Annotated in this window: 51 protein-coding genes and 1 pseudogene (2 of these 52 cut by a window edge); 38 read left to right on the top strand and 14 right to left on the bottom strand. The window is 38.6% G+C overall.

Annotation, left to right across the window (positions count from 1 at the left end):
* Both CWO92_RS04690 and CWO92_RS04685 read left to right on the top strand, forming a co-directional pair.
* On the top strand, positions 1 to 178 hold the end of the coding sequence (locus CWO92_RS04690) for a carbohydrate ABC transporter permease (RefSeq protein WP_101353034.1). 710 nt of this gene lie to the left of the window's left edge; 178 of the gene's 888 nt are visible here — the last part of the coding sequence; its start codon lies off the left edge, out of view; its stop codon occupies positions 176 to 178.
* A gap of 16 nt (positions 179 to 194) precedes the next feature.
* Positions 195 to 1,031 (top strand): PfkB family carbohydrate kinase, encoded by an 837-nt coding sequence (locus CWO92_RS04685; RefSeq protein WP_101353033.1) that lies wholly within the window; start codon positions 195 to 197, stop codon positions 1,029 to 1,031.
* Positions 1,032 to 1,111: 80 nt separating this feature from the next.
* Here the strand turns inward: CWO92_RS04685 and CWO92_RS04680 are convergent, their stop codons facing one another.
* Positions 1,112 to 1,834, bottom strand: coding sequence for a GntR family transcriptional regulator (locus CWO92_RS04680; RefSeq protein ID WP_101353032.1), 723 nt, complete (start codon positions 1,832 to 1,834; stop codon positions 1,112 to 1,114).
* A gap of 171 nt (positions 1,835 to 2,005) precedes the next feature.
* Complete coding sequence (locus tag CWO92_RS04675; RefSeq protein WP_101353031.1) at positions 2,006 to 2,428, bottom strand: hypothetical protein; 423 nt, start codon at positions 2,426 to 2,428, stop codon at positions 2,006 to 2,008.
* 523 nt (positions 2,429 to 2,951) lie between these two features.
* Between CWO92_RS04675 and CWO92_RS04670 the strand changes: the two genes are divergently transcribed.
* The 7 genes from CWO92_RS04670 (at position 2,952) to CWO92_RS04640 (ending at position 10,200) form a co-directional block, all read left to right on the top strand.
* Positions 2,952 to 3,395, top strand: a complete 444-nt coding sequence (locus tag CWO92_RS04670) for a MarR family winged helix-turn-helix transcriptional regulator (RefSeq protein ID WP_101353030.1) — start codon at positions 2,952 to 2,954, stop codon at positions 3,393 to 3,395.
* Positions 3,396 to 3,555: 160 nt separating this feature from the next.
* Positions 3,556 to 5,103 (top strand): ABC transporter substrate-binding protein, encoded by a 1,548-nt coding sequence (locus tag CWO92_RS04665; protein WP_101353029.1) that lies wholly within the window; start codon positions 3,556 to 3,558, stop codon positions 5,101 to 5,103.
* Positions 5,104 to 5,179: 76 nt separating this feature from the next.
* Complete coding sequence (locus CWO92_RS04660; RefSeq protein ID WP_101353028.1) at positions 5,180 to 6,097, top strand: ABC transporter permease; 918 nt, start codon at positions 5,180 to 5,182, stop codon at positions 6,095 to 6,097.
* An 11-nt stretch (positions 6,098 to 6,108) separates the two neighbouring features.
* Positions 6,109 to 7,020, top strand: coding sequence for an ABC transporter permease (locus CWO92_RS04655; RefSeq protein ID WP_233269971.1), 912 nt, complete (start codon positions 6,109 to 6,111; stop codon positions 7,018 to 7,020).
* Positions 7,020 to 8,039: an ABC transporter ATP-binding protein gene (locus CWO92_RS04650; protein ID WP_101353027.1), complete on the top strand. Its 1,020-nt coding sequence runs from the start codon at positions 7,020 to 7,022 to the stop codon at positions 8,037 to 8,039. Before CWO92_RS04655 ends, CWO92_RS04650 begins: the two co-directional genes overlap by 1 nt.
* Positions 8,029 to 9,000: an ABC transporter ATP-binding protein gene (locus CWO92_RS04645; RefSeq protein ID WP_101353026.1), complete on the top strand. Its 972-nt coding sequence runs from the start codon at positions 8,029 to 8,031 to the stop codon at positions 8,998 to 9,000. The genes CWO92_RS04650 and CWO92_RS04645 overlap by 11 nt, the downstream gene beginning before the upstream one ends.
* 18 nt (positions 9,001 to 9,018) lie before the next feature.
* On the top strand, positions 9,019 to 10,200 hold the full coding sequence (locus CWO92_RS04640) for a M24 family metallopeptidase (RefSeq protein ID WP_101353025.1): 1,182 nt from the start codon (positions 9,019 to 9,021) through the stop codon (positions 10,198 to 10,200).
* Between the two features lie 158 nt (positions 10,201 to 10,358).
* Here CWO92_RS04640 and CWO92_RS04635 read toward each other — a convergent pair whose 3' ends face one another.
* From CWO92_RS04635 to CWO92_RS04595, 8 genes are all read right to left on the bottom strand, one after another.
* Positions 10,359 to 11,060 carry an HAD family hydrolase gene (locus CWO92_RS04635; protein ID WP_165786604.1) on the bottom strand — a complete coding sequence of 234 codons (702 nt, stop codon included), beginning with the start codon at positions 11,058 to 11,060 and terminating at the stop codon, positions 10,359 to 10,361.
* A gap of 179 nt (positions 11,061 to 11,239) precedes the next feature.
* Positions 11,240 to 12,187: a transketolase family protein gene (locus CWO92_RS04630; protein WP_101353023.1), complete on the bottom strand. Its 948-nt coding sequence runs from the start codon at positions 12,185 to 12,187 to the stop codon at positions 11,240 to 11,242.
* Entirely contained in the window at positions 12,184 to 13,035 is an 852-nt protein-coding gene (locus tag CWO92_RS04625; protein WP_101353022.1) for a transketolase, read from the bottom strand. The genes CWO92_RS04630 and CWO92_RS04625 overlap by 4 nt, the downstream gene beginning before the upstream one ends.
* Positions 13,036 to 13,327: 292 nt before the next feature.
* The gene (gene ulaA / locus CWO92_RS04620; RefSeq protein WP_101353021.1) at positions 13,328 to 14,698 is read right to left on the bottom strand and encodes a PTS ascorbate transporter subunit IIC; all 1,371 of its coding nucleotides are present in this window, start codon (positions 14,696 to 14,698) and stop codon (positions 13,328 to 13,330) included.
* Between the two features lie 17 nt (positions 14,699 to 14,715).
* Positions 14,716 to 14,997, bottom strand: a complete 282-nt coding sequence (locus CWO92_RS04615; RefSeq protein ID WP_101353020.1) for a PTS sugar transporter subunit IIB — start codon at positions 14,995 to 14,997, stop codon at positions 14,716 to 14,718.
* Positions 14,997 to 17,036, bottom strand: coding sequence for a BglG family transcription antiterminator (locus CWO92_RS04610; RefSeq protein WP_101353019.1), 2,040 nt, complete (start codon positions 17,034 to 17,036; stop codon positions 14,997 to 14,999). Before CWO92_RS04610 ends, CWO92_RS04615 begins: the two co-directional genes overlap by 1 nt.
* Before the next feature lie 761 nt (positions 17,037 to 17,797).
* A complete protein-coding gene (locus tag CWO92_RS04600) occupies positions 17,798 to 18,472 on the bottom strand; it encodes an N-acetylmannosamine-6-phosphate 2-epimerase (RefSeq protein WP_101353017.1) in 675 nt (224 codons plus the stop codon).
* Positions 18,473 to 18,529: 57 nt separating this feature from the next.
* The gene (locus tag CWO92_RS04595) at positions 18,530 to 18,772 is read right to left on the bottom strand and encodes a hypothetical protein (RefSeq protein ID WP_101353016.1); all 243 of its coding nucleotides are present in this window, start codon (positions 18,770 to 18,772) and stop codon (positions 18,530 to 18,532) included.
* Positions 18,773 to 18,975: 203 nt separating this feature from the next.
* Between CWO92_RS04595 and CWO92_RS25230 the strand changes: the two genes are divergently transcribed.
* The 3 genes from CWO92_RS25230 (at position 18,976) to CWO92_RS04585 (ending at position 20,537) form a co-directional block, all read left to right on the top strand.
* Positions 18,976 to 19,119, top strand: coding sequence for a hypothetical protein (locus CWO92_RS25230; protein ID WP_165786603.1), 144 nt, complete (start codon positions 18,976 to 18,978; stop codon positions 19,117 to 19,119).
* A 241-nt stretch (positions 19,120 to 19,360) separates the two neighbouring features.
* Positions 19,361 to 19,774 (top strand): MarR family winged helix-turn-helix transcriptional regulator, encoded by a 414-nt coding sequence (locus tag CWO92_RS04590; RefSeq protein WP_101353015.1) that lies wholly within the window; start codon positions 19,361 to 19,363, stop codon positions 19,772 to 19,774.
* A gap of 307 nt (positions 19,775 to 20,081) precedes the next feature.
* Positions 20,082 to 20,537 carry an AraC family transcriptional regulator gene (locus tag CWO92_RS04585; protein ID WP_101353014.1) on the top strand — a complete coding sequence of 152 codons (456 nt, stop codon included), beginning with the start codon at positions 20,082 to 20,084 and terminating at the stop codon, positions 20,535 to 20,537.
* Between the two features lie 103 nt (positions 20,538 to 20,640).
* On the opposite strand, the gene CWO92_RS04580 is transcribed toward CWO92_RS04585, so the two are convergent.
* The gene (locus CWO92_RS04580) at positions 20,641 to 21,483 is read right to left on the bottom strand and encodes an aldo/keto reductase (protein ID WP_101353013.1); all 843 of its coding nucleotides are present in this window, start codon (positions 21,481 to 21,483) and stop codon (positions 20,641 to 20,643) included.
* A 185-nt stretch (positions 21,484 to 21,668) separates the two neighbouring features.
* Between CWO92_RS04580 and CWO92_RS04575 the strand changes: the two genes are divergently transcribed.
* From CWO92_RS04575 to xylB, 3 genes are all read left to right on the top strand, one after another.
* Positions 21,669 to 22,115 (top strand): ribosomal maturation YjgA family protein, encoded by a 447-nt coding sequence (locus CWO92_RS04575; protein WP_101353012.1) that lies wholly within the window; start codon positions 21,669 to 21,671, stop codon positions 22,113 to 22,115.
* 286 nt (positions 22,116 to 22,401) lie between these two features.
* Positions 22,402 to 23,751, top strand: a complete 1,350-nt coding sequence (locus CWO92_RS04565; RefSeq protein ID WP_101353122.1) for a L,D-transpeptidase family protein — start codon at positions 22,402 to 22,404, stop codon at positions 23,749 to 23,751.
* Between the two features lie 582 nt (positions 23,752 to 24,333).
* Complete coding sequence (gene xylB, locus CWO92_RS04560) at positions 24,334 to 25,833, top strand: xylulokinase (protein ID WP_101353010.1); 1,500 nt, start codon at positions 24,334 to 24,336, stop codon at positions 25,831 to 25,833.
* Between the two features lie 741 nt (positions 25,834 to 26,574).
* Here the strand turns inward: xylB and CWO92_RS04550 are convergent.
* A complete protein-coding gene (locus tag CWO92_RS04550) occupies positions 26,575 to 27,756 on the bottom strand; it encodes a hypothetical protein (protein ID WP_101353009.1) in 1,182 nt (393 codons plus the stop codon).
* A 528-nt stretch (positions 27,757 to 28,284) separates the two neighbouring features.
* On the opposite strand from CWO92_RS04550, the gene CWO92_RS04545 reads away from it, so the two are divergent.
* The 7 genes and pseudogenes from CWO92_RS04545 (at position 28,285) to CWO92_RS04515 (ending at position 34,989) form a co-directional block, all read left to right on the top strand.
* The gene (locus tag CWO92_RS04545; protein WP_101353008.1) at positions 28,285 to 29,046 is read left to right on the top strand and encodes an REP-associated tyrosine transposase; all 762 of its coding nucleotides are present in this window, start codon (positions 28,285 to 28,287) and stop codon (positions 29,044 to 29,046) included.
* 196 nt (positions 29,047 to 29,242) lie between these two features.
* Entirely contained in the window at positions 29,243 to 30,208 is a 966-nt protein-coding gene (locus CWO92_RS04540; protein ID WP_101353007.1) for a bile acid:sodium symporter family protein, read from the top strand.
* 232 nt (positions 30,209 to 30,440) lie between these two features.
* Positions 30,441 to 30,869: a nucleoside recognition domain-containing protein gene (locus CWO92_RS04535; RefSeq protein ID WP_367593481.1), complete on the top strand. Its 429-nt coding sequence runs from the start codon at positions 30,441 to 30,443 to the stop codon at positions 30,867 to 30,869.
* Positions 30,870 to 31,130: 261 nt separating this feature from the next.
* A pseudogene (locus tag CWO92_RS04530) lies at positions 31,131 to 31,659 on the top strand (spore maturation protein).
* Between the two features lie 172 nt (positions 31,660 to 31,831).
* Positions 31,832 to 32,770: a S66 peptidase family protein gene (locus tag CWO92_RS04525; RefSeq protein WP_235851558.1), complete on the top strand. Its 939-nt coding sequence runs from the start codon at positions 31,832 to 31,834 to the stop codon at positions 32,768 to 32,770.
* Positions 32,767 to 33,951 carry a M20 metallopeptidase family protein gene (locus CWO92_RS04520; RefSeq protein WP_101353006.1) on the top strand — a complete coding sequence of 395 codons (1,185 nt, stop codon included), beginning with the start codon at positions 32,767 to 32,769 and terminating at the stop codon, positions 33,949 to 33,951. Before CWO92_RS04525 ends, CWO92_RS04520 begins: the two co-directional genes overlap by 4 nt.
* 42 nt (positions 33,952 to 33,993) lie before the next feature.
* Positions 33,994 to 34,989: a zinc-binding dehydrogenase gene (locus CWO92_RS04515; protein WP_101353005.1), complete on the top strand. Its 996-nt coding sequence runs from the start codon at positions 33,994 to 33,996 to the stop codon at positions 34,987 to 34,989.
* A 133-nt stretch (positions 34,990 to 35,122) separates the two neighbouring features.
* Here CWO92_RS04515 and CWO92_RS04510 read toward each other — a convergent pair whose 3' ends face one another.
* Positions 35,123 to 35,998: a LysR family transcriptional regulator gene (locus tag CWO92_RS04510; RefSeq protein ID WP_101353004.1), complete on the bottom strand. Its 876-nt coding sequence runs from the start codon at positions 35,996 to 35,998 to the stop codon at positions 35,123 to 35,125.
* A 134-nt stretch (positions 35,999 to 36,132) separates the two neighbouring features.
* On the opposite strand from CWO92_RS04510, the gene CWO92_RS04505 reads away from it, so the two are divergent.
* From CWO92_RS04505 to CWO92_RS04455, 11 genes are all read left to right on the top strand, one after another.
* Positions 36,133 to 36,834, top strand: a complete 702-nt coding sequence (locus CWO92_RS04505) for a CoA transferase subunit A (RefSeq protein WP_101353003.1) — start codon at positions 36,133 to 36,135, stop codon at positions 36,832 to 36,834.
* Positions 36,835 to 36,860: 26 nt separating this feature from the next.
* Positions 36,861 to 37,514: a CoA transferase subunit B gene (locus CWO92_RS04500; RefSeq protein WP_101353002.1), complete on the top strand. Its 654-nt coding sequence runs from the start codon at positions 36,861 to 36,863 to the stop codon at positions 37,512 to 37,514.
* 218 nt (positions 37,515 to 37,732) lie between these two features.
* Complete coding sequence (locus tag CWO92_RS04495; protein ID WP_101353001.1) at positions 37,733 to 38,923, top strand: acetyl-CoA C-acetyltransferase; 1,191 nt, start codon at positions 37,733 to 37,735, stop codon at positions 38,921 to 38,923.
* Between the two features lie 75 nt (positions 38,924 to 38,998).
* The gene (locus tag CWO92_RS04490) at positions 38,999 to 40,321 is read left to right on the top strand and encodes a TIGR00366 family protein (protein ID WP_101353000.1); all 1,323 of its coding nucleotides are present in this window, start codon (positions 38,999 to 39,001) and stop codon (positions 40,319 to 40,321) included.
* A 383-nt stretch (positions 40,322 to 40,704) separates the two neighbouring features.
* Entirely contained in the window at positions 40,705 to 41,151 is a 447-nt protein-coding gene (locus CWO92_RS04485) for an Lrp/AsnC family transcriptional regulator (protein ID WP_101352999.1), read from the top strand.
* A gap of 167 nt (positions 41,152 to 41,318) precedes the next feature.
* Positions 41,319 to 42,245 carry an ABC transporter permease gene (locus CWO92_RS04480; RefSeq protein WP_101352998.1) on the top strand — a complete coding sequence of 309 codons (927 nt, stop codon included), beginning with the start codon at positions 41,319 to 41,321 and terminating at the stop codon, positions 42,243 to 42,245.
* A gap of 1 nt (position 42,246) precedes the next feature.
* Positions 42,247 to 43,191, top strand: coding sequence for an ABC transporter permease (locus CWO92_RS04475; protein WP_101352997.1), 945 nt, complete (start codon positions 42,247 to 42,249; stop codon positions 43,189 to 43,191).
* Between the two features lie 11 nt (positions 43,192 to 43,202).
* A complete protein-coding gene (locus CWO92_RS04470) occupies positions 43,203 to 44,225 on the top strand; it encodes an ABC transporter ATP-binding protein (protein ID WP_101352996.1) in 1,023 nt (340 codons plus the stop codon).
* Complete coding sequence (locus CWO92_RS04465) at positions 44,218 to 45,171, top strand: ABC transporter ATP-binding protein (protein WP_101352995.1); 954 nt, start codon at positions 44,218 to 44,220, stop codon at positions 45,169 to 45,171. The genes CWO92_RS04470 and CWO92_RS04465 overlap by 8 nt, the downstream gene beginning before the upstream one ends.
* A 27-nt stretch (positions 45,172 to 45,198) precedes the next feature.
* Positions 45,199 to 46,815, top strand: a complete 1,617-nt coding sequence (locus CWO92_RS04460) for a peptide ABC transporter substrate-binding protein (protein WP_101352994.1) — start codon at positions 45,199 to 45,201, stop codon at positions 46,813 to 46,815.
* A gap of 109 nt (positions 46,816 to 46,924) precedes the next feature.
* On the top strand, positions 46,925 to 47,299 hold the full coding sequence (locus CWO92_RS04455) for a DUF3899 domain-containing protein (RefSeq protein WP_101352993.1): 375 nt from the start codon (positions 46,925 to 46,927) through the stop codon (positions 47,297 to 47,299).
* Positions 47,300 to 47,737: 438 nt separating this feature from the next.
* Here the strand turns inward: CWO92_RS04455 and CWO92_RS26500 are convergent, their stop codons facing one another.
* Positions 47,738 to 47,854, bottom strand: a complete 117-nt coding sequence (locus CWO92_RS26500) for a hypothetical protein (protein WP_158176484.1) — start codon at positions 47,852 to 47,854, stop codon at positions 47,738 to 47,740.
* 348 nt (positions 47,855 to 48,202) lie between these two features.
* Between CWO92_RS26500 and CWO92_RS04445 the strand changes: the two genes are divergently transcribed.
* From CWO92_RS04445 to CWO92_RS04425, 5 genes are all read left to right on the top strand, one after another.
* Entirely contained in the window at positions 48,203 to 50,902 is a 2,700-nt protein-coding gene (locus CWO92_RS04445) for an alpha-mannosidase (RefSeq protein ID WP_101352991.1), read from the top strand.
* Positions 50,902 to 52,224: a glycoside hydrolase family 125 protein gene (locus CWO92_RS04440; RefSeq protein WP_101352990.1), complete on the top strand. Its 1,323-nt coding sequence runs from the start codon at positions 50,902 to 50,904 to the stop codon at positions 52,222 to 52,224. Before CWO92_RS04445 ends, CWO92_RS04440 begins: the two co-directional genes overlap by 1 nt.
* Positions 52,225 to 52,280: 56 nt before the next feature.
* Positions 52,281 to 54,932 (top strand): endo-beta-N-acetylglucosaminidase, encoded by a 2,652-nt coding sequence (locus CWO92_RS04435; RefSeq protein WP_207767783.1) that lies wholly within the window; start codon positions 52,281 to 52,283, stop codon positions 54,930 to 54,932.
* 55 nt (positions 54,933 to 54,987) lie between these two features.
* A complete protein-coding gene (locus tag CWO92_RS04430) occupies positions 54,988 to 55,635 on the top strand; it encodes a YesL family protein (protein WP_101352989.1) in 648 nt (215 codons plus the stop codon).
* Between the two features lie 91 nt (positions 55,636 to 55,726).
* Positions 55,727 to 57,671, top strand: partial view of an alpha-mannosidase gene (locus CWO92_RS04425; RefSeq protein ID WP_101352988.1) — the 5' portion only. It continues 1,184 nt past the right edge of the window; 1,945 of the gene's 3,129 nt are visible here — the first part of the coding sequence; the start codon lies at positions 55,727 to 55,729; its stop codon lies off the right edge, out of view.

The following is a 57,671-nucleotide window of genomic DNA, read 5'->3' as shown; positions in this document are numbered from 1 at the left end:
TTCAGAATCTTTGAAAACGATTCCAGCTGGGCTAATGCAATTTCGCGATGCATTACAAACGAATTGGGGAGTATTATTAGCGGGATTAATGATTTCAGCAATCCCCATTATTTTATTGTTCTTATGTATGCAAAAGTTCTTTGTACGTGGACTAACGTCTGGCAGTGTAAAAGGATAAAAGGAGTGGAAAAATATTGAGACTAATAGCCATTGGAGATAATGTTGTGGATATATATAAAGAGCGAAATGAAATGTTTCCTGGAGGGAATGCCCTAAATGTTGCAGTATTAGCAAAGCATAGTGGTGCAGAGCATACCGCATTTATTGGAATTATTGGCAATGATGATGCTGGGGACCATATCATCGATTCATTAGAGAAAAATAATGTGGATATCAGTCGAATTCGACGAGCCTGTGGGGAAAGTGGCAAAGCCTATGTAGATTTAAATGAGGATGGGGATAGGATCTTTGTTGGATCGAATAAGGGCGGCATTCAATCAATGTTAAAAATTCGATTAACTGAAGAAGACTATCAACTTATTAAGCAGTACGATGTTTTGCACACGAGTATCTACAGCAGTCTGGAACATGATCTTGAAACGTTAAAAGAATCGATCCAACTGTCATTCGACTTTTCCAATCACTATGATCAAGAAATCTTGAAACAAGTTTGTCCACATATAACCTTTGCCTTTTTATCAGGAAGTCATCTCAGTGAAATAGAAATAAAAGAGTTGTGTGAGGAGATACATTCTTTAGGAACTCCATATGTTGTGGTTACTAGAGGTTCAACTGGTGTTATGATGTCGCATAAAGGAGAGATTTATGAAAAGGGTATAGTGGAAGCTAATGTAATTGATACTTTAGGTGCTGGGGATTCTTTTATAGCAGGATTTTTAACAAGTTATTTAGATAATCAATCCATCCAGGATGCATTAGAATATGCCTCACATAGAGCCTCTCGTACATGCGAGGTAAATGGTGCATTTGGCTATGGTAAGAAAATGGATAGTAAGCTTTTTTCTAAATAAACAGTTATGGCAAAGAAGCAGGAGATTTCTCCCGCTTTTTTATTGTCTATGTTTAGCACAAACAGTGGACTCCTCCTGAATTAAGTAGTAATTGAAAATGCTGCACGTGCTGTGGGAATTTTATAGTTTGATATATGAATAGGAGAACCATTGCTATCCCATAAAATTTTATCAATATTAAACAATGGTTCTCCTGACTCGCATTCCAAATAATTAGCCTCTTCCATTGTTGCAAAACTTACTGTAAGAATCTTCTCACTAGAGCCGTTGACCACACCATAAATATTTTTTAGAACATCATACGTAGATTTATATTTATACACAAAACTTGGTAAATCGGGAAATCTTTCTAAAGAATAATGAGCAACGTCGATGACAAGAGGTTGTTCCTCAATTCCCATTACTCGAACTAGTTTTAGCAAGGGGGATCCTTCTTTTACATTGAGTTTTTCTGCTTCTACTTTTGTAGCAGGTACTTCTTCGCTGAGGATAATTCGAGTAGAGGGGTTTTTGCCTATTCTTTTAATATAATCGGTAAATCCATCCACGGTAATAAGTTCTCTTGTTATCTTGGTCGCACTGACAAATGTCCCTTTTCCTTGCTTTCTTTCTAAGAGACCTTCGTCCACTAGTTCTTGAAGTGCTCTTCTCACAGTAATTCTGCTTACACCGTAGTGTTCACATAATTCTGTCTCATTCGGGATCTTTTTTCCTGGCTTATATACATTACTGTCAATGGCTTCCTTGATATTTTGTTTCAACTGAAAATATAGAGGAAGCGAACTGGAACTATTCAATTTCATTTAATATACCTCGAATCATTATAATGTAATATAATATTATGATACATTATAGTGGTTGTAAATGGAAATTTTTCATTCATGCTTGTAGGAGATTGGGCAATCTTCATACATTCTCTCCAGACGGGGAAAATATTAAAGATAATAAATAGAGACGAGGACAAGCACCTCGTCTCACTTCACATTATGCTCATACTCCAACACCGTAACAAAAGCATCTACGTCTTCTACTTGCTTCATTTTCATTAAGTCTTCTTTTGTTATTATCTTGGAAATAACCAAGTCGGTATGCTTTTCATTGGAGTTTGGTTCTTGAATCGCGACTTTCATTGATACTTCATACCAGCGTCTTAAAGGCTTCACTGTATGATCATTATGAACAGATATTTTTGTAATTCCTTCCGTTTTCCATTTTACTTGTTCACCGTGTTCCTTTTTTACAGCCTTCGCTACCTCGGGTGTAACAATGTGAATAAAAACACTTGGATTTGTTTCTTGAATTTCGTTCAGTTCCTTTTGATTAGGTATTTGAGCAGAAACAAAGGAAGCATTGCCGATTAATAAGATAAAAAGGAATAGTATGGTTGCCTTTTTCATTCATATCACCTCGGTGATAATCTTTCCAAGTGTTAGGATTCTATACCATGTTTTTTCGATATTGGTATATTTTCTACGCTTTACTATGGATTGATTTTCCTATATAAATATTTATTGAAAAAAAAGAACACTACAGTAATAATGGAAAAAATTAGATTTGCCATAAGTTATTCAAATAGCTTAATAAAATTTTTAATTAGCATATTTTTCTTCTAAGACTGGAACCTGTTTGCTTCATTTCTTTTGACAGTACCACTGGGCGTGAATATATGTGGTTGCTTTAAATCCATTCATATAATATTGATTTTCAAAGTTGCCGTTATACTAATCTATACACCTCCATAAAACAATTATTAATTCTGTAATTTTCTACTTGGATTCATCCATTCGCCGCTTCTTTAATAAATCTACTTCTTATATATATTTCTGTGTAATAAATTTCCTTAAAAAATTTAATATAAAAAAGGTTGACAAAGGCAACCGATGGATTTATATTTAAGTAAATTTAGAAAAGGGTGATTATTTGCAATTAAGTGACTATACAGAAATTATCCGACATTTTAATCGGTTTTACACGAGAATTATCGGGGTTAATAATCAATATACGGATCAAACGAAGTATTCCTCAATAGAGGCGCAAATTTTGTATGAGATTAGTATCAAGGAGAATTGCACTGCCGTGTATTTAAGGGATTATTTCAAACTGGATAAAGGCTACTTAAGTAGAATATTAAAAAGGTTTGATGAGGGAATGCTCATAACTAAACAGGTATCAATTGAAGATAAAAGAATTTCTTATTTACATATTACAGACTATGGATTGAAAGAATTAAATTTATTAATAAGCTCCTCCAATGACATTACCCGTAGCATGATAGAAAAAATTCCTGTTGAAAAACTGGATGAGCTTGTTCAATCTATGACAAAGATTGAGAGTATTTTAAAAGACTATGAAAATCAGATTTAACAACTGAATAAAAGAGGCAAATCCCCCAAAGAAAAAACCATCGTAGTTTTCCTCTTTTCGTTTGCGTGATTTATTCACTAATTTATTAGTGAAATTCTTATAAAGCATCAAAGAGAAGACAGATGAAAGCAATAAAATACTATTAATAAGGGGGATTTTTGTGCATAAAAAAATGCTTTTGCCGTTTTTAATGTTGTTAGTAATCTTTACAACAGCTTGTACCGCGGGAACTGCCGGAGATGAAGAATCCAAAAGCAGTGGAGGAAAGAGCAGTAAAAAAAATAATGTTGTTATTGGTATAGAAGCGGATGCAGCAACCTTGTTAGCTAATACGGATGTCAACTATATTACCGATGTACAAATTAGAAATATTTACGACCCTTTGATTAAAAGAAATCCTGAAACAGGCGGATTCGAGCCTGCATTAGCAACAGAATGGAAAAATATTGATGAATATACATGGGAAATCACCTTAAGGAAAGATGTAAAGTTTCAAAACGGTGACCCTTTTAATGCAGAGGCTGTGAAATTTAATATCGATTATATCCTTGATAAGAAAAACAATTCCACTTACTTATCCAGATGGGCGGATATTAAAGAAGTGAAGGTAATCGCTGATGATAAAGTACAAATTATTACCTCTAAACCTTTTCCGACGATGATTGCAAGAATTGCTGATGACTTGCTTATTATGGATCCTGGTAATGTGAAAAAGCTTGGATTGGAAGAGGCAGCCAAAAACCCAGTTGGAACAGGTCCTTATAAAGTAAAAGAATGGGTTCGCGATGACCATCTAACATTAATTGCAAATGATGACTATTGGAAAGGAAAACCTTCTATTAAGGAAGCTACTTTCCGTTACATTCCAGAATTCAGCAGCAGGCTTTCTGCATTCTTAAGTGGAGAAATCGATTTATTTAAGAACATACCTGTCGATTCCCTTGATAATGTGAAAAATAACGAAAATTCTAAAGTGGAAAGTATCGGTTCATCACGTGTAAATTATTTAGCCTTAAATACACTTCATAAAGGACCTTTACAAAATCAAAAGGTGCGTCAAGCGATTAATTACGCTGTAGACGTAGATGAGCTATTAAAAACAGTCTTAAACGGTAATGGCACAAAGATGACTGGTCCATTATCGAAAATAAATGCCGATTACGTAGAAACAAAAGACTATGGATACAATCCTGATAAGGCAAAAGAGCTTTTGAAGGAAGCGGGATATGATCCAAAAGATTTAAAACTAACACTTGATACACCGAATGGGCGATATCCAATGGATTCACAAGTTGCCCAAGCAATTGCAGCACAACTAAAAAGAATTGGTATCGATGTGAAAGTGCAGGTGAATGAGTGGGGAAATCATCTAACTAAAATTCAACAACGTAAGGCAGGGGATATGTTTATTTTAGGATGGGGACCTACATTTGATGCACAGTCCACGATTCAAAATCTTTTTATGAAGGATGCTCCATACAGTGGCTTTTATGACTCAGAAGTGGAAAAGGCAATTCAAAAAGCCATTCCTATTTTTAATCAGGATAAAAGAAAGCAAGCATTTGGCGAAATTCAACAATTATTGGTGGACCAAGCTGCATGGGTTCCACTTTGGCAACAAGCTGATCTTTATGCTGTGAATAAAAATCTGGATTTCAAGCCAAAAGTGGACGAAAGTATGCAAGTTTTTGATATGGGTTGGAAGTAAGAGATGTTAAGGAAGGGCTATCCCTTCCTTAACATTATCATTTTTTTGCAAGTCAGGAATGGAGGATTTCACATATATGGTTGAATTCATTATAAAACGTACCATCCAAATGATTGTTGTTATATTTCTTGCCTTAACAGCCGTATTTTTCTTACTTAGACTGTCAGGAGACCCTGCTACTCTTTTCCTTCCTCCAGATGCACCAAAAGACCAAATTGCTCAATATCGTGAAATGTTAGGCTTTGATCGTCCTCTTTATGTTCAGTATGGAGATTTCCTTCTTAAAGCTATTCAAGGAGATTTTGGAGAATCACTGCGAAGTCATGAAGATGCCTTGTCTGTAGTATTGGGGAGGGTGCCTGCAACCTTTCAATTAGCCTTTGCAGCTTTAGGTTTATCCATATTAATTGCCATACCAATCGGAATTCTATCTGCCTATAAAAGAAATACTTTCTATGACCGAATAGGGGTAGGGCTTACAGTCTTGGGGCAAGCGATTCCAAGTTTTTGGCTGGGTTTACTATTAATCTTCTTTTTTGCAGCAGTATTTCATTTGCTCCCATCCGGCGGCGGAGGAACCATTTATCATATGATTCTACCAACTATTACTTTAGCAGCTTATAGCGTTGCGAGGTTTGCTAGGTTTACACGTTCCACCATGCTAGATGTGTTAAAGAAGGACTATATTCGAACAGCAAAAGCATCAGGTGTTCCTATGATGCGAGTTCTTTTTAAATATGCCTTAAAGAACTCGTTAATCCCAATCATTACGTTAGTAGCGTTAGACCTAGGGGTACTGCTTGGTGGGGCTGTTATAACAGAGGTAGTGTTCTCATGGCCGGGAGTGGGAAGATTACTGATGCAATCATTGCTAAACCGCGATTTCCCTATTGTCCTAGCAGGAGTCTTCTTCATTGCAGTCGTTTATTCCATTATTAATTTTATAGCTGACATAGCTTATGCCTATGTAAATCCGCAAATTCGTGTGAAATAGGAGGTGATAGAATGTCTAAAATGATGATAGAAAATGAAATCAATCCTACTGTTGTTTTCCCTTCGATAAAAAAGAAATCGAAAGTAAGGCATTTTTTTAAACAGCTTAGTAAAAGTAAAACCGGCTTAGCAGGTTTTATTATTATTATCTTTCTATTGGTTCTAGGCGTTGCGGGTAGCTGGATTGCCCCTTTTGATCCTTTGAAGGCAAGCTTTGGAGACAAGCTTCTGCCTCCTATGACGAAGGGGCATCTACTGGGAACAGATCAACTTGGTCGTGATATTCTATCAAGAATCATTGCGGGAACAAAAATCTCTCTCATTATTGGAATTACAACCGTATTTCTTTCCGGATTAATAGGAAGTATTATCGGGATCATTTCCGGGTATTTTCGCGGATGGATTGACGTCATTTTAATGAGAATTGTCGACGTTCAACTTAGTTTCCCTTTTATTTTACTAGTATTAGTGGTCAATGCTGTGCTTGGAGCAGGGTTGAAAAATATCATTATTTCTCTCGTTATTGGTGGTTGGGTAATGTTCGCGCGTGTTGTCAGAAGTGAAGTTTTAGCACTAAGGGAAAAGGAGTTTATCCTATCATGTGTGGCGACTGGTGTACCAAGGTGGGAAATCATTGTCAAGCATATACTGCCAAACCTGTTTACGCCAATCATAGTCTTATCCTCACTGCAAGTAGCTTCCTTTATCATCGCTGAAGCCTCAGTCAGCTTCTTAGGCTTTGGAGTTCAACCACCTCAGCCTGCTTGGGGCAATATGTTGAATGAAGGGAAGGACTATATTTTTAATTCATGGTGGCTCATTACATTTCCAGGACTAGCAATCGTTATTACTACTTTAGGGGTAAATCTATTTGGCGATTGGCTTCGAGACGAGCTTGATCCTGAAATGAAGGGGGAATCGTGATGAACAAAGAGGGAGGAGCTTTAAATAACAAGATTCTGGAAGTGAAGGATTTGCAAGTTCGATTTAACACCTCTATGGGGACTGTTCAACCAGTTCGCGGTGTTGATTTTCAGGTACATGAGGGAGAAACATTAGGGATTGTAGGAGAATCTGGCTGTGGAAAAAGTGTGACATCATTGGCAGTAATGGGGTTGCTACCATCTCCAGCAGGTTACATAGCAGAGGGGGAGATATTGCTGGAAGGAAAAAGAATTTCCCACTTAAAGGAGCGTGAAATGAGGAAATTAAGAGGAAACGATATAGCAATGATTTTCCAGGAGCCGATGACTTCTCTGAATCCGGTGTTCACCATCGGAGAACAGCTTAGTGAGCCACTTAGACAGCATACAGAACTTAGTAAAAAGGAAATTCGGCGAAAAATTATCGAAATGCTAAAACTAGTGGGCATCCCTAGGGCGGAGGAAATAATAGATGAATATCCACATCAGCTTTCTGGTGGAATGCGCCAGCGAGTAATGATCTCATTGGCGATGCTTTGCAAGCCAAAGTTATTGATTGCGGATGAACCAACAACTGCATTGGATGTCACTATTCAGGCTCAAATATTAGATTTGATGAAGAAAATTAAAAGTGAGAATCAGATGGCGATGTTGTTAATTACTCATGATCTTGGAGTCATTGCAGAAACCTGTGACAGAGTCATTGTTATGTATGCCGGTGAGATTGTCGAAAATACAGATGTTCGTACCCTATTTAATGAACCGAAACATCCTTATTCACAGGGACTTCTGGCATCGTTACCGAAATTGAACGAAAGAAAACAAAATCTTTATTCTATCAAAGGAAATGTCCCAAGACCGGATGAAATCCCAAAAGGGTGTGCCTTTTCCACAAGATGTCCACATGTTTCTGATAAGTGCAGAAACGAAAGACCGCCACTTTTAAAACTTAACCACCAATCATGTCGTTGCTGGTTATATGAGGGAGAAACACAAGAGGTGATGTCCCATGTCAAATGAAGCGATATTAGAAGTAAGGGGCCTAAAAAAATTTTATGACATCGAGCAAGGGTGGTTTAAAGATAATATCCAGGTAAAGGCTGTTGATGACATTTCCTTTCATGTTAATAAAGGTGAAACATTCGGGATTGTAGGAGAAAGCGGATGTGGCAAATCCACAACTGGAAGAACGATATTAAGGCTGGATGAGCCTACAGAAGGGCAAATTCTTTTCGAAGGAAGCGATATCAATCTTCTTTCCTATGAAAAAATGCGAAGATTAAGACGGAAGATGCAAATGGTGTTTCAAGATCCATATGCCTCTCTTAATCCGAAGAAAACGATCAAACAAATATTAACCGAACCTTTACGGGTTCATCAATTATATTCGAAAAAGGAAAGAATAGAAAAAGCGATTGAAATACTAGAAATTGTAGGTTTATCTTCCTACCACTTAGAACGCTATCCCCATGAATTTTCCGGTGGACAAAGGCAAAGAATTGGAATTGCAAAAGCTGTCATATTAAACCCAGAATTAATTGTAGCAGATGAACCGGTATCCGCTTTGGATGTTTCCGTGCAATCGCAAGTTATTAATCTATTATTACAATTACAAGATAAATTTAATCTGACTTATATTTTTATTTCTCACGATCTTGGTGTAGTAAGGCATATTACTGATAGAGTAGCTGTCATGTATTTGGGAAAGATAGTAGAACTAGCGGAAACAGAACAGCTTTTTACAGAACCAATGCATCCCTATACAAAAGCACTAATATCAGCGGTACCAATTAATCATCCTGATGAAAAGAAAGAGAGAATAGTTTTATCGGGGGATGTTCCAAGTCCTGCGAATCCGCCAAACGGCTGTACTTTTCATCCTCGTTGCGCATCTTGTATGGATATTTGCAAAAGAGAAAAACCCCCTGTAATTTCGTTTGATGATGGTCACACTGTGGCTTGTCATTTATATACAAATTAAAAAGAAGGAGTGTTGAACATGCTGTTAGCTATACCAAAAGAGGAAATCTTAGAAAGACAGGAAAAGTTTTTTGGAATTTTACAAGATAAACAGATTGATTGTGCTGTGTTGTTTAGTGTGACAGATATTTTTTATTTAACAGGGTTTCACTTTCATCCGACAGAAAGGCCGATAGGATTTTTCATCGATCCGAATATGCAAACCCATTTATTGGTTCCGGCATTGGAGCATGAACATGCAGAGGAATTTGCGAATGTTGATGTTGTTCATTCTTACCCAGAATATCCAGGGCTTCGACATCCAATGGAATATTTCAAAGATGCATTATATAATTCGGGCTTTGAAGGAAAAACCGTTGGCTACGACGCGATTGGCTATGGTTCTCCAAGTGGTTATAGGGGGCCGGCTGTTAATGAGTTTTTAAGTGCGAAAGAATTTGTCTCCATTAAGGGGATTGTGGAAGAAATGCGTTTTGTTAAATCTCCTAATGAAATAGAACTAATTAAAGAATCCTGCCGTTGGGGAAATCTTGCTCATCGCCTGCTTCAAAAATATTCGAAGCCAGGGCTTAGCGAAATTGAGATTACTAGTAGAGCATCCTCCGAAGCAACGATGGCGATGATTGAAACACTCGGAAAGGATTATAAACCTCATGGAAGTACTGCATTTGCCGTTTTCCGAGGTCAAGTTGGTCCAATGTCTGCATTTCCGCATGCGGTGACACAAAATATTGTGTTGAAAAAGGGAGATACTCTTGTAACGGGAGCAGCAGCAACTGTATGGGGATATCATAGCGAGCTTGAACGCACGATGTTTGTGCAAGAGGCAAGTAAGGAGCAAGAAAAATATTTTAATATAATGTATGAAGCTCAAGATGTTGCTTTTAAATCGATTCGTCCCGGTATTCCTTGCTCTAGTGTGGAACAAGAGGTACAAAAATACTTCAAAGAAGCGGGAGTCGAGCATTTAGTGCAACACCATACTGGTCACAACATTGGATTATTGGGTCATGAAGCTCCATTCTTTGATCTTGGAGATGAAACAATTATTCAACCAGGTATGGTCTTTACGGTGGAACCAGGCATTTACGTAAGAGGATTAGGCGGATTCAGGCATTCCGATACCGTTCTAGTTACGCAGAATGGGATGGAAATGCTTACCTATTACCCTAGAGACTTCGCATCCATGATTTGCAATTAGGGGACAGGTCCCTTTTCCCAGTTGGGATGGAGGGACGGTTCTCTTTTCCCATTTGACGGTGGAATATCCTCGTCTACATTGTTAAGAAAAATGGGACGAGGAACCTGTCCCCATGCATTCCCCATGCATTCGGAAAAGGGACCCGACCCCATCCATGTCTAAAAGGTATTCTTTATTAGTTCTTCTAATTCCCGATACGATGTTGCTTCATAATTAGGGTGCCTTTCATTGGAAGGCATTTTTCTTTGTTTTGTATTGAGCCAAATGGAGTTCCACTTTGCATTATGTGCCCCCATAATATCATTTTCAAAAGAATCTCCAATTATGAAGGATTCAGAAGCGGTTGTATTGGTTTGAGCATTTACGTACTCAAATATTTCTTTTTGGGGCTTGGAATAGCCTACTTCACTTGAAACGAAAATATTATTTTGGGGAATCCACTGAAAGGGATTTAAAGCCTCCAATTTTAATCGTTGGTGATTAGAATGTCCGTTCGTAAGAATATATAAAGGAACATTTTTGCTTGATAGATAGTTTAAGATATTTTCCATCTCCGGAACTAAGGAAATTTTATATTGATGCTCTTTATATATTTCTTGAAAATGCATCGCTTCCTCTTCAGAAATTTGATAATGAAAGTGGTCAAATGCGTAGATTACTCGATTTTTATTCATCTCCTCAACGGTCATTTTTCCTGACTCCGTCAATGGAAAGACTCTGTCACTATACTCTCTGCTCTTTTTGTATAAGTCCAAGATGGTAACGTCAGTTATATGAGAAAATAAAGAGTTGAATGCACTTTGAAAAGGCTGCAGTTGATCATATAATGTATCATCTAAATCGAAAAAAACAGCTGTCAAATCTATCACTCCTAAAAATATAAATACTGTATATTATAACATGTATGAAAAATAGGGATTAGGACAAGGGGGTCGGGTACTATTTCCCATCAACAAAGAAAAGAGGCCTTTATTGGCCTCGCGCAAATAGATTCTAAAAAAATGAAGCTAGGGACAAGGAACCCGCCCCCGCTTCCATCTCATTTTCTTTTGATAAGTATTTCGGCTTGCTGAACAATGTTCCCCGCTGTTAATCCATAAAATTCTTTTAAGTAATCCAGTTTCCCAACCTGACCAAATTGTTCCCGAACACCAATCCGGTAAAGGGGAACCGGATAGTGTTCGCCAAGAGCTTCCGCTACTGCACTTCCCAGTCCGCCATTTACATTATGATTTTCCGCTGTTAAAACGGCACCTGTTTGTTTTGCGGAAGCTACTAGTGTATCTATATCTAATGGTTTTATGGAAAACATATCAATGACAGTTGCGGATATTCCCATATCTTTTAATTGCTCTGCAGCGTTAAGTGCCTCGGCTACAAGAATGCCGCTAGCAACAATTGTAATATCTTTTCCTTCCGTAAGAATCTTTGCTTTCTCAAATGTTTCTCCTTCTTCATATAGATGAACTGCATTTTTTCGAATCGTGCGGATATAGTTAACACCGCCCTCATGGTATGCTTTGCGAAGAATGTAGGAAAATTGAACCGCATCACTTACTTCGTATACTTTTGCATTCGGAACTTCACGCATAAGTCCTATATCCTCAAAAGTCATATGAGTACCGCCATTATGTTCCGCCGTTACACCAGCGTCTGATCCAACGAGCACAGCATTTAATTTTGCATATGCCAAAGACACAAATATTTGATCGAAGGCGCGTCGTGTTACAAATTGTCCGAAAGAATGGACGAATGGCTTTCTTCCTGTGAGGGAAAGACCAGCAGTAACTCCCATCATGTTTGCTTCCATAATTCCAAGATTTAAATACTGATTAGGTATTTCGTCTTTTAAGCGTCCCGTTGACATAGAACTACTTAAATCCGCTTCTAAAGCAATCACTCGATTATCGGCTGCCGCTAGTTCCTTTAGTGTCGTTGCGTATACTTGCCTCATTTCTAATGTGTCCAATTGTAAGGTTTTTGTCATGCTCCTTCACCGTCCTTAATACGTTGTTCTAACTCTTCAATCGCTTGTCGCAACGCTTTTTTATCTTCTTCATTCGGACGAATATGATGATTATCCGCTTTTTGTTCCAGATAGGGTACACCTTGTCCTTTTATCGTATCAAGGACAATGGCAATTGGTCTGTCCGTCACTAGTTTTGCTTGTTGGATTGCCACATCAATAGCGGAGGTAGAGCTGCCATCAACGCGACTTGCAGCAAAACCAAATGATTTCATTTTTTCAACAAAATCAAGTGGATCAATAATATCCTTGGTAGGGCCATCTAATTGCTTTTTATTATCATCAATAAAAACGATTAAATGGTTTAAACGATGATGTCCAGCAAATTGAAAGGCTTCCCAACACTCCCCTTCGTTCAGTTCCCCGTCACCGACAATGCAGTACGTATAGTTTGAACGTCCATCAAGCTTATTACTATAAGCGATGCCCGCAGCAACCGATATGCCTTGTCCTAAAGAGCCAGTAGTCATTTCAACTCCAGGAGTTAAGTTTCGATCCGGGTGTGAAGGCAATGTGGTTCCATTTTGATTTAAGGAATAGAGGACATCTTCTGAAATAAAGCCCTTTAAGAATAGTGTTGCATAAAGAGCAGGACCTCCATGACCTTTTGAAAGCACAAAATAATCACGATCTGGGTTATGTGGCTCTTGGACATTTTTATTGATATGCTTGCCGTATAAAACAGCCAAGACCTCCACTATAGATAGACTCCCACCATAATGACCGAACCCGGTATGACCTAATTCTTTTAATGTATAGTAACGTATTTTGTCTGCAAAGGCAGAGAGAGAATTCGTAATAGTTGTCAAAGTTAAGTCCTCCTTAAAAGAATGATATTTTATTTGTTAAATGAATTATTTAACATGTTTAGACTATATCTAGCTCCAAGTGAAATTGGTACTTCAAATTTCACCAGCGCCTATCAGCTAGTGGATTTCTCCGTCTCCTCCCTACGAATAGTCAACATCAGTGAACTACCTCGCTGTGTTTCCTTTATCTCCGTCAGAGACTACGAAGTCCATACGCCGATGCTCAAGGCACTTACACTTTTCTAATAAAAATCAATCGGCAGCTCAACAAGTGAGGTGCCGACGATTTTCTTTATGCTCCAATATTAGAATTCATATCTTTTGCCCTTTTGCGGATACTGAAAAGGACCATAATAGCTAAAACCACTAGAATTCCAACGATAATCGCACCTTTACCGCCATGATTAGCAAGAGATCCTAGGAAGATACCGGCTACTCCAAAGTCAGCATCGGAGAATGTAGAATTAGCAAATCCGAGATCTCCAAGAACTGGCATTAAGAAAACTGGTAAAAAGCTGATCAAAATACCATTTACAAACGATCCAAGAACAGAACCGCGGACACCGCCAGTAGCATTACCAATAACTCCAGCTGTTGCACCAGTGAAGAAGTGTGGAACGACACCTGGTAAAATGATTACCCCGCCAGTAAGCGTCATAATAAGCATACTCACAATACCGCCGACGAAACTGGAGAAGAATCCAATTAATACAGCATTTGGTGCAAAAGGATATACAATTGGACAATCCAATGCCGGCTTTGCATTTGGGACAATTTTGGTAGAAATTCCTTTAAATGCCGGAACAATTTCTGCTAGTACTAAACGGACACCGGATAGTATGATAAATACACCTGCTGCAAAGGTTCCTGCCTGAATTAACGAAAACACAATATAGTTTTGTCCATTGCTTAAATGTTGGTGGATATAGGAAGGCCCAGCGAAAAGTGCAACAATAACATAAATAACAGCCATGGTTAAAGCAATACTTACGGTACTGTCACGAAGGAAACCTAAACCTTTTGGAAAATTGATATCTTCTGTTGATTTTGGATTTTTACCTCCAATCGCTTTTCCTACTAAGCCGCTTAGTGCATAACCAACACCGCCGAAATGTCCAAGCGCTACATTATCATTGCCAGTTAATTTTCTCATAAAAGGTTGAAGCATAGCGGGAGAAAGGGACATAATAATTCCTAATGCGATAGCGCCAATAATAATCAGTGGTGCCGAAGTGAAGCCTGCTACCGTCATAATAACGGCAATCATACATGCCATATAAAGAGTATGGTGACCGGTTAAGAAAATGTACTTAAAACGAGTAAAGCGGGCAATTAGGATATTCGCAATCATACCGAAAAACATTATAAGTGCAGTATTAGTACCATATTTGGTAAGAGCTATTGCTACAATTGCCTCATTGTTAGGAACAACACCTTTTACATGAAATGCATGTTGGAACATATCGCCAAAGGGAGCAAGAGCGTTTTGTAAGATACCTGCCCCTGCAGCAATGACTAGAAATCCAACAAATGTTTTCGTGGTCCCCTTAATGATGTCAGGAAGATTTTTCTTTTGTGCCAGTAAACCAATTAAAGCCATTAACGCTACTAGGATGGAAGGTTCTCTTAAAATGTCGACTAAAACACTCAATACTTTGTTCATTTTTCCTCACCCTTCTATTAAATGAAGTTTTTTTGTCGTAAAACCTCGGTTACTTTTGTACGGAGTTCATCCATATCAATTATGCTTTCAAGGATGACTACTTCTCCTAATCCCGCACCGCCTTCAGCGATGTCCTTAGCTAAGAAGAATACATCTGCATCTCCTGGAGTGGCAGAACTTAAATCAGAATGTTCCACTTCTACATCTGTAACACCTAGCTCATCTAAAATTTGCTTAATATTCATTTCAACCATAAAGCTTGTTCCTAAACCGGATCCACAAACAGCTAAAATTTTCATTATTCTTCCTCTCCTTTTTTGATTAAATTTATGAGTTCTTCTGCTGTGGCAACTTCTTTAAGTGCTTGCAGAGAATCATTATTTGATAAAAATTTTGTTAACTGCGATAGTGCTTTTAAATGTGTGTGATTATCAATTGCCGCTAAGCAAATGAAGATGTCTGTTGAACGGGATTCATCATCCAGCAATAAAACAGGTTTTTTTGTACGAAGAAAAGACATGCCAAGCTGATTCACACCATCCTCTGGGCGTGCATGAGGGATGGCAATACCTTTTCCAAGGTAAATATACGCTCCAATATCGGTCACCTTTTTAATCATGGCGTCGATATAACTGTTTTGGATTTTTTGCGTTTTTTGTAATGGTTCTGCAGCCACTCGAATAGCTGTTTGCCAATCAAGGGATTCTTCCGTAAATTGGATCATATCTTTTGTTAGAATCTCTGAAAGCATGGGAGCATATCTCCTTTCTGTTGATTTCTTGATCCATAGTTTCGTAGAGATGGCATCATATAATTTTTGTTCATCTTTCACATCTGCATAACGGTGAATGACCTCCATCAATTCTTCAACGGAAACCGTTCGATAGTCTAGTGAGCTAAAATCTGCTGCTACTGCCTGAATAAGGAAGTTTTTCTCTACTGTACTTAGTAGCGGCTGCATTAAGTACAAAGGTTTTGGTGAGGCAAGATAAACGGTTGAAAAGATCATGTCATAGCTTTCCGGATCCGCTTCCTTTGCCTGTTCCAGAGATGTTGAATCTGAAAAAAGAATTTCGGGAAAAATCTGCTGTAATTGAGAGCGCATCATTAAAGACGAGCTAATCCCATTTGGACATACAATTAAAGCACGATATTTCCTCGTTTCCTTTTTTCGTTCTGCAAATTGACCGCCAAAATGGAGAGTGAAATAGCCAACTTCTTCATCTGTTATCAATTTTCCAGTTGATTGTTCTAATGGGTACAAAGCTTTTTTAACAAAAGAAAATAATTCCCAATGTTCTTTTTTTATTTTGCTAATAAGTGGGTTAGCAATGGGAATTCCAAATTGTATTCGAAAATAGGCTGGAACAAGATGGGCATATAAGCTATCCCTTAATGTTGTTTTTTCATCAATGGTAATTAAGGTAACCCTTTCAAAATGCTCAATAATGTCATCAGCAATTTTTATGAGCAATGGATCCTGAAATGCCTTCGAGGTTCCTTCAATAGCCGATAACAGTTGGATTGTGATATACAAGGACTCGCCTTGATGTGCCTCTCCAAACAAATCATTTGCTATTTGTGTTCCCATTTCATATAAAGGTTGACGTAAGATAAGTGCTTGCTTGTCATTAGGATATTGAATAGTTTGTCGTTGATGTCTTACTTTTATAAAAGCAAGTAAGTAACAAAGCTCATCTACTCGGTCCTTTACAAACTGCACAGAAAATTGTTTGGCTAGTTCTTGCGTTTTTCTGCGAATGTTTTCTATTTCCAATCTCCTATGCCAATTTGTCATTATATGCTCAATGCCTATACGGCCAAGTGGAAATTGTAATAATGAACCTAAGCATATAGATGCAATCCGCCGTTTGTCCTCTTCTGTGCCTTTAAGATGGTAGCCATTTGTGCGATTGTATTGCAGTTCCACGTTCATGGAAAGGCAAAACTCACGGACTTTTTTCACGTCTGTTAAAGCGGTATTCCTACTCACATGTAATAAAGATTGGTAATGCAAATTTGATACAGGTTCACTACGAATAAAGGTGTAGAGATAAATTAAATAGATTCTTTCCGATTCTTGAAAAAATAATTGATTTTTTTTGATAGGTAAATCTCCGTTTTGCCACTTATCAATAAGGGAATCTTCCACTAAATAATGATTGTCGATAAGTTTGATAGGAGGCAGCTGAATGTCTTTTAATCCATCATTTAATTTTTCAAGATCATAGTGAAATTGACGAGGCGATAATTTCAGTTTTCGCATTAATTCCGGAATGGTCGAGCGACGATATTGGATCATTTGGTCAAGTAGTTGTATCGATCGGTGATCAAACATGATTTATCCTCCTCATAATCATCATAAAATGAAAACGTTTTCTAAGCTATTGTTATTGGGTCCAATCAATGTTCAGAAAAAAATTTTGAATTGGACTCTTCTAAAAATATATATTTTCACTAGTATAAGAGAGGGGGAGGGGACATGTCATTTACCTTTTGAATGGTGTAGAAATAGGGATGAACGTTAGTGCGGACTGCACCTATTCCCAAACAAACATACGTTGGAGGGTCATACGTTGGAGGGTCAGGTTCCTCGTCCCACTTCTATAATCTTAATAAAAGGCGGAATGTCATTCAGAATATCTTGTCCATTATTCTAGTGATAAACTAATCTATAATTAATTTTATCTATTGATTACTGGGAAAAGGGAACGGCCCCCCATGACCCAGCCTTGATTTATCCCTCCAAAAAAATCCTCCAAAAAGTTATTTTCTGGAGGATTTTTTATACTATTTCAAGCGGTGGTATAGCTTTTATGGGGATCTTCAACCAGTTTATTGCTATGGCATTTTTACCGTTAAAATAAATAAGGGTTATTAGTAGAGAATAAAGTATTAAAAAACTAGTGCTGATCTATAAACTGAAGCAAGCTGGTATTCAACATGAAAAAGGTCATGATAAACAAGCGGAAATCATTTAAATGAAGCTGGTGTAGAAATTGTCAGATAAGAATGGTCAGGGCAACTTAAAGATTAGAATTATAAAGTGAAAGAATAAAAAAATCCGCCTCAAAATTTTTGTAAGAGGCGGATTTTCTTTTATTCAAACTCTACGAAGCGTCGTGTGATATCACGAGGACGTGTGATGGCACCACCAACGACAGTGGAATGTGCTCCGAGTGCCAGGCACCTTTTGTACATTTCCGGAGTCAAGACATTGCCTTCTGCTATGACAGGAATGCTGATTTTATTGAGGACCTCCTTCAAAAATGAAAAATCGTCATGATATAGTTTCTTATCAGATGTTTCTGCTGTGTACCCGTATAGAGTAGTAGATATACAATCAAATCCCAATTTTTCAGCCTGTATGGCATCTTCTAATGTTGCTATATCCGCCATTAATTCGACATTAGGTGCTTTATCTTTAGCATAATGGACAAGCTCCTGCAGTGAAATGCCATTTGGGCGCTTTCGATGGGTTGCATCCATGGCAATCATTTCACAACCGCTTTCTATTAATTCATCTATTTCTTTATGAGTTGCTGTAATAAATACATCGCTGTCATCGTAGTCCCGTTTCACAATGCCGATAACAGGCAAGGCTACTTCATTTTTTATGGCTATTATGTCTTCCTTAGTATTTGCGCGGATCCCTTTAGCTCCACCTTCCATCGCAGCCAGTGCCATTTTGGACATTATGAATGAACTATGTAACGGTTCGTCGGGAAGTGCTTGACAAGATACGATTAATTCATTTTTAACTTGAGCTAACATATTGATTCCTCCTTGAAAAATGGGTATATTTGCAGATTGTTACCTAGTTTTGCAATCTTAATTTTGGCTTTGCAAAGTTAATATTACGGAATAGATATAACAATGATGTCCCTTGAGCAGAGATTCCACCGCCGATAATAATACTGTATGGGTATACATCAAAGTAATTTGTGCCTGTCCTTTTGCAACCTCTTTAGCCCAATCGGCAATGATGCATTCACACTCTACATCCTTGTTTGTGTGCTCAAACATTCTTTTACTGTAAAAAATCACTGCCAAGTTTTGAGTAAATGGCAGCATTTATGATCACGCCCATTCTATCGGCTACTTGCTCAGAAACGAAACCATATTAGATATGAAAGCTTCCACTTAAGCATCACTTTTGGCTATATGTTCTGATGAATTTGATCGCAATATCCACTAAGGATTCTTTTTGGATGGGCAAATCAATCACTTTTCCATTCAAGCAGCCTTTGATATCATCATAACACGGAAAAAGCGATATGAAACCCCTTACGAAATTAGTGGATATGTTACTAAACCGTTTCAATCATCATTCAGCTTCTACAGGCGCTGTTAGTGGTATATGTAAGGAAGGAGCAACAACTCTCGAACGCCGAGGAGACCTTATTCCTTGGCAGCATTGAAACCCCAATGGCACAAGCATTAGATACATCAAAGGATTTACTTGGTTAATTAAATCCACCGACACCATTACCGATTGTGGCAATTAGAAGATTTGCGAAGCTGCATTGCTCTTTACTTTTGATGAATCATCCTATATAAGTGGTGCAGAATTAGTTATTGATGATGGATTCTCTGTTGCATAAAAGATATGATACATTAGAACTCCAATAATATGGGGTCTTATTTAGGGGGTTACTTTTAATGGAAGAACAAACGATTTTTGAAATTACCCACAATATGGATAAAATCACAAATAAGTTAATCATCCAATGGAACAAATTGTTTTACGAGGACCTAGGTGTAAGCCATATTCTAATACTCGCGCATTTAATGGTAAGTGGCAATAGCCGTCCATCCGACATAGCGAGGACTTTAGGATTGACCCCTGCAACGGTAACACATTTATCTGAAAAACTTGTCCGAAAACAACTAACTGTTCGAATAACCGATGAATCTGATAGGAGAGTAATTTATTTAGGAATTACGGAAAAAGGCTCCGATATACTACATAAAGCAGAGGAATACGGAAAAGAATTAAGAAGAAACCTATTCGAAAGGTTAACAAATGAAGAGAAAGACCAACTACTAAGTATCTTTGAAAAACTAAACGAATAAGTGGTGCCTGGCACCACTCGTGGACAAATTGGTAATTTGTCCATGTGTGGTGGACAGTTTATAGCATGACAGGTAAAAAAGAAAGCAATCCAGAGATGTAGATGATTGCTTTCATTTTGCGTTTAAAGGAAATCGAAAAATAATAGCCATTCCTTTTTGATGATTTTATGAAACTTGGAAGTTGATTGATCAATAATCATTTTAAAATCATCAGAAAATTCACGAAAAACCAATGATTATATTTTTAAAGCATGTTACATTCAATTCGTAACAAACAATACTAATAAGGAAAGGAAAGAAAGCGTATATGAAATATAGGGTTGAAACCATTCCGAGCTATCGCATTGCCTATATGAGACGAGTTGGTCCTTATGGTTCTGCAAATATTGAAGTAATGGAGAAGTTAAAGAGGTGGGCAGAGGAGAGAAATCTTCTTAAAACCGCAACTTTATTTGCCATTCCCCAAGATAACCCCGAGACTACGCTTCCTGAAAATTGTAGATTTGATGCTTGTATTGTAATTACGAAGGATTATCTAGTGGATGATTCCATTTATGAAGGGGAACTTTCTAGTGGAGAATATCTTATTTACCAAGTCAAACATACAGCAAAAGATATTCAAAAAGCATATGAGGATATTTTTCCTTCTCTTCAAAGCATGGGCTATAAAATGGATAATAAACCAATTTTGGAAAGATACACGGACGATATGAACAACAATCTTTATTGTGAAATATGTGTTCCAGTAAAAAAGTATAGTTAAATAATAGAAAAGGTAGAACAAGAGATTTGCTGCTCTTGTTCTACCTTTAAAATTTGCCCGTTCATGAAGGAAAGTATCAAATATCATACTAATAGAGCATGATTTAAAATTCTTCGTAAACAGCAGGATCCTGATTCCACATTCTCCCACCTTGACTCGTTAATCCCGAAATTTCTTTCATATCGGATTCGTCTAGTACAAAGTCGAAAATTGAAAGATTTTCAAGCTGCCGAATAGGGGATGCTGATTTAGGAATGGATACTGCTCCAAGTTGGTAATGCCAGCGCAAAATAATTTGAGAAATAGATTTGTTGTATCGATTTGCGATTTTTTCAAGAGTACAGTTTTCAAAAACTTCCTTTGCACGAGCTAATGGGCTCCAAGATTCCGTCACAATCTCATTCTCTTCATGAAATTTTCTTTGCTCCTCTTGGTTGAAAAATGGATGTAATTCAATTTGGTTTATACTTGGCATCACACCTGTTTCCTTCTTTAAACGCTCCAAATGCTCCGGTAAGAAATTACAAACACCAATAGAACGAATTAATCCCCATTTTTTTGCGTCAATTAAAGCTTGCCATGCCTCTACATAGTGATCCTGCTGCGGATTCGGCCAATGTATTAGATACAAATCATAATAATCAAGATTAGCTCTATAAAGTGATTCTTGAATAGTAACAACCGCTTTATCATATGTATGATAACGGCCAGGCAATTTAGATGTGATTAGTAAATCTCCTCTAGGAACAGAACTGCGGCGAATCGCTTCTCCTACAGCTCCTTCATTTTCATAGTTATAAGCCGTATCAATCAATCGATAGCCTGCATCAATGGCGCTCTTTATCGCATTAGCACCTTCATTTCCTTTTAAAGTATATGTACCAAAACCAATTACAGGGATTGCCAACCCATCGTTAAGTCTTATTTCAGGGATAATATTACTCATCAGAAAACACTCCTTTCTCATATATTTTAAGATTAGCATATATCTGACAATAATACATGATTGGAGATTTATTAGTGGAATCAGAAATAAGATCCTGCATCCGTCCTTAATGAAAATCTTGCCTCATTTGTTTTTCATTTCTATATAATGTAGATAAAAATATATTTATGAAAAAGAGTGACTTTATGAATTCTCATAAAATATTAAAGGAAAGATTAAAATTACAGTGTCGAAACATGCGATTATCGTATGTGATAGCTGTCATCATTACGATTTTATTAGGACTTTCTTCTAGGCAATTCGGTTACCTTCTGCCAGCATTTCTAGCACGCAATACCGGTGATGCACTATGGGCGATGATGGTGTACTTTGGCTTTCGTTTCTTCCTTGTAAAGAAAAATCAGCTTCTAGTTATCTTACTAAGTTTCTTTTTCAGCTTCGGAATCGAATTCAGTCAACTTTATCAGGCAGTCTGGATCAATCAGATTCGCAGTACCGTAGTTGGCGCATTAATTTTAGGAAAAGGTTTCCTTATTGTAGATTTGATAAGATATGCAGCAGGAATTTTTATCGCTGCTGTTTTAGATAAGATAACCCGGAAGTATATCTATAGGGAATGGTTAAAAAATTAATATTTGGCGATTTAGGATATTTTCATGCATATTACTTAACCAATGTCCGCCCATTTTTAAAAAGGCAGCAGATTCATAGAAAAATATCACAAATGAACAGATGATGGAGATAGTAAATTGGTCATAAATTTTGGTATAGTAAAGGAAAGATTTTGCTATTGGCAATAAATACATAAAAATAGGACTCTACTAGAATATTTCCTTTGATAAAAACGGTTCCGTCCTATTTAAGAATAAATTGGAGGTGGAGACCGTGAGGAAAATTCCTCTCATCCTACTTAGTAGTATGATAATTGTCATCATGATTGCAGTAAGCAGCATGTATTATTATCAATCAACTCATTTTAATTCGAATATCACGATTAATGGTACAAATGTCGGTGGATTAACTGCTGAAAAGGCTATAAAAAAATTAACATCGACCGTTTTGAAAAACGATGTTTATGTTGGAAAAAAGCTTATTTTTGACGGGAAGGATACCAAAACGGGGTTCACGGACAAAAATTTACCGGAAATCAAGAAAATATTAAAATCTCAGCGTACGTTCTTTCCTTCTTCTAAAGCAAAAAATTATTCAGTGCTTCCAGCAAAGGCGGATTATTATCGCAGCAAAACAATGAAAAAGCAAGTAGAAGATAAACTTTTGACACTAAATAAAGGATTAAAGGCCCCGAAGGATGCTCATGTCCAATTGAATCAGGGAAAAATTAGCGTTTCCAAAAGCGAGGCTGGTAATCAATACGATATTACTGGCTTACTAAAAGATTATAGTAAACATGAATACAGTAGTATTATCCATTTAGATGCTAAATTTTTGCAGCCTATTAAAGCAAACAGTCCGATTATTAAAGAGGAAAAGAAAAAGTTACAAGAATTAATGACGCGAACGGTTGAGTATAAAGTCCAAAATAAGGTATACGCCTTTAAAGCCAGTGATGTCATTAAAAATGCATCCATTTCAAAAGATAACAAATACACGATTGATCCAACTGAAATTCAAAACAAGATTGCTGATATTAATCGTACTCAATCCACCCTTCATAAAAATTACACCTTTAAAACCCATTCAGGGAAGGAAATTTCAATTAAAGGGGAATCTTATGGCTGGTCTATAAATGTTGTGGAAGAGTCGAAGCGGATTGCTGCAGCCCTTGAAAAAGGCAAAAAATCCATTTTAGCCTACAATGTCTATGGGATTGGCTGGAATACTTACGGTGTTGGCTATCATACGACCGCAAATCATGGGATTGGCAATACATATGCGGAAGTATCTATTAAGGACCAAAAGATTTGGATTTATAAAGACGGAAAGTTAAAAGTAACAACAAAAGTGGTTACTGGCAGACACGATACTCAAGAGGATACACCAAAAGGTGTTTGGTATATTATGTATAAAGCATCGCCATCTGTACTGAAAGGCAGTGAAGTAGGCAATCCTAATTATTCGATTAAAGTCAACTATTGGGCACCATTTACGAATAGCGGCTGTGGATTCCATGATGCTTATTGGCGAACAAATTGGGCTAGTGATGCCTACCTCCATCATGGATCAGGAGGTTGCGTCAACACCCCGCCAAGTGTAATGAAGGCTGTATATGACAATCTCGAACAAAATGAACCCGTAATCATATATTAAAAAAACATTGAGTGGTGCCTGGCACCACTCGTGGACAAATTGATAAAGTGTCCACCCTATGTGGACACTTACTTTAATTGCTTCTCGAGAGACGGATTCTCCCTTCTCCTCGGTTACCTGTTCTTATTTTCGCGTGCACTTCAATAAGGCTTGATCTCCATTTCAATAGGAAAAGGAACCCGATTTTATGTCCTGACTATAGCCCCACCACTTTGTCCTCGTTTATAAAAAACAGAACATTATTTTGATTGGCATGGATGGATAGCTTAGCTATTAGATTAAGATTTGTCAATGGAAGGAGATTTGGATGAAAAACATTATAGCAGCTATACAAAAGGAACGTTTTAGATATTGTTCAAGGTAAGACTAATTTCCGTGAATTAGAAGCATATGTATTAGTATTACCAAAAATCAAATATCAATCATGCTGAACCAGAATGTTTAAAAGTATTAATGAATCAGTACTTGCTTGAAACATTGTAAGGATATAGGGATGGATAGTTATATTGATTAAAGTACCAATTTATTTATTATACTGGAGCGGGTACCTGTTCCCGATTCCAGAGCAAGGAAGGTGCAGGGATGAAATATGTAATCGGAATTGACCTTGGAACAAGTGCTGTGAAAATATTACTTGTCGATCAAAAAGGAAATGTATGTATGGAAACATCTAAATCTTATCCATTAATACAAGAGCAATTTGGATATAGTGAACAAAATCCGGAAGAATGGGTAGAAAAAACAGTAGAAGGTATATCGGAGATGATTAACCAATTTCAAGGGGATATCCATGATATAGAAGGAATTAGTTTTTCCGGACAAATGCATGGGCTTGTTTTATTAGATCGAGAACAGCGTATTTTAAGAAATGCAATTTTATGGAATGATACGAGAACAACGAAGCAATGCAGAGAGATTTACGAAACCGTGGGCAAACAGCGTTTACTAGAAATCACTAAGAATCCGGCCTTAGAAGGGTTTACCTTGCCAAAAATTCTCTGGGTGAAAGAAAATGAACCTGAAACTTTTGAGCGGGCCAGCGTTTTTCTGTTGCCTAAGGATTATTTACGCTACCGAATCACAGGCAACATACATAGTGAATATTCGGATGCTGCTGGAACATTGTTGTTGAATATGAGTAAAAGGGAATGGAGTGAGGAATTACTAAATCTATTTGGTCTTTCTCCTAATTTTTGTCCACCTCTGGTAGAATCACATGAATTTGTCGGTACTATTTCTCCTGAATTTTCTAGGTTAACAGGATTGTCAGAGTTCACAAAAGTATTTGCTGGAGGGGCAGATAATGCCTGCGGCGCGATTGGATCAGGAATATTGTCGGAAGGAAAAACGTTATGCAGTGTGGGCACTTCAGGTGTCGTTTTATCCTATGAAACACGCAACGATCTTGATTTCGAAGGGAAAGTCCACTATTTTAATCATGGAGAACCAAATTCCTTTTATACAATGGGGGTAACTTTGTCGGCTGGGTATAGTTTAAATTGGTTTAAAGAAAAAATCGCTCAGGATGAGAAGTTTGAGGACCTTTTACAAGAAGTGGGGATAGTGCCTGTCGGATCCAATGGTCTGCTTTTCACACCGTATTTAGTGGGAGAGAGGACACCACATGCAGATTCCACCATTCGGGCGAGCTTTATAGGAATGGATGCCCTTCATGAACGAAAGGATTTTGTACGGGCTATCCTAGAAGGAATTACCTTTTCATTAAATGAATCGATTGAGATTTTTAGAGAAAACGGAAAGAATATTGAAGCCATCGTATCCATCGGTGGTGGTGCCAAAAATGAGGCATGGTTGCAAATGCAAGCAGATATTTTCGATTCTAAAATTGAAAAACTAGAAAGTGAACAAGGTCCAGGTATGGGAGCGGCGATGCTAGCAGCAATTGGCTGCGGATGGTTTTCCACCTTAAAAGAATGTGCCACAAGCTTTATCCAAACAGAGAAAATCTATTACCCAATAAAAGAGAATGTCGAAAAATACAAGAAGTTATTTTCGATTTATAAACAAATTTACAAGAATACCAAAAGTCTCAACGAACAACTGAAGGAATTTAAGAGGTAAGGATTGTTTGAAGGCGCTGGTCCCTTTTCCCCATGGTAGCTTTTGAAGCAACTCCAACGGGCGGTAAAGTCCATATTTCTTTAACTTTAGCTATGTTAATCAATAATGTTGAAGTACATGAAAAAAAAGGGAGGCTGTTTGGCAATCTCCCTTCTTTACCATAATGGTTCTTCTTTATTAGTTAAGTTCAAAAATAGTGGTGCTATAAACATCACCAAAATTATCTATCAAGGTGAATTCTAAGAGTAGTGCAGAATGTAAAGATAAATCAAACATTACAGAAAATGGTATAGTGATAATTGGAAATAAAACAAATAAAGATGTAGAGTATTGATACTGAACTTCTCCACAGCGATTACATTTCAAGCTTTTACGAAATGTTAATAATTTCTTTAATGAATCAAACCAGGTCCACTTTTTCCCACATGTTGACGCTCAACTTCTTTTTATACTAGAACCACAGTGTACACTATGATAACCAACTTAATTTTATGTTAAGTTACTGCTTAGTCCTACCTTTAAAGAAAGGAATACAAGAACAGCTATCGCGATTAGGAGCATTGTTTTCCACCGAATGATAAAGGAACCAGTTTTGGTATAACAGTGTTCTTAAACATTATGAAATAGCGAAGCAAATAATGCGCAGCTACTGAAATATACATAAGCTTTCCAACAATGAGGTGTCAGATAATGATTAAAAACACTCTAATTTGATACCTGAGATACCTGACACCATACTTATTACAATGTTTTAACTAAAACGCTAGCGATGATCACCGATGCGACAGTCACAGTTGTAAAGCCAGCGATTAACATAGGAGGTGATAATTCATTTAAAAGGTTTTGTTGCCCTTCTTCGGTTCTGCCAACACTTCGACTCACTTCTTGACAGAGTATATAATCCGCTGGAAATCCAAACATAGAGGTTAAAGCAAGGGACATTCCTTTGTAAGGATGCACTCTAAATAGTTTTGAAAAGATAAATCCCCCTGTTAAAATTCCAAATTGACCAATGAGAATGATCGCTAAAATCTGTGGGATGAAATGCAAAAATTGAGTTAGGCTTACGGTGCTCATCGATGCGATGACAATAAAAATAGTGCCAAGAATAGCAACACTTGAAGCTTTAGCCTTGTCCATAATATTTTCATTATAAAATTTTAATGCGGATCCAAGAACACCAATGATCAGACACCAAATGGTAGAGCTAACCCCTGTAAAGCTACCGATAACCGTTCCAAGGGATGCACCTAGGAATAATTTGAATAGGAGGACATTTGCGGTGTTAAATTCATATTTCTTTTTAGGCTTGCTTTTATGTTTTTGTTGCAGGGATGCTTCTAAAGTCGCTGCAGTATATTTGTTTCCATCTGCAAGTCCAATTTTATCACGTAAAATAAGTGCGTATTTACGAAGAAATATGGAAGCTACCGGCATGCCAAACAGCTTATGAATCGCAAGTACAAGTGCAGGAATCGCAACAAGATTAGTAAAACCCAGCGCTTTTAATTCATCAGAGGTGACAATAAAAGCAACAATCCCTCCTACCATTGGTCCCATCCCAGCAACAGCCGTTTCATACCCAAATAGCATTGTAATAATCGGAAGAACTAATGCGATAGCTATAAGTGTTCCTCCTAGTGCGATTAATACAGCTTTATACTGTCTCAACATTAGGGTTAACGGAATAAGTGTACCTAAATGAACGACTAATGGCCCCGTCATTAAACTTCCAATTTGACTAAAAGTTGATGTATCTACGATATTTTTTGGGAAAATTCCGGTCCAAACTAAAACAAGAAATCCGAGTATGGCAATTAAAAGCATTGGCACCCTTGCCCTTGTTAAAACAGAAATAATTTCGCCTACCGCAATTAATGCTAAAACGAGCATTGCCGCAAAAACTGGTTCATTAATTGTCATCATAGCGCCTCCTAAGTTTAAAATGTGTCGGTAATTATTGTGATTATTCAGACATCTGGTAATACAAGAGAATGTCCTTAACGTAATAAAACTAGTAAAATAATCACCGAAAGTTAACTTAAATCAGAAAATAGGCTAACTTCTGATAATAATAGTTTCGATTATAAAATATATCTCACAAAATTACCACACAATTTTCACCTGGGATGGAGGGTCAGGTCCCATTTCCCACTTTAGGCATTGAAGGGTCAGGCCATTTATCCCGTCATAGTTGAATATTTTAGGGGAATAGGGAGGATATTTACCTAATAAGTAGAAATATATAGATTAACTTCTCTTATCAAATTCCTCTGTATATCTTCCTTTAAAAAGTCTGATGTCCCATCCTTTTATCCAAATCTTAAGCAACCCTGTTTATCTAATAGTTTTCCCTTTTTATTACATTATTCCAATATACCTTCTATTTTTGCATTAATGGACCAGACCCTCTGTTCCATCCCCCAAAAGTCTCCTAACGAGGTGATAGTTATGCCAAGAACCCCGCGTATGAAAAGCAGTAATGGAATTTATCATATTATGATTAGAGGTATTAATAAACAAACGATTTTTGAGGAGGAAGATGATAAGAGAAGGATGTTGAAAACAATACAGAAATGTAAAGAGGTTAGTAAAATCAATTTGTATGCCTATTGTTTGATGGATAATCATTTACATTTGCTATTACAAGAAACGGAGGAAAGCATTTCAAAAACAATGCAAAGAATTAGTGCCAGCTATGTTTATTGGTACAATAAAAAATATGAACGCTATGGTCATCTATTTCAAGATAGATTTAAAAGTGAGCCTGTGGAGACAGATACATCCTTTCTAAAGGTCTTAAGATATATACATCAAAACCCTGTGAAAGCTGGACTGACGAAAAATGTATTCGATTGTAAATGGACAAGTGTAAATGAATACATCCGAAAAACGGACTTAATTGATACAGATTATGGCCTTTGCCTATTTTCTAAAAATAAAAGAAAAGCTCTCAAGTGGTATGAGGAATATATGATAAAAAATAATAACGATCAGTTTTTAGATGACTTTGTCAGAGTGAAAAGGTCTGATAGCGAAGTCATTCATTTTATTCAACAATTAGGTGTCGAAAATATTGCTTCTTTGCAACAGATGGACAAATCCAAAAGAAATGCCATCATTCTTGAACTGAAAGAATTAAAGGGTATTACCTATGAACAATTATCACGTGTAACCGGCATATCCAAGAGTGTTATCGGGCGTGTTCGTTAAGGTGTGGCCCGTTGTCCCAGGGTGGATTTGTAAAATGGGACGAGGGGTCTGACCCTTCAACCCATCAAAATGGGAAAAGGGACCGGTCCCTCCGTGCGCATCTTCTAAAAAATTATTTACCTATCTTCTTTTTCATATTATTCTAATAAAGGAAAGAAATAGACAGTGTTTGACACCTAGAATAGGAGATGTTTTTTTGTTAGTTAGAATGAATAAGCGGCTGGAGAAGATGATGCCTTTTATTACACCAGTTAGTGTCGTTCTTGGTGTGTTATTGTCTGTGTATTTAAAGGATTACTCCTTTCTCGTTCCGTGGATTTTTGCGTTTATGACCTTTGCAGGAAGCCTAGGCTCTAATTTTCAATCATTGAAACAAGTGGTCATGCATCCATTTTCGATCATCATCGCTCTATTAATCTTGCATGTTTTAATGCCGATTTGGGCTTGGGGAATTGGCCATGCTGTGTTTCATGGTGATGCCTATACAATTACTGGTCTAGTCCTAGGGATGGTTATACCAACTGGTGTTACAAGTGTCATCTGGGTGTCTATTTACAGAGGAAATATGGCTTTAACCTTATCGCTGATTTTAATAGATACCTTGCTTTCGCCATTTATTGTTCCATATACCCTTTCCTTATTTGTGGGACAGAAGGTGGAATTAGATACGGCTGGCATTATGAAAGGACTATTTGAGATGGTGGTAATTCCCTCCATTTTGGGGATGATTCTAAATCAGATGACAAAAGGCAAAATTAAAGATACTTTAGGTATTAAATTAGCCCCATTTTCTAAAATATGTTTAGGGCTTGTAGTCATGCTGAACGGATCGGTTATTGCTCCTCATTTAAAACATATAAGCGTAAAGTTAATCGGAATTGGGATAATTGTTTTCCTTATCGCTTTTACTGGTTATTTGTTTTCCTTTTTGATTGGGATGTGGCTGAAAAGAGATAGAGATACTGTCGTTGCATTAACGTTTCTTGGAGGAATGCGAAATATAAGTGCAGGAGCCGTTATCGCTGTTACTTATTTTGCCCCAAGTGTAGCAACTCCGGTTATCATATCTATGCTCTTTCAACAAATACTTGCATCGACTTCCGGATATATGATAGATAAATTTTATGTACGCATGGAGAAAAGAGAAAAAAGGATAGCTTAGGAATACAAACCGTAGAAAAAGATTTCTGCGGTTTTTTTGTTTTCCTTTTTTTAAAGAGATAAATAATTTTATTTTAAAAATAATAAAGATATAGAGAAATAGCATTAAGCATGAAAAAGCGCAGAAATATCCCATGTATATGAATCACGAACTATTAAAAGATATCTAATTATTAGGATAATATAATATCATCAAAAAATGATAAAATTTTATAAAATTGGGAGGGAGAAAAATGATTCATATCATTTGGTTTTTGTTGCTTGCTGTTGGGATTTTGGTTGGTGCAGCAACAGGAAAGATGCAAAAGGTTACTGATGCTGCCATCGAATCAGCAGGAACAGCAGTCACTCTATCCATTGGCTTAATAGGCGTAATGGCTTTGTGGTTAGGTATTATGAAAATTGCCGCAGAGGGCGGTCTGGTAAAATTGCTTGCGAGAGCGGTACGTCCAATTATGTTTCGTTTATTTCCGGAGGTTCCGAAAGATCATCCTGCTATGGGGGCGATGATGATGAACATCAGTGCAAATATTCTGGGACTAGGGAATGCGGCCACCCCATTAGGAATTAAAGCAATGACAGAATTAGAAAAATTAAATCCGCATAAGGGCATTGCGACAAATGCAATGGTCATGTTCTTAGCAATAAATACTCTTCTGTAACACTTATTTCTTCTACCACTATTGCATTGAGGGCATCTGCTGGTTCTCACGATCCAACATCTATTATCGGTCCAACGATTTTAGCAACTATTTGCTCTACCATTGCTGGAATTACAGCTTCTCTTTTACTTCAAAAGTTGCCATTATTTTCGATTGAGCGTGCTTTAAAGAAGGAAAACAAATCGGAAAATATTGATATTCCTATGGAGTAAAACATAACGAAAGATACGATCATTCTAATAGGGAAAGTAGGGGCATATGATGTTTGTAGATATTATGAAAAACATATCGCTTTATGCGATTCCATTTTTATTATTATTCATCCCTTTATATGGGATAATTCGCAAAGTAAAAGTATACGAGGCACAGAGGGAGCAAAGGAAGGCTTTTCTACAGCGGTAAAAATTATTCCTTATTTAGTAGCAATCCTCGTGTCTATTGGTGTTTTTCGTGCATCCGGGGCTATGGATTTACTTACAAGATTGTTAGCACCCATTGGGGAGTGGTTTGGAATGCCGAAAGAAGTTATTCCTATGGCATTAATGAGACCGCTTTCGGGAGGGGGATCACAAGGCATTATGGTTGATTTATTTAAACATTATGGGCCAGATTCTGTAATCGGTAATAATGCATCTGTTATTTCAGAATCGACAGAAACCACCTTTTAGTTATTGCCGTATACTTTGGAGCCATTGCTATTAGAAACAGCCGTCATGCCTTAGCAGCGGGATTAATCGCGGACTTTGTTGGCATCGTTGCCTCCGTGATTATTGTAAATCTAATGTTTTAGGGACAAGGGGACAGGCACCATATCCCTTTTCGAGGGGATGAGGGAATGACTTTTCAATCCATACACTCGTTAACGTATTAAACGAGACGAGGGACCAGACCCTTCATCCCCCCACATTTTTAACGAGACGAGGGACTGGTTCCTTCGTCCCTATTAGGAGGAGATTTCAGAATTGGAAAAGTTTAAAGGGAAGAAGCTGAAGTTTGGAGATACTCTGGGGTTAACCGCTCCGGCAAGTCCGACGAAGGCGGAAAATGTACCAATGGCCATTCAGGTTATTCGTGAGCTTGGTTTTCAAGTCAAGGTTGGAAAAAGCTGTTATGAAGAGTATGGCGGCTATTTAGCGGGACCTCCCAAAAATCGTGCAGATGAGCTTAATGAAATGTTTTCAGATCCGGAAATTGACGCCATTCTCTGTTTGCGTGGTGGATACGGTACACCGCAATTATTGCCTTATCTTGACTATGAAACGATAGTTCAACATCCGAAATTATTTATTGGATATAGTGATATCACCGCGTTACATACTGTTTTCCTGCAAAAATGCGGATTAGCGACGGTACATGGACCAATGGCAACATCAGATCTATTAGATAGCGATGATTTTACCCGAACTTCCTTATTACGAGTATTAATGGATCCAACCCCACTGGGAATTGTCCAAAATCCTGAAGAAGAAGAGATTTTCAGTTTAGTAGATGGTGTGGCAGAAGGAGAAATGGTTGGCGGAAACTTATGCCTTGTCACGGCGCTAATGGGCACGCCTTATGAATTGGATACGAAGGGGAAAATTTTATTCCTTGAGGACGTAGGGGAAGAACCATTCAAAGTGGATCGAATGCTGACACAATTAGCTTTAGCAGGAAAAATTGAAGAGGCAGCAGGTATAATTTTTGGGACATTTACGGAAAGTGAATCACCAAATTATTCTCATGGATTTGATACTGTTGATGTATTTAAAACTATTGTTGCACCGTTTGGAAAACCAACCATCTATAATCTTCAGGCAGGTCATTGCAATACAAAAATTACCTTACCATTCGGAGTAAAAGCAAAACTAGATGCTACCAATGGCAGTTTAAGCATAGAAGAAAGTGTGGTTCAGTCATGATAGAAAAAGAGGATTTGCTACAACAAGCACAAGAAATTTTCCCATGGTTAATCAAAATGCGGAGAGATTTTCATACTTATCCCGAATTTGGTATGGAGGAATATAGAACGAAGGATAAGATTTGTGAATACCTGAATGAGATGGGCATTCCATACACAGCGGGAATTGCAAATACTGGTGTGGTAGGACTCATTAAAGGGGATCAGGATGGAAAAACCATTGCGTTGCGAGCAGATATGGATGCCTTGCCAATTTTAGAACAAAGTGATGTACCATATAAGTCCACTATCGATGGGAAAATGCATGCATGCGGACATGATGCGCATATGACCGTTTTATTGGGAGCTGCGAAGCTTTTAAATCAAAACAAACATTTATTGAAAGGGAATATTAAGTTACTGTTTCAGCCAGCCGAAGAAACAGTAGGTGGAGCCGTCCCCATGATAAAAGAAGGCGTATTGGAAGACCCAAAAGTTGATGCAATCTTCGGGCTTCATGTCGATACAGACTTACCCGTTGGAAAAATCGGAGTCAAATATGGGCAAATGAATGCTTCTTCTGATACGATATTCATAACGGTAAAAGGTCAAAATGCGCATGGTGCCTACGCGTATATGGGAAAGGATGCCATTGTTATTGCCGCACAAGTTATTAGTGCCCTGCAAACCATCGTTAGTCGTGGTGTGGATGCCCGTGAATCAGCTGTCATTTCGCTTGGTACGATTCATGGAGGAACGCAAGGAAATATTGTTGCGGATGAAGTGAAGCTCGTTGGAACGGTACGTACACTGATACCTGAAATTCGTGAGTCTGTTTTGCAAAAATTAGAGGATACCGTTACCTTTGTGGCAAAGGGAATGGGCGGTCACGCAGTACTAACCGTTGAACCTGGCTATACTTCCTTGATTAATGCTGACGAAATGGTGGATATTGTAAAGGCCAGCGGCGAGACCTTAATAGGAAAGGAAAATGTGAAGGTTCTAACTAAGCCAAGCTTAGGAGTGGAAGACTTTGCGTTTTTTGCGAAAGAAATACCTGGTGCCTTTTTCCGCCTAGGTGTACGAAATAATGAAAAAGGCATTATCCATGACGTACACACACCGCTTTTTAACATCGATGAGCATAGCTTGAAAATTGGTGTTGCAATGCAGGTTGCGAATGCTTTGCGTTTTTTAGGGTAAAAATGTTGTAATTTGAAAACTACATAATAAGGAGACTCGATCATGAAAGCAATCGTTCATGCAGAAAAAGATGGTTTTGAGGGATTATCTGTAAGGGAAGTAGATGAAAAAGTTCCTAAAGCAGGCGAGGTAAGGGTGAAGCTAAAAACAGCGGGATTAAATCATCGCGATTTATTTGTTGTCCTTAACCGGCACAAACATACAGATCCGCCTGTTATCGTAGGTTCCGATGGTGCCGGTGTCGTTGATGCCGTTGGGGAAGGCGTAAAGGATGTTAAGATCGGGGACGAGGTAATGATTAACCCTAGCTTGGGCTGGAAAGAGAAGAGTGATGCACCACCAGCTGGTTTCGACATTCTTGGCCATCCAACCGATGGTACTTTTTCGGAAAAAATAGTTGTTCATGCAGAAAATGTGGTGGCAAAGCCTTCATATTTAACCTGGGAGGAAGCAGGTGTTTTATCGTTAGCAGCTTTAACTGCCTATCGTGCTTTATTTACAAGAGGAAATGTGCAATCTGGTATGAAGGTGCTTATTCCTGGAATTGGAAGTGGAGTAGCAACCTTTATGCTGCAATTTGCAAAGGCAGCAGGCGCAACTGTTTATGTAACATCACGTTCACAGGAAAAATGTAAGAAAGCCCTGGAAATCGGTGCTGATAAGGCAATTGACACGGGCGTAGACTGGGATGAAGAACTTAATGGAGAAAAAATGGATCTAATCATTGATTGTGTCGGAGCAGCTACAATGAATAAATCACTAAAGCAATTACGTCAAGGCGGTACAATCGTAACATTCGGCTCTTCAACAGGTGATGTCATGCAGCTGGATCTCCGTGCTTTCTTTTATGGACAATTTAACTTTCTAGGTTCCACAATGGGAAGCGGGGAAGAGTATAAAGAAATGGTACAGTTCATCGAAAAGCATCAGATTAGACCAGTAGTGGACCAAGTATATCCGCTTGAACAATATATGGAAGCATTCCATCGATTAGAAAATGCCAAACAATTAGGCAAAATCGGTCTTAAGATGGGATAGAGGGTCCGGTCCCTCGTCCCAATTCTGTGAGGGCACAGGGACCGGATATGTAGGAAGCATGAGAATAGCGGATCTCCGTTTGTGTTTCCTTTGTCTTGCCTGTGACTACTAGTGTTGCAGCACCCTGCTTTGTTTAAGTTCCAATAAGTATGTTTAAAAGCTGCTTCAATGAAAACGAAAGATAAGCGTCCTTTTTAGTAATAATTCCTAACTTCCATAAGAGGGTAGGCTCTTTAATAGGAATCATTTTGACATTGGCATGGTTTTGCATGTAAAAGATGGATTTTGGTAAAAGGGTTATCCCCATTTTGGAAGAAACGAGTTCAACAATTAAATCCCATTGACTGCTTTCATATGAAACAATGGGTTCAAAGCCTGCTTCGTTGCACGCTTTTATTACATAGTCATGCAATGTGAAATCCTCTGAAAACAAGATGAATTTTTCATCTTTCAATTCGTTCAATATCACCGAGTTGCGATTTGCAAGTGGGTGTTCCTCATATATAAATAATACAAATTCGTCCGTGATGAATGGATATACATTGAACTTTTCCTCATCAGCAGGTAGGACAATGATCCCCAAATCAATTTGGCTATCCTCCACGATAGTTGCAATCCGTTTTGCTCCCAATTCAACAAGATGAAGTTTCACCTTAGGGTAATCCGCGTGAAATTTCCTAGCGATTTCCGGAAAAAAAAGAGTGCCAATGAGCGGAGGAATGCCAATCTTAATCTCTCCTATTTCAAGATTTCTCAGTTCATCTAAAAGAATATGTAACTCATTTAATGGGGCTAGTGCTTTACGTCCTTGTTGATAAACAATTTTGCCTGCATCTGTTAATCTTAGATGGCGAGTAGAGCGATCAAACAGTTCAACTTGCAGCTCTTCTTCGAGTTTTTTGACAATTTTGCTGAGGGAGGGCTGTGATACATAGGAATGTTCGGCAGCTTTTGTAAAACTCATGTGGTCTGCTACTTCGATAAATAATTTTATTTCACGTAAATCCATTACTGAAAACTCCTATTTATTCCTTAATTTCATACTATTTATTCTATATATGTATTTTACTAATAAAAAGGTGAACTGTAAACTGAATGTTGGATCATTCAGAATTTTATAAGCGATTAAAGGGGGCTTTATGAATGAAAAATAGCAAAGTTATGCATTCCTTTATGGAAGCGATTTCAGATATTGAGGATGGAGCAACCATTATTGTTGGGGGCTTTGGACTTTCAGGGATACCTGAATTTACGATACAGGCACTTAAAGAACAAGGAACAAAGGACTTAACCGTTGTCAGTAATAATTGCGGTGTAGATGACTGGGGACTGGGGATACTTCTTGCAAACAAACAAATTAAAAAAATGGTGTCTTCCTATGTAGGTGAAAATAAAATTTTTGAACAACAGTTTTTAAGTGGCGAATTGGAAGTAGAATTAGTGCCACAAGGAACACTTGCAGAGCGGATTCGTGCCGGTGGTGCAGGTATACCTGGATTTTATACAGCAACAGGTGTGGGAACTCCAATTGCGGAAGGAAAGGAAACAAAGGAGTTTGATGGAAAAACTTATCTATTGGAACGCGGCATTGTTGGTGATTTTGCGCTTGTGAAAGCATGGAAAGCAGATACGCTTGGCAATCTTGTGTATCGCAAAGCAGCTCGTAACTTTAATCCGTTAGCCGCGATGGCAGGAAAAATTACGATAGCGGAAGTAGAGGAAATCGTTGAGCCAGGTGAGCTGGATCCGGATGAAATTCATACACCAGGTATTTTTGTGCAACGTTTGTTGCTCGGAACGAATTATCAAAAACGAATTGAACGCCGTACTGTTGTAAAAGCATAATATTTTCATAGATGGGAGTGTCGAAAATGAAAGATTCACACCTAAAAATAGTGAAGAGAGCGGTACAGGAAATTGAAGATGGAATGAATGTTAATTTAGGTATTGGGATACCAACGCTTGTAGCAAATGAAATCCCAGCTGATTTCAATGTTTTACTGCAATCAGAAAATGGTTTGCTCGGAATCGGGCCATATCCAGTGGAAGGACAAGAAGATCCAGATTTAATCAATGCTGGAAAAGAAACCGTTACAGCCGTGCCTGGTGCATCATATTTTGATAGTGCTGAATCATTTGCCATGATTCGAGGAGGTCATATCGATTTAGCTATTCTAGGAGGCATGGAAGTTTCGGAAAAAGGCGATCTAGCAAACTGGATGATTCCTGGAAAAATGGTTAAAGGAATGGGCGGTGCCATGGACCTTGTTAATGGCGCAAAACGAGTAATTGTCATTATGGAACATGTGAATAAATACGGAGAATCAAAAATTAAAAGAGAATGTTCATTGCCCCTTACAGGAAAACAAGTTGTACATCGTTTAATTACAGAATTAGCTGTTTTTGATTTTACACCAAACGGAATGGTGCTTATTGAAACCCAAGAAAATGTAACCGTTTCCGAAGTGAAAGAAAAAACAGAGGCAGAGTTTACTATCGCACCGAAATTATTGGCAGCACAATAATTGGGACGGTTCTACTGTTCTAGACTGCTTCAAAAGAGAAAGAAAGCGGATTTTCCCGATTTACTCAAAATATAGTAAACAGAGAATTTATTAAGTGGGATAAAGGACCGAATCCTTCCTCCCACAGCCACAACTAATATCGGGACAAAGGACCGGATCCTCTGTCCCACTAACTGGGGAAATGGGGCCAGACCCATTTTTCATTTATATTTGGAGGGATGTTTATGCGTGAGGTTGTAATTGTGAGCGCTGTACGTACTGCGATTGGGCGTTTTATGGGGGCGCTAAGTAATACGCCTGCAACGGAATTAGGGGCAATTGTGATTAGGGAAGCTATAGAACTTGCTGGTATAAAAGCGGAGCAAGTGGACGAAGTAATTATGGGTAACGTTCTTCAAGCTGGCCTTGGTCAGGGTCCTGCACGTCAAGCTGCTATCCAAGCTGGTATACCAGTCGAAGTCACTTCTATGACTATCAATAAATTATGTGGTTCCGGTCTAAAAGCTGTTCATCTAGCCGCCCAGGCAATTCAAACAGGTGATGCAGAGATTATCGTAGCTGGCGGCATGGAGAATATGAATATGGCACCATACCTACTGATGGATGCACGTTCAGGATTCCGGATGGGAGATGGGAAAATCCTTGACAGCATGCTCGTTGACGGCTTGCAATGCTCCATTAACTCCTATCATATGGGAGTTACAGCAGAAAATATTGCCGAGCAATTTCAAATAAGCAGAGAAGAACAAGATGAATTTGCTGCTTGGAGCCAACAGAAAACTGAGAATGCGATAAAAACAGGAAAATTCAAAAAGGAGATTGTTCCGGTTGTGATTCCGCAGAGAAAAGGCCAACCGATTATTTTTGACACAGATGAATTCCCAAGGTCAGGAGTAACAACAGAAAATCTCTCAAAATTAAAACCTGCATTTAAACAGGAGGGAACTGTAACAGCAGGAAATGCTTCTGGTATCAATGATGGTGCGGCAGCACTAGTACTGATGAGCCGAGAAAAAGCGAATGAATATGGCATCAAACCGATGGCGGTCATTCGTGGTAATGGAACTGCTGGTGTTGATCCAACAATCATGGGGATTGGACCTGTACCAGCAACGAAAAAGGCACTTAAACAAGCAGGGCTCACTATTGATGATATGGATAGAATTGAAGCAAATGAGGCGTTTGCCGCTCAATCAATAGCAGTTGGACGTGAACTTCAAATACCACAGGATAAACTGAATGTAAATGGTGGTGCAATTGCCCTTGGACATCCGATTGGAGCAAGTGGTGCAAGAATTTTAGTTACTTTATTACATGAGATGAAGCATAGTGACTCGCGCTATGGATTGGCTACCCTTTGCATTGGTGGGGGCCAAGGTATCTCAACCATTGTTGAGATGGAGAAATAGAAGAATAATAAATTTATATAATCAGAAGCAATCTTCATAGCTTATTCTTACAGATCAAATAAACGGGGGATGTATATGGTTAGTTCAGTAACAAAATTCTTTTCTAAGATAGTGGAACGGTATTTACCGGATCCACTAATCTTCGCAATGATTTTAACAATTATTGTCTTTATACTTAGTGTAACGATTACCCCAAGCACTCCGATGGATGTTGTCCAAATGTGGGGAGATGGATTCTGGGGACTGCTTGCTTTTTCCATGCAGATGGCTTTAGTTCTTGTAACAGGACATGCATTGGCAAGCTCACCCCTGTTAAGAAAGGGAATGGGTAAAATGGCTTCCCTCGCTCATACCCCTGCTCAAGGTGTCATGCTCGTTACATTTATGTCTGCTTTTTGCTGTATTATAAACTGGGGATTCGGATTAGTAGTCGGTGCTTTATTTGCTAGAGAAGTAGCTCGGCGAATCCCAAAAGTAGATTATCGATTATTAATTGCCAGTGCTTATATGGGTTTTTTAGCATGGCATGGAGGTTTGTCTGGTTCAGTGCCGTTAGCAGCCGCCACGGAAGGTAACCCGGTTGAAAAACTAGCAGGACTTATTCCCATTTCACAAACATTACTAACACCTTATAACATTTTTATTACGGTAGCTATCTTGATTACATTGCCAATCCTAACTAAATTTATGATGCGGCCGGAAAATGAAATCGTAGCGATTGATCCAGAGCTATTGAAAGAGGATCCGCCAACATCTAAGAAACTTCCTCCTAATGCTAGTATTGCCGAGAAGCTGGAGGAAAGCAGAATTCTCGCTTATATCATTGGTCTTTTGGGAATTGTATATTTTATTTACTATTTCTCTCATAATGGATTTAATATTAATATCAATATAGTAAATCTCATTTTCTTTATTATGGGGATTATTTTACATGGTACACCAATGTCTTATATGCGAGCAGTACAAAGGGCTATTGGGGGAACTGCTGGTATATTGGTGCAGTTTCCATTTTATGCAGGTATTCAAATCATGATGGAACAATCTGGTTTAGGAGAAAGTATTACACATTTCTTTGTAGCGATCTCTAACGTACATACTTTCCCGATATTAACCTTTATAAGTTCCGGAATTGTTAACTTAGCTGTTCCATCAGGTGGAGGGCACTGGGTTGTACAGGGTCCATATGTCATTTCTGCTGCAAAGGAAGTTGGTGCAAACCTTGGAAAAGCAACCATGGCCATTGCATATGGAGAAGCTTGGATGAATATGGCGCAACCGTTTTGGGCGCTTCCTGCATTGGCAATCGCTGGTCTTAAGGCGAGGGATATTATGGGATTCTGTCTTACAGCGTTAATATATTCAGGTATTATTTTTATTGTAGGTTTATATTTCTTTTAGACAAGATAGATTTTTTATAGAACAATTTTAACCGGTGTCTTAAGGGAGTTATCTCCTTTAAGACATTTTTTTATTTTTAAAGAGATTACTTCTTTAACCCTCGTCCATTTTCCCTATTAGAGTTGTCCCAAGACGACTAAATGCTTCAAGTTAATCTAAACTTTATCGTGATAAAAGACTAAAATACCATTACAAAGGAACTAATAATCGAAACCTTCGCAAAATATGTTGATTTCTGAAAAATAGAAATATATAATACGATTAATATTCCTTTTTGCGATATTATTTTGTTAAAAGTGTATCTAAAAACAGAGTAACGTCTCCAATTAGTAACCTATTTCTTGTGCTAATTTACTATTTTAGTATCGAAAGGGGGGTATTTTATGAGTGCTGAGATTGATGACTTGGATCGCGGAATCATAAAGGAATTGTCTGTGGATGGCAGGATGTCATTTAAAGAGATAGCTGGAAGGCTAAATGTTACGGAAAAAACTATTAGACTTCGCTATAAAAGTTTACTTGAAAAAGGCATATTCGAAGTGGTCGGCGTTGTCAATCCTATTGCTTTAGGTCTTAAGTCAGGAGCCATTATTCAATTAAAAGTAAAGCCAGATTCCATCCCAAATGTGATAGAAGAATTAAAGAAAATAAAGGTAATCCGCTATATCACTTTAACGTCAGGAGATTACCCGCTACTCGTTCAAATTGCCGTAGCGGATCATGAGGAAATAACCAATACGGTTTTAAAGCTTAATCAAATTCAGGACATTACGGAAACAAACAACATTGTACAGCTAGGAGTGTATAAAAATACATTCGAGTACATATGAGGAAGAAGTTCGTTTAATAAAGGGGAAAGTAATTCAACTATGATTGGGAAGAGGGGTCAGACCCTGCATCCCAGAAATGGGACAAGGAACCTGACCCTCCGTCCCACAATGAAAAATAATACTGGGAAAAGGGATCAGCCCATCATCCCAGATTGGGGGTGTGCAAGATGTATATTTTGAAGCGATTTTTGACGATGTTTTTGACGATTTGGGTGATTGCGACGCTGACGTTTGTGATTATGAAGTGCATTCCTGGGGATCCATTTGCCTCTGATGCAAATGTTTTGCCAAAAGAAGTGTTGGAAAATATCCGGGCAAAATACAACTTGGACAAGCCTATCCCCGTGCAGTACGTGCTGTACCTAAAGAATTTAGTTACTTTTGATCTCGGACCATCCATACAATCTGAAACAAGAACTGTAAATGATATTATATCCACTGGTTTTCCTGTATCTGCCACATTAGGTCTTCAAGCCATCGTCATTGCCTTATTCTTTGGGCTTTTACTTGGGATTGTCGCAGCACTGAATCATAATCGGTTCCTTGACTACACGGCGATGATCATTGCCATTATCGGTATATCGGTACCAAGCTTCATTCTAGCTCCACTTTTGATTAAGTTTGTGGCGGTAAAATGGGGGCTACTGCCAGTTGCCTCATGGGGATCATGGGATCATACGATACTTCCTTGTATTGCGCTCGCGGCATCACCACTAGCCATTGTTGCCCGATTTATGCGCTCCAATATGATTGAGGTAATGAATCAGAATTACATGAAAACAGCAGATGCCAAAGGGCTCTCAACAACGAAGCTTGTCGTCAAACACGGTATTCGAAATGCCATTCTTCCAGTTGTTACGTTTATAGGACCACTATTTGCAGCGCTACTTACCGGGACATTTGTTATTGAAAAAATATTTGCGATTCCTGGTTTAGGTCGATACTTTGTTGACAGTATTTTTAATCGTGATTATCCGGTCATTATGGGCGTGACAGTATTCTACAGTTCCATACTTGTTTTAACCTTGTTTTTAATTGATATTTCCTACCGGATTATAGATCCAAGAATTAAGCTTTCGAGTAAGGGGGATTAACATGATAGAAAAAAATATTGATCAATCCCTGTTTCGCCCGGCTGATCCGAAGAGATTAATCCAAGATACAATTCAGCGGCCAAGCCTAAGTGCATGGAAGGATGCACTTTTAAAAATCATCAAAAATAAGCTTGCAATCTTGGGATTTTCCCTTTTGGTTATTATCGTATTCTTTGCCATTTTTGGCCCATCGATGGTCTCATATAGTCCATCACAACAAAGTTTAACAAAGGCGAATTTAGCTCCATCCGGTGACCATTGGTTTGGAACGGATGATTTAGGGAGAGATATGTGGGCTCGTACATGGTATGGTGCCCGTGTTTCCCTAACCATCGGATTAGTTGCAGCCTTAATTGATTTAGTCATCGGTGTTGTGGTTGGAGGTATCTCTGGTTACATGGCAGGTCGAGGCAAAAAAGGCGATCGTATTGATATGACGTTAATGAGGATTGTGGAAATTTTATACGGTATTCCTTACTTATTGGTTGTTATTTTGCTCATGGTTATCATGGAGCCTGGTATCAAAGCAATTATTATTGCCTTATCTGTTACGGGATGGGTAGGAATGGCACGGATTATCCGTGGTCAGGTCCTGCAGTTAAAATCTCAGGAATATATATTGGCAGCTGAAAAACTAGGGACATCTCATCCAAAAATAATTTTTAGACATTTAATACCAAATACGATGGGGATTATTATCGTAAACTTAACATTCACTATTCCCCAGGCTATATTTGCAGAGTCATTTTTAAGCTTCCTTGGATTAGGGGTACAAGCACCGTTTGCAAGCTGGGGAACGATGGCGAATGATGCATTAGGGGTTATTTTAAGTGGTCAATGGTGGAGATTATTCTTCCCAGGTTTTCTGATTTCGCTTACGATGTTTGCCTTTAATTCATTCGGAGATGGAGTTCAGGATGCGCTTGATCCAAGAAACAGTGACTAGGAGGTGAGGATATGGAACCCTTATTGAAGGTTTCGAATTTAGAAGTAAATTTTAAAACGTACGGCGGTGAAGTACAAGCTGTTCGAGATGTTTCCTTTCATGTAAATAAAGGAGAAATCATGGCGATCGTTGGGGAAAGCGGAAGCGGCAAAAGCGTTACTGTGCAAACCATTATGGACCTTATTCCGACTCCGCCGGGGAAAATTAAAGGTGGCAGCATCCTTTTTCAAGGGAAAGACCTGTTAAAACTTTCGAAAAAGGAAATGCGTAAATTAAAAGGTTCAAAGATTAGTATGGTTTTCCAGGATCCGATGACCTCGTTGAATCCAACCATGAAGGTTGGAAAACAAATTGAGGAAGCCATCCTCAACCACCAGCAGGTATCACAAGGACAAGCTAGAAAAAAAGCGGTAGAAATGATTAAACTAGTTGGAATTCCGAATCCGGAGGAACGATATCATCAATATCCCCATGAATTTAGTGGCGGAATGCGGCAAAGAGCCATGATTGCCATTGCGCTTGCATGTAATCCAGAATTGTTAATTGCGGATGAACCGACAACCGCACTCGATGTTACGATCCAGGCGCAGGTTCTAAATTTAATGAAGGATTTACAGGAAAAAACGAATACAGCGATTATTTTGATTACCCATGATTTAGGAGTTGTGGCTGAAACGGCACAAAGGGTTGCCGTTATGTATGCTGGTGTGATTATCGAAACAGGCAGTGTGGAAGATATTTTTGAATCTCCGAAACATCCTTATACATGGGGATTGCTAGAATCGATTCCAAATTTCGAGGCAGAGGAAAAAGAAAGGCTGGTACCAATCGAAGGCTCACCGCCAGATCTATTTAATCCGCCAAAGGGTTGTCCGTTTGCCGCCAGGTGCAAATATGCAATGGAGGTTTGCGTAGATTATATGCCCCCTGAGTTTGAAATGGGTGAAGGTCATACAGCGAAATGTTGGTTAAATGATGAGCGTGCACCAAAACTTCATGACTTAGTCGCGGCGGGGAGGGAAAATCATGAGTGAGGCTTTATTGGAAGTGAAGAACCTGAAAAAATACTTCCATCTTAAAAAGGACCAAACCGTTAAATCGGTAGATGATATATCTTTTTATATTCGAAAAGGTGAAACGTTTGGTCTTGTAGGAGAGAGCGGGAGTGGGAAGTCGACCTTAGGCAAAACGATTGTTGGATTGCAGGCACCAAGCTCGGGAAGTATTTTATATAATAATCAGGATTTTGGAAAACTAGATTCGAAGAAACGGAAAATCGCGAATAAAGAGATGCAAATCATTTTTCAAGATCCCCACGCCTCCCTTAATCCAAGGATGCGAGTAGGAGACATTATTGCGGAGGGTATTGATGCTTTTAAGCTGGCAAAAGGTGCAGAGCGACAAAATCGAATCTATGAATTACTTGAAAAAGTAGGATTGAACCCCACGCATGCAAAAAGATACCCACATGAATTCAGCGGCGGGCAACGACAACGGATTGGGATTGCCAGAGCTTTAGCGGTTCAACCAAAATTTATTGTCGCGGATGAACCGATATCTGCTTTGGACGTCTCCATCCAAGCACAAGTTATTAACTTGCTAGATGATTTGAAGACACAGGAAGGGTTAACCTATCTATTTATCGCTCATGATTTAGGAATGGTGAAGCATATAAGCGACCGTATCGGTGTGATGTACTTAGGAAAAATGATGGAACTATCCGATAGCCACGAGCTATTTGTTCATCCATTGCATCCTTATACACAAGCACTTTTATCCGCTATTCCAGTCGCCAATCCAAAAGCAGTGAAGAGAGAACGCATTGTATTGGGCGGTGATCCGCCAAGTCCTGTGAATCCGCCGCAAGGATGCCGGTTTAGTACCAGATGTCCACATGCGATGGAAATTTGTTCACAAGCATCACCAGAATGGAAGGAAGTCCAACCTAACCATTGGACAGCCTGTCATTTATATAATTAAATTTCAAAAAAATGGAGGGGAACAATTGTGAAAAAATGGTTTATTATGTTAGTTGCCATGCTGGCTTTGTCTAGTGTTTTAGCTGGATGCGGCGGTGATAAGGCTGCCTCAGGCGATGGAAAAGATGTAAAGCAAGAGATGACTGTTGGGATGACAGCGGAGCCGCCTGCATTGGATCCTGCCCTTGCAACCGATACAACTTCTGGCTGGGTATTAAATCATACTTTTGAAGGCTTATATACGAAGGATCAAAAAGGCAATATTGTACCAGGTTTAGCAAAGGATACAAAGGTTTCGGATGATGGAAAAACCTATACCTTTACCATTCGTGACGATGCAAAATGGTCCGATGGTACACCAGTAACAGCACAGGATTTTGAATATTCATGGAAACGAGTGCTTGATCCTAAAACAGGAAGCTCCTTTGCCTTTTATCTCTATTATATAAAAGGAGCTGAAGCCTATAATAAAGGAAAAGGTTCTGCTGACCAAGTAGGAGTACAAGCTGTGGATGAACATACATTAAAGGTAGAATTAAATGCTCCGCTTGCGTATTTTAATAAGTTACTAGCGATGTATACCTTCTATCCAGTGAAGAAGGATTTAGTAGAGAAAAATAAAAATTGGGCAGCAGATGCGAACAACTATGTAAGTAACGGTGCCTTCAAAATGACAGATTGGAAGCATAATAGTCAAGTAGTTATTGAGAAGAACGATAAGTATTATGGACAAAAAGATGTAAGCCTGAAAAAAATTACGTTTAAAATTGTGCCAGATGCCACCACTTACTATCAAATGTATAAGACAGGGGAACTTGACTTTGTCATGACATTACCGTCTGATGCACTTGATGCAGAGAAAAATAATAAGGAATTTAAGGAAGTACCTTATTTCGGAACGTATATGCTTATGTTTAATGTCAACAAAGAACCATTTACGAATGCCAAAATCCGCCGTGCTTTTGCAATGGCAATCGATCGCAAAACCCTTACAGAAAACGTAACCAAAGCCGGTGAAATTCCTGCTTACGGCATGGTGCCTCCAGGTGTAAAAACACCAAATGGCGGTGACTTCCGTGAAGACGGCGGTAATTATTTCAAGGAAGATTCTGCAGAAGCGAAGAAACTTTTACATGAAGGGATGAAGGAAGAAGGTTGGTCTAAACTTCCAAACGTCACTTTGCTGTACAACACAGCAGAAAACAACAAGAAAATTGCAGAAGCAGTTCAAGAAATGGTGAAGAAAAATCTTGGTGTTGATATCAAGGTAGGAAACCAAGAATGGAAAACATACTTAGATACTACAAAACAACAAAACTTCCAAATGGCACGCATGGGCTGGATTGGCTCCTTTGTAGACCCGGTTATCATGCTTGATTACTACCTAGGTGACAGTCCGAACAACCGTACAGGTTGGGTAAACAAGAAATATGATGAAATAATGGCAAAATCGAAAGTAGAACAAGACGAAACAAAACGTTTTGAACTATTACACCAAGCAGAAGAGGTCCTAATGCAAGACATGCCATTCATGCCGGTCTATTTCTACACAAACACATTCTTAGCATCATCTAAATTCAGTAACATCGCCTATTACTTAGAAAGCAGCCCTTCATTCAAGTGGACAAAGAAAACAAGTAATTAGGGAATAAGGGACAGGTCCCTTTTCCCACTTGATTGGGATGGAGGGACAGGTCCCTCATCCCACACTTTATGTAAATATATAGAGATAGAAAGTGGAGGTGACATAGAGGATGAAAAAACATTTCCTGCTAAGTTTAATATCATTGTGCATCCTGATTGGTTATAAATTATGGACAGGAGAGACATTATTATCCTGGATTAATAGCACCTTTTTGGTAGGTATTATTGCATTAATGGCTGCAGCTATCATGAATATTTGGAAAACGGGCTTTCTTACTCTACTTACCGACGGATTTAAACTTATAGGCAATACCATCATTCCAAAAACAAGATCTGCCGAGCGTGCGGATAATCTAATGAAAAATGACCACAGTCTGAATCAATGGAAGCATGATGTAGCAAAGTGGATATCCTATATATGTACGAACTTTGCAATTATCTCGTTAACCGTTTCACTCGTTAGTCTAATTGGATATTATCAATAATGGTGGGACGAGGGGACAGGTACCTTTTCCCACTTTCTATATATTAGGCATGACAAAACATGACCAAACAATCCAACAATACATCGAAAAAATAAATTGTCCTTGTTTCTCCATTTCTTCCCACGCTTGAATAAGCCTTCTCAGTCCACACTTTTGATTCTTTTGTTTATAAAATATAGTTTTCATCGTAACCCGTAATGGCTACGCTGTGTTCGGAAAAACTACTTTTCCAGTAGGGGTTGTCCAAGTTTTAAAATTATCCACAGGTGAAAAGGTTAATGTGGTAATCACCCAGACTGGCTTGCCTTCCCCGACAGATTGTATTACCTGACTAAAATGTACTACCAGTGATATCTATGTACTTTTCTGCAAGATTTACAACTGGTTCATGGTATACACCATAACCAGTGTTTGCTCCAGAAACATCTCCGACAAAAATTAGTTCCCTTTTAGCTCATTTGGATAAGTCAGCGGAACGCTACTAAGATGACTTGCTAGTTCATTTTTCGTTCTGTTCACTCCGTAAAAGTTCAAAAACAATGCGAGTGAAGTCACTTCGCAACCACTGCACAAACTGGTATTACACGAAGTGCTTTTTGGTTATTTTTCATTTCATCAATTATTTGGATGCTTCCTGTACACTGAAGTTTCTAGCAAGGTCTTGTTGGGAATATAGCATCTGCAACCGATTGGTCCTATTTATTAGTACCACCCATGAGTCCCTACAACAACGATTTTTGGACTAATTTAATTTCTACTGTAAAAACTATATCAATTCCGTTCCATCCGTTGACTATTGATTTCATCGGACATATGGTAAAAGGGGAGAAAGTAGAATTTTCCCATGCAGTTTTCGATGAAATTGATAGCGCTTTCTGATAAAAGCCAAAGGAGCCAGCGAGCATGACAAAGAAAAAATCAGCACATATTATTTCCCACTCTCACTGGGATCGGGAATGGTATATGACTTTTGAACAACATCGGTATTATTTAGTGAAGCTGATGGATACACTACTTGATTTATTTAAAAAGGATTCGCAGTTTCAAAGTTTTCATTTAGATGGTCAAACGATTATTTTAGAAGATTATTTGGAAATCAAACCGGAGAGAAGAGAAGAACTAAAGGAACTGATTCAAAACAAGAAACTGCATATCGGTCCTTGGTATGTGCTTCAAGACGCGTTTTTAACAAGTGGAGAGGCAAATGTAAGGAATCTCTTGTATGGTTTTCAAGATGCAAAGGAATTTGGAGCGATATCCAAACTAGGATATTTTCCTGATACATTTGGTATCTATGGTCAGGCACCGCAATTGTTAAAACAAGCAGGCATTGATACCGCGGCATTTGGCCGCGGGGTGAAGCCAACCGGATTTAACAACACAGTCAGTGATATGAAGTCCTTTGAATCACCATATTCCGAAATGCAGTGGGTAGCACCTGATGGTTCATCTGTTCTTGGTATTCTATTTGCAAATTGGTATTCCAATGGAAATGAAGTGCCAACAGATTCAGAGGAAGCACGATCCTTTTGGGAGAGGAAATTGCAGGAAGCTGAAAAGTATGCATCAACTCCGCACTTGCTATTTATGAATGGTTGTGACCATCAGCCAGTTCAACAAGATGTGGGTGCTGCTATTCATATCGCTAAGGAGCTCTATCCTGATATAGAGTTTATTCATTCTAATTTTGACGATTACATACAAGCAGTAAAAGAGGGATTGCCTGATAATCTGCAAACGATTCGTGGAGAATTGCGTAACCAACGCACGGATGGCTGGTCTACTCTTGTGAATACAGCATCCTCACGTATTTATTTAAAACAAATGAATCAAGAGTGCCAGACGCTTCTGGAAAAGGTTGCAGAACCGCTTTCCGTTCTTTCTCATTTAACAGGCGGGGAATATCCGCGTGATTATTTGCGGTATGCCTGGAAAACCTTAATGAAGAATCATCCACATGACAGCATATGCGGTTGCAGTGTAGATGAAGTTCATCAGGAGATGGAAATCCGTTTTAAAAAGGTAAAGCAAACGGCTGACATGATAATAAATGATAAAGCGATGGAAATTGCCTCCAAAATTAACACTGGAGAAATGGATAAGGCTATTCCTCTTGTTGTTTTCAATACATCTGGAAAAAATCGCTCTGTAATTGTGGAAAAAGAAATCGAATTAGAGAAAGTATATTTTAGTGAAATGGCATTTTCCGAAATTCCGGCATTTCTCAAAACCCAAAAACTTCCGGCCTATCATCTAACTAATTCAAAGGGGCAGGAGATCCCTTTCACCATAGAAGAGCTTGATGTCCGCTTTGGTTACGATCTACCGGAAGATGCATTTCGCCGCCCTTATTACGCGAAAAGGGCAAAGATAACTTTTATTGCTGAAAATCTTTCGCATCTAGGTTATCAAACCTTCTTTTTGCAAAATGGCGTTCATCAGCATGTTGAGGAAGAATCCATTATCAAACAAGGAACTATATTAGAAAATGAATTCCTTCAAGTGGATGTCCATGAAGATGGTTCTTACACTTTATGTGATAAATTATCGGGAAAAGTATATCCAAATCAAGGAAGCTATGAAAATACCGGTGACATCGGCAATGAATATATGTTTAAAAAGGCAGAGGGTCGAGTTTACACAACAAAAGGACTACAAGCGGAGATAAAAACCATTGAAAATAGCTCTATAAAAGGAACGATAGCGATTACTCATTATTGGGAGATACCAGAGAAAGCGGCAGCAACTTTCGAGGGAGAGAAAGAACGATTAATTTGGCATCGTGACAGAGTATCCGGCCGTTCCGAAAGAAAGGTGACAATTAAAGTCATTACATACCTTACTTTAGAAAAAGGTGGTAAAGGACTAAAGGTAAAAGCAGTCATCGATAATCAGGCAATGGATCATCGAATTCGGGTTCTTTATCCGACCAATTTGTCAGCTAATTTTCATTATGCAGACAGCGTATTTGAAATTGCAAAAAGACCAAACTCCCCTGAATCAGAATGGGAGAATCCTAGTTTCGATCATCATCAACATGCTTTTGTAAGCATTTCTGACGGGCAATCAGGTCTTACGATTGCAAATAAAGGATTACAAGAATACGAGATTGTATCAGAGGGAAATACCATTGCCGTCACCCTTTTACGATCTGTCTCCGAACTTGGTGACTGGGGCTGGTTCCCGACCCCGGAAGCACAGTGTATCGGAATAAACTCAGCAGAATGGATGGTTATTCCTCATGAAGGTGATATTACGGGTGAAGCATTTGAAATCGCCTACCATTATCAGACACCTGTTGTGGCAGTACAGACTGATGTACATAAAGGACATCTCCCATGCGATCAAACCTTTTTTGCCTGGGAAGGGGAGCATCTTGCAGTAAGCTCTATTAAGCTTGCTGAATCTTCTAATGATGTGCTGATCCGTTGGTTCAACACAACTAATCATGATTCATTATTAACCGCAGAGATAATCGGAGCACCGAAGCATTACGAAAGCACCATTTTAGAAGAAAAAAGGGAAACATTCACTGGTTCGAATGCCAGTATTACTGTGAGACCTTTTGAGATTAAGACCATCGGATGGGGAGAACATGTATAATGACAGAACCAATAATTCCACAATCACTACAAACAATCATTAATCATGTAAAAGCAACATTTCCAGAGGACAAGAAGCTGCAAAAGATGTTTGAACAATGCTTTGTTAATACGTATCAAACGACTTTAAAACCGCAGGCTGACGGAACGACATTTGTGATTACGGGGGATATACCGGCCATGTGGCTAAGGGATTCCGCTGCCCAAGTCCGTCCTTATCTAATCGCAGCAGAACATGATTCTGAAATTGCGGATCTCATTGAAGGGGTTGTCCGCCGTCAATTTCAGTATATTATCCATGACCCATACGCAAATGCATTTAATGAAACGGCAAATGGCAAAGGGCATCAAAGTGATGTAACAGAGATGACTTCTTACATATGGGAACGAAAGTATGAAATAGATTCTTTATGTTATCCAATCCAGCTTTCCTATTTATTATGGAAAGCAACGGGAAGAACAAGTCAATTTAATGGAACCTTTATTCAAGGCTTAGAAAAGATTCTTGAAGTTTGGAAAACAGAGCAACATCATGAAACCGCATCCCCTTATCTATTTGAGCGTCAAAATGTTCGCCAATCTGATACATTAAACCGTGGGGGCAAGGGATCGTTGACAGCCCCGACAGGTATGACCTGGAGTGGCTTCCGTCCTAGTGATGATGCTTGCCTATACGGTTATTTAATCCCTGCAAATATGTTTGCAGTAGTCGTTTTACAATACGCTGCGGAAATTTGTAAGGATGTTTTAGGAAATACTGTTATTCAAGCGGAATGTGAAGTACTTGCAGCCGAAATCAAGTCGGGGATTGAAAAATATGGAGTATTAGAGCATCCGATTTACGGAAATATGTATGTGTATGAAACAGATGGCAGGGGGCATTACAACCTCATGGATGATGCCAATGTCCCAAGTCTTTTATCGTTACCGTATCTTGGCTGGTGCTCCTATGACGATGTAAATTACAAGAATACTAGAAAGTTCTTATTAAGTCGTGATAACCCTTACTATTATGAAGGTAAAGCGGCAAGAGGGATTGGCAGTCCACATACACCTGATCATTATATATGGCATATTGCCCTTGCTATGCAAGGCATGACGACAACGGATGTGGAAGAAAGACAATGGATATTGGAGGTGATGAAGCAAACAGACGGAGGAACCGGTTTTATGCATGAAGGTTTTCACGCAGATCAACCGGAGGAATTCACACGTGATTGGTTTTCGTGGGCAAATTCTATGTTCAGTGAGTTCGTATTAAGCTTATGTGGATATGCGGTGAAAGGCAGTCCATTATATCAGCAATTATCGTGCACGAAATGACAACATAGAACGAACAGGGAGAAATAATATCCTAGAGGTGAATGTTCTTGGTCAAAATGAAAGCAGTTTATCGTTTCTATATTGGGATTGGTATCATGATTCTATTCTTTATGCTGCCACATATCAGCTTTGCGAAGCAGCCTGAATCCTCGTATTGGTTTCCGGATACGCTTTTACAATGGAGCCCTGAGAAGGATCCGGATGCTGTGTTTAATCGTAGCTCCATTCCGCTCTCCAATCGGGAAGTATTATATAAGGTAAATAATCATTCGCAATCCGATGCAAAACTTGTTGCATTATCCGCTTTAAACGAGAATACAAGTGGTGTTCCTTCCCAAGGAGGAGACAATTTCTTTGTAAATTCTTTTAGTTATTGGCAATACACAGACTTGATGGTGTATTGGGCAGGATCTGCTGGGGAAGGGATTATCGTGCCGCCGAGTGCAGATGTCATTGATGCCGCACATAAAAATGGAGTACCAATTCTCGGCAATATCTTTTTTCCGCCAACAGCTTATGGAGGAAAGATAGAATGGGTGAACGAAATGCTTACACAAAGGGCAGACGGTTCCTTTCCTGCCGCGGATAAGCTAATAGAAGTAGCTAATTATTATGGGTTTGACGGCTGGTTTATCAACCAGGAAACAGCAGGTGGGAATGGTCAAACCGCTGAAAGAATGAAGGAGTTTCTTGTTTATTTGCAAGAGCATAAGTCGAAAAATATGCACATCATGTGGTATGACGCCATGACGAAAACAGGATCCGTGAATTGGCAAAATGCTTTAACAGATCAAAATAAGAGCTTCTTACAAGATGCAAATCAACGTGTAGCAGATAGTATGTTTTTGAACTTTTGGTGGAGCTCCATGCAAGCGTCCGCAAGTAAAGCAAAGGAAATTGGCCGCAGTCCGTATGATCTGTTTGCTGGAATAGATGTAGAAGCTAACGGAACAGCAACGAGTGTACCATGGCAAGGAATCTTCCCTGAAAACGGGCAGCCATGGACTTCATTAGGGATATATCGACCAGACTGGGCATTTAAGTCCACCTCATCAACAGAAGAATTTTATGCAATAGAAAATCAATTTTGGGTTGGGAAAAACGGTGATCCTACTAATACAAGCAACAATGGCAATTGGAAAGGGATGGCTCATTACTTTACCGATAAAACAGCGGTTACAACACTTCCATTTGTCACACATTTCAATACCGGAAGCGGTAAGTTCTTCGCCGAAAATGGTAAGGTTGTCCGTAATACAGCTTGGGATAATCGCAGTTTACAAGATATCCTGCCAACATGGAGATGGATTAGAGAAAGTAATGGGACTCCTCTTAATGTAGATTTTGACTGGAATGAGGCTTATGATGGCGGTAGTTCACTGAAGGTATCTGGCATCTTAAATAAAGAAAATGCAACGAATATAAAACTATATAAAACAGATGTTAATATCCAAAAGGATACAGAGCTTTCTATTACGTATAAGACTACTGAGAAAGATCCGCATGTAAAGGTCGGTGTCAGCTTTTTGGATCAGCCTAATCATTACAAGTATTATCACGTAAATAAGCAAAGTAAAGGACAATGGGTAACAGACACTATTAAACTTCATAAAGCTGCAGGCAAAAAAATGGTTGGTATTTCCCTATTTTTTGATAGTGAGAAAGAAAGGAAAGACTTTCAAATTCATATAGGGGAAATCAGTGTTTATAACAAGCATGATGTGCAGCAAAAAGTAGAACCTGTAAAAGGCGTTCAAATGGATCAGGCATCCTTCAAAGATGATATCTATATGGAAGGTGCCATTAGCTGGCAAGGTAAGAGAGGTCACTTATATGAAATATATCGTAAGCTTCCAAACGGGGAGAAGGAATGGCTAGGAGCCACGTATAATAATCACTTTTATGTTGCAAATATGAAACGCAGCGGCAAGGAAACGACTACTAATATTGAGGTGATTGCAGTGGATTCCGTTTACCATCGCAGTCAAGTTTCTTCCACTTCTTTCACATGGCCGCCATATCCAAAGCCTAAAGCTGATTTTCATGTCAGTCGTACCGTTGCTGCACCTGGTGATGAGATTCAGTTTTTTAATGATTCATCAGAGGTAACTGAATCGGTAGAGTGGGTAATGGATGGAGCGACTCCAGCAACAAGTAAGGAAAACAATCCAATTGTTATCTATGATAAAGAGGGAGTGTACAGCGTAAAGCTGATCGCGAAGAATTCTGAAGGGGAAGATGTAATAGTAAAAGAGAATCTTATTACGATTTCTAAGGATGCGAAAAATATAACCAATGTTTCTTTAAATAAAACAGCCATTGCCAGCGGACAGTGCAGTTCAAGTGAAAATCCAAGCAAGGCAATCGATGGAACTGTTTCGAATAATAGTAAATGGTGCACATTGGATGCTGATAAATGGTTAAAGATTGATCTTGGGAAAGTATATTCGTTAACAGAATTTGACCTCTCCCATGCAGAGGCAGGCGGAGAATCTCCTGCTTATAATACAAAAGCTTTTACCATTGAAGTTAGTGTCGATGGGGAGACATGGACTCCTGTTGTCCAAGTTACCAATAATCAAGATGCAGTAACGAAGCATACGATTCCAATCACACAGGCACGATTTGTACGATTAACCATTCAACAGCCGACACAGGGTGGGGATCAGGCAGCAAGGATATATGAATTAGAAGTATACGGATATTAATAATGGAGGGGGATTGCTCTCCTCCTTCTTTTTTTAACAGGGGAGATGAATCATCATGGGAAAAGTATTGTATGAAGGATGTCAATGGGTGACAAGATTGGTATGGGTGAACATTGCCTGGCTGCTTTTTATTGTAGCGGGTTTGGGTATTTTTGGAGTTATGCCTGCGACGATTGCACTGTATACCATTACAAGACGATGGGCTCAAAAGGACTTTGGAGTACCAATTTGGAATACGTTTTTTAAAGTATTTAAGCAAGAGTTTTATCGTAGTAATATCATCGGTCTGTTTTTTGCCTTAATTGGGGGATTCTTATGGATAGATGTAAGAATCGCAGGTGCCATGCAGGGAACGTTCTCCGTCATGCTGTACTTTTTTCTATACTTTTTGATCTTTCTTCTATTAAATGCATTCATTCACTTTTTCCCTATTTATGTTCATTTTCAATACTCTATCCGGGATTATATTAAACAATCTTTTATTATTTCAATCATTAGTCCCGCATCAACTATCTTGATTGCCGTTGGTTTATTTTTCATCGGATATTTAATGCGAAATATACCAGGATTGATTCCGTTTGCATCCGGAGTTTTGCCAGCTTATTGGATTATGACGGTGTGTTTAAGACGGTTTCGCAAGCTGGCTCCAGCTTTAGATCCGTCATGGGTGAACAACAATAACATTTATCCAATGGAAAAGTAACATCGTTAGCAAAGGTTTTTATTTGAAAATAAGATTCTATTGAAGTGCAAAAATATTATGCAAAGCTCATAGAAACAAATGGGGTGTATACATGTTCCTTACAGAGAGAAAATTAGAAGCTAGAATACAAGAGTTGGCCGCATTCCGATACAGGGATGCGATTACCCTCCCAGCCTTTTTATGCACAGAGGATGCAGGGGAAATCGGGGCATATCCTCCGCCACAAACAGGCTCACAAACAATGAAAATAGGAGATAGATGGCATGGGCGTGACCTTTATTTATGGTTAACCACTATTGTGGGTATCCCTGTTGAATGGTGCGGGAAAAAAGTACTTGGGTTATTTGACTTTGGCCGAACAGGCGGGGGAAATAATTCCGGTTTTGAATCGCTTTTATTTGTAAATGATCAACCCTATCAAGGAGTAGACTCGAATCATCAAGAAGTATTTTTTTCCGAAGAACATATTGGGAGTCAAGCAAAGTTAGATTTTCGTTTATGGTCAGGGCTTGAAGGCGGGGGTGAGCCACGTGAGCAGTATTATATGTTGAAAACGGCAAAGCTGTGCTGGCTGGATGAGCAGCTAGACGACTTTTATTTTACCTCGCTCGCAATCTATCAATCTATTAAAGAAATGGAAGCGTCACAACCGGAAAAACAAATGCTAACAACTACATTAAATGAGGCCTATCAACTAGTGGATTGGAGCATTCCCGGCAGCGAGGAATTTTATGAGAGCTGTATGGTTGCACAATCATATCTTCGTGAAAAACTGGAGGTAATGGAGAAAAATCATCCCGTTACCATCCACTGCATCGGGCATACGCATATCGATGTTGCTTGGTTGTGGAGACTGAAACATACGAGAGAAAAGGCGGCCAGATCCTTTTCTACCGTCTTGCAGTTAATGAAGCAGTATCCGGATTATTATTTTTTACAGATTCAACCGCAATTATATGAGTATATCAAACAAGACTATCCTGAAATTTTTGAAAAAATGAAAGCGCAGATCCAAGACGGAAAATGGGAACCTGATGGAGCCATGTGGCTGGAAGCAGATTGCAATATACCAAGCGGGGAATCATTAGTTCGGCAAATATTATATGGAAAAGCTTTTTTTCAAAAAGAATTTGCTAAGGATTGCAAGTATTTATGGCTGCCGGATGTATTCGGATATAGCTGGGCACTCCCACAAATTCTCAAAAAATCAGGGATTGAAACATTTATGACTACCAAGATTAGTTGGAATCAGTATAATCGAATGCCACATGATACCTTCTTTTGGCGTGGAATAGATGGCAGTGAAATTTTAACGCATTTCATCACAACCCCAGAACCTTGGAACCCGGAGGATTCATGGTTTTATACATATAACGGGTTGATTACGGCAAGAACAGTTACGGGTGCGTGGAAATCTTATCGAAATAAAGAAGTTAATCAGGATCTGCTTTTATCTTATGGTTATGGAGATGGCGGAGGCGGTGTAAATCGTGAAATGCTGGAATTGCGACGTCATCTTGATGAAGTACCTGGCATCCCGAAGGTAAAAACATCGACAGCTGGTGAATTTTTCAACATACTGCAGGAGCGGGTGAAAAATACAAGGGAATACGTTCATCGCTGGGATGGAGAGCTGTATCTTGAATATCATCGTGGTACTTATACTAGTCAAGCATACAACAAACGGATGAACCGCAAATTAGAACTAGCATACCGCGAAGCTGAATGGCTTAATGTCTGGAGTTCATTGGGACAATGGGAGCGGTATCCAAAGGAGCAATTAGATGCGGGTTGGAAAATTATTCTGCGAAATCAATTTCATGATATTATCCCGGGATCTTCCATACATGAGGTATATGAGGATTCCAAGTTGGAATACGCGGAGGCAGAGAAGATTGGAACAGAATGTGCCATTCAGGCATTAGAAAATATAATGGAAGATTCGAGCACCTCTTACACGGTTTATCATTCTTCACAGTGGGAAGACGAAAATATCGTCTTTATACCAGAGGATGATGATAATGGTCAGAGCGGAT

This window comes from Heyndrickxia camelliae (assembly GCF_002844575.1).
Lineage (GTDB): Bacteria > Bacillota > Bacilli > Bacillales > Bacillaceae_C > Margalitia > Margalitia camelliae.
This window is presented reverse-complemented; position numbering and strand designations above follow the sequence as displayed.

Bases quoted from the DNA above. Each gene is read 5' to 3' on its own strand.
- CWO92_RS04640 (WP_101353025.1), top strand. From the start codon at position 9,019: ATGCTGTTAGCTATACCAAAAGAGGAAATCTTAGAAAGACAGGAAAAG.
- CWO92_RS04490 (WP_101353000.1), top strand. From the start codon at position 38,999: ATGGTTAGTTCAGTAACAAAATTCTTTTCTAAGATAGTGGAACGGTAT.
- CWO92_RS04595 (WP_101353016.1), bottom strand. From the start codon at position 18,772: ATGCTGCCATTTACTCAAAACTTGGCAGTGATTTTTTACAGTAAAAGA.
- CWO92_RS04600 (WP_101353017.1), bottom strand. From the start codon at position 18,472: ATGTTAGCTCAAGTTAAAAATGAATTAATCGTATCTTGTCAAGCACTT.
- CWO92_RS04590 (WP_101353015.1), top strand. From the start codon at position 19,361: ATGGAAGAACAAACGATTTTTGAAATTACCCACAATATGGATAAAATC.
- CWO92_RS04435 (WP_207767783.1), top strand. From the start codon at position 52,281: ATGAAAGCAGTTTATCGTTTCTATATTGGGATTGGTATCATGATTCTA.
- CWO92_RS04645 (WP_101353026.1), top strand. From the start codon at position 8,029: ATGTCAAATGAAGCGATATTAGAAGTAAGGGGCCTAAAAAAATTTTAT.
- CWO92_RS04520 (WP_101353006.1), top strand. From the start codon at position 32,767: ATGATAGAAAAAGAGGATTTGCTACAACAAGCACAAGAAATTTTCCCA.
- CWO92_RS04510 (WP_101353004.1), bottom strand. From the start codon at position 35,998: ATGGATTTACGTGAAATAAAATTATTTATCGAAGTAGCAGACCACATG.
- CWO92_RS04495 (WP_101353001.1), top strand. From the start codon at position 37,733: ATGTTTATGCGTGAGGTTGTAATTGTGAGCGCTGTACGTACTGCGATT.
- CWO92_RS25230 (WP_165786603.1), top strand. From the start codon at position 18,976: ATGAAACCCCTTACGAAATTAGTGGATATGTTACTAAACCGTTTCAAT.
- CWO92_RS04565 (WP_101353122.1), top strand. From the start codon at position 22,402: ATGATAATTGTCATCATGATTGCAGTAAGCAGCATGTATTATTATCAA.
- CWO92_RS04655 (WP_233269971.1), top strand. From the start codon at position 6,109: ATGTCTAAAATGATGATAGAAAATGAAATCAATCCTACTGTTGTTTTC.
- CWO92_RS04680 (WP_101353032.1), bottom strand. From the start codon at position 1,834: ATGAAATTGAATAGTTCCAGTTCGCTTCCTCTATATTTTCAGTTGAAA.
- CWO92_RS04440 (WP_101352990.1), top strand. From the start codon at position 50,902: ATGACAGAACCAATAATTCCACAATCACTACAAACAATCATTAATCAT.
- CWO92_RS04675 (WP_101353031.1), bottom strand. From the start codon at position 2,428: ATGAAAAAGGCAACCATACTATTCCTTTTTATCTTATTAATCGGCAAT.
- CWO92_RS04485 (WP_101352999.1), top strand. From the start codon at position 40,705: ATGAGTGCTGAGATTGATGACTTGGATCGCGGAATCATAAAGGAATTG.
- CWO92_RS04630 (WP_101353023.1), bottom strand. From the start codon at position 12,187: ATGACAAAAACCTTACAATTGGACACATTAGAAATGAGGCAAGTATAC.
- CWO92_RS04580 (WP_101353013.1), bottom strand. From the start codon at position 21,483: ATGAGTAATATTATCCCTGAAATAAGACTTAACGATGGGTTGGCAATC.
- xylB (WP_101353010.1), top strand. From the start codon at position 24,334: ATGAAATATGTAATCGGAATTGACCTTGGAACAAGTGCTGTGAAAATA.
- ulaA (WP_101353021.1), bottom strand. From the start codon at position 14,698: ATGAACAAAGTATTGAGTGTTTTAGTCGACATTTTAAGAGAACCTTCC.
- CWO92_RS04500 (WP_101353002.1), top strand. From the start codon at position 36,861: ATGAAAGATTCACACCTAAAAATAGTGAAGAGAGCGGTACAGGAAATT.
- CWO92_RS04575 (WP_101353012.1), top strand. From the start codon at position 21,669: ATGAATTCTCATAAAATATTAAAGGAAAGATTAAAATTACAGTGTCGA.
- CWO92_RS04475 (WP_101352997.1), top strand. From the start codon at position 42,247: ATGATAGAAAAAAATATTGATCAATCCCTGTTTCGCCCGGCTGATCCG.
- CWO92_RS04515 (WP_101353005.1), top strand. From the start codon at position 33,994: ATGAAAGCAATCGTTCATGCAGAAAAAGATGGTTTTGAGGGATTATCT.
- CWO92_RS04455 (WP_101352993.1), top strand. From the start codon at position 46,925: ATGAAAAAACATTTCCTGCTAAGTTTAATATCATTGTGCATCCTGATT.
- CWO92_RS04465 (WP_101352995.1), top strand. From the start codon at position 44,218: ATGAGTGAGGCTTTATTGGAAGTGAAGAACCTGAAAAAATACTTCCAT.
- CWO92_RS04660 (WP_101353028.1), top strand. From the start codon at position 5,180: ATGGTTGAATTCATTATAAAACGTACCATCCAAATGATTGTTGTTATA.
- CWO92_RS04445 (WP_101352991.1), top strand. From the start codon at position 48,203: ATGACAAAGAAAAAATCAGCACATATTATTTCCCACTCTCACTGGGAT.
- CWO92_RS04505 (WP_101353003.1), top strand. From the start codon at position 36,133: ATGAAAAATAGCAAAGTTATGCATTCCTTTATGGAAGCGATTTCAGAT.
- CWO92_RS04650 (WP_101353027.1), top strand. From the start codon at position 7,020: ATGAACAAAGAGGGAGGAGCTTTAAATAACAAGATTCTGGAAGTGAAG.
- CWO92_RS04535 (WP_367593481.1), top strand. From the start codon at position 30,441: ATGATTCATATCATTTGGTTTTTGTTGCTTGCTGTTGGGATTTTGGTT.
- CWO92_RS04545 (WP_101353008.1), top strand. From the start codon at position 28,285: ATGCCAAGAACCCCGCGTATGAAAAGCAGTAATGGAATTTATCATATT.
- CWO92_RS04585 (WP_101353014.1), top strand. From the start codon at position 20,082: ATGAAATATAGGGTTGAAACCATTCCGAGCTATCGCATTGCCTATATG.
- CWO92_RS04610 (WP_101353019.1), bottom strand. From the start codon at position 17,036: ATGTTTGATCACCGATCGATACAACTACTTGACCAAATGATCCAATAT.
- CWO92_RS04430 (WP_101352989.1), top strand. From the start codon at position 54,988: ATGGGAAAAGTATTGTATGAAGGATGTCAATGGGTGACAAGATTGGTA.
- CWO92_RS04550 (WP_101353009.1), bottom strand. From the start codon at position 27,756: ATGACAATTAATGAACCAGTTTTTGCGGCAATGCTCGTTTTAGCATTA.
- CWO92_RS04615 (WP_101353020.1), bottom strand. From the start codon at position 14,997: ATGAAAATTTTAGCTGTTTGTGGATCCGGTTTAGGAACAAGCTTTATG.
- CWO92_RS04480 (WP_101352998.1), top strand. From the start codon at position 41,319: ATGTATATTTTGAAGCGATTTTTGACGATGTTTTTGACGATTTGGGTG.
- CWO92_RS04470 (WP_101352996.1), top strand. From the start codon at position 43,203: ATGGAACCCTTATTGAAGGTTTCGAATTTAGAAGTAAATTTTAAAACG.